General features: G+C 65.6%; 49 protein-coding genes and 1 tRNA gene (2 of these 50 cut by a window edge). 26 read left to right on the top strand and 24 right to left on the bottom strand.

Going from position 1 to position 57,268, the window contains the following annotated elements:
- The 3 genes from AC56KL_RS07695 to mscL form a co-directional block, all read right to left on the bottom strand.
- Positions 1-385: the 5' portion of a DUF2461 domain-containing protein gene (locus tag AC56KL_RS07695; protein WP_497179575.1), read on the bottom strand. The gene continues 326 nt to the left of window position 1, outside the view; the window shows 385 of its 711 coding nt (coding positions 1-385); it begins with the start codon at positions 383-385; its stop codon lies beyond the left edge, outside the window.
- Positions 386-408: 23 nt separating this feature from the next.
- The gene (locus tag AC56KL_RS07690; RefSeq protein ID WP_497179803.1) at positions 409-1,557 is read right to left on the bottom strand and encodes a Do family serine endopeptidase; all 1,149 of its coding nucleotides are present in this window, start codon (positions 1,555-1,557) and stop codon (positions 409-411) included.
- A 67-nt stretch (positions 1,558-1,624) separates the two neighbouring features.
- Complete coding sequence (gene mscL / locus AC56KL_RS07685; protein WP_497179574.1) at positions 1,625-2,035, bottom strand: large conductance mechanosensitive channel protein MscL; 411 nt, start codon at positions 2,033-2,035, stop codon at positions 1,625-1,627.
- 225 nt (positions 2,036-2,260) lie between these two features.
- Here mscL and petA point away from each other — a divergent pair, with 225 nt between their 5' ends.
- From petA to AC56KL_RS07640, 9 genes are all read left to right on the top strand, one after another.
- Entirely contained in the window at positions 2,261-2,875 is a 615-nt protein-coding gene (gene petA, locus AC56KL_RS07680; RefSeq protein ID WP_497179573.1) for a ubiquinol-cytochrome c reductase iron-sulfur subunit, read from the top strand.
- A gap of 1 nt (position 2,876) precedes the next feature.
- Positions 2,877-4,292: a cytochrome b gene (locus tag AC56KL_RS07675; RefSeq protein WP_497179572.1), complete on the top strand. Its 1,416-nt coding sequence runs from the start codon at positions 2,877-2,879 to the stop codon at positions 4,290-4,292.
- Between the two features lie 22 nt (positions 4,293-4,314).
- Positions 4,315-5,076 (top strand): cytochrome c1, encoded by a 762-nt coding sequence (locus tag AC56KL_RS07670; protein WP_497179571.1) that lies wholly within the window; start codon positions 4,315-4,317, stop codon positions 5,074-5,076.
- 107 nt (positions 5,077-5,183) lie between these two features.
- Positions 5,184-5,795, top strand: a complete 612-nt coding sequence (locus AC56KL_RS07665) for a glutathione S-transferase N-terminal domain-containing protein (protein WP_036252914.1) — start codon at positions 5,184-5,186, stop codon at positions 5,793-5,795.
- Between the two features lie 143 nt (positions 5,796-5,938).
- Positions 5,939-6,421, top strand: a complete 483-nt coding sequence (locus AC56KL_RS07660) for a ClpXP protease specificity-enhancing factor (RefSeq protein ID WP_497179570.1) — start codon at positions 5,939-5,941, stop codon at positions 6,419-6,421.
- Positions 6,422-6,446: 25 nt separating this feature from the next.
- Positions 6,447-6,522, top strand: a tRNA-Thr gene (locus AC56KL_RS07655).
- Positions 6,523-6,798: 276 nt separating this feature from the next.
- The gene (locus tag AC56KL_RS07650; RefSeq protein ID WP_497179569.1) at positions 6,799-7,533 is read left to right on the top strand and encodes a DUF6445 family protein; all 735 of its coding nucleotides are present in this window, start codon (positions 6,799-6,801) and stop codon (positions 7,531-7,533) included.
- 372 nt (positions 7,534-7,905) lie between these two features.
- Positions 7,906-8,655, top strand: coding sequence for an alpha/beta fold hydrolase (locus AC56KL_RS07645; protein WP_497179568.1), 750 nt, complete (start codon positions 7,906-7,908; stop codon positions 8,653-8,655).
- A gap of 5 nt (positions 8,656-8,660) precedes the next feature.
- Complete coding sequence (locus AC56KL_RS07640) at positions 8,661-10,244, top strand: hybrid sensor histidine kinase/response regulator (RefSeq protein WP_497179567.1); 1,584 nt, start codon at positions 8,661-8,663, stop codon at positions 10,242-10,244.
- Here AC56KL_RS07640 and AC56KL_RS07635 read toward each other — a convergent pair.
- Entirely contained in the window at positions 10,241-11,059 is an 819-nt protein-coding gene (locus tag AC56KL_RS07635) for a GNAT family N-acetyltransferase (protein WP_497179566.1), read from the bottom strand. The two genes, AC56KL_RS07640 and AC56KL_RS07635, sit on opposite strands and share 4 nt — an antisense overlap.
- Before the next feature lie 50 nt (positions 11,060-11,109).
- Positions 11,110-11,655 (bottom strand): lysozyme family protein, encoded by a 546-nt coding sequence (locus AC56KL_RS07630; RefSeq protein WP_497179565.1) that lies wholly within the window; start codon positions 11,653-11,655, stop codon positions 11,110-11,112.
- Between the two features lie 383 nt (positions 11,656-12,038).
- Here AC56KL_RS07630 and AC56KL_RS07625 point away from each other — a divergent pair, with 383 nt between their 5' ends.
- The 9 genes from AC56KL_RS07625 (at position 12,039) to AC56KL_RS07585 (ending at position 23,558) form a co-directional block, all read left to right on the top strand.
- Positions 12,039-13,295, top strand: coding sequence for an ABC transporter substrate-binding protein (locus tag AC56KL_RS07625; RefSeq protein ID WP_497179564.1), 1,257 nt, complete (start codon positions 12,039-12,041; stop codon positions 13,293-13,295).
- Between the two features lie 4 nt (positions 13,296-13,299).
- Entirely contained in the window at positions 13,300-14,175 is an 876-nt protein-coding gene (locus tag AC56KL_RS07620) for a carbohydrate ABC transporter permease (RefSeq protein ID WP_497179563.1), read from the top strand.
- A gap of 26 nt (positions 14,176-14,201) precedes the next feature.
- The gene (locus AC56KL_RS07615; protein ID WP_497179802.1) at positions 14,202-15,071 is read left to right on the top strand and encodes a carbohydrate ABC transporter permease; all 870 of its coding nucleotides are present in this window, start codon (positions 14,202-14,204) and stop codon (positions 15,069-15,071) included.
- A 12-nt stretch (positions 15,072-15,083) separates the two neighbouring features.
- A complete protein-coding gene (locus AC56KL_RS07610; RefSeq protein WP_497179562.1) occupies positions 15,084-16,148 on the top strand; it encodes an ABC transporter ATP-binding protein in 1,065 nt (354 codons plus the stop codon).
- A 79-nt stretch (positions 16,149-16,227) separates the two neighbouring features.
- A complete protein-coding gene (locus AC56KL_RS07605) occupies positions 16,228-17,271 on the top strand; it encodes a LacI family DNA-binding transcriptional regulator (RefSeq protein WP_497179561.1) in 1,044 nt (347 codons plus the stop codon).
- Positions 17,272-17,360: 89 nt separating this feature from the next.
- Positions 17,361-18,728 (top strand): GH1 family beta-glucosidase, encoded by a 1,368-nt coding sequence (locus AC56KL_RS07600; RefSeq protein WP_497179560.1) that lies wholly within the window; start codon positions 17,361-17,363, stop codon positions 18,726-18,728.
- Positions 18,729-18,761: 33 nt separating this feature from the next.
- The gene (locus AC56KL_RS07595) at positions 18,762-21,260 is read left to right on the top strand and encodes a glycoside hydrolase family 3 protein (RefSeq protein ID WP_497179559.1); all 2,499 of its coding nucleotides are present in this window, start codon (positions 18,762-18,764) and stop codon (positions 21,258-21,260) included.
- Positions 21,257-22,219 (top strand): glucokinase, encoded by a 963-nt coding sequence (locus tag AC56KL_RS07590; RefSeq protein ID WP_497179558.1) that lies wholly within the window; start codon positions 21,257-21,259, stop codon positions 22,217-22,219. The genes AC56KL_RS07595 and AC56KL_RS07590 overlap by 4 nt, the downstream gene beginning before the upstream one ends.
- Positions 22,220-22,247: 28 nt before the next feature.
- Positions 22,248-23,558 carry a sugar MFS transporter gene (locus tag AC56KL_RS07585; protein ID WP_497179557.1) on the top strand — a complete coding sequence of 437 codons (1,311 nt, stop codon included), beginning with the start codon at positions 22,248-22,250 and terminating at the stop codon, positions 23,556-23,558.
- Positions 23,559-23,615: 57 nt separating this feature from the next.
- Here the strand turns inward: AC56KL_RS07585 and AC56KL_RS07580 are convergent, their stop codons facing one another.
- Positions 23,616-24,650, bottom strand: coding sequence for an MBL fold metallo-hydrolase (locus tag AC56KL_RS07580; RefSeq protein WP_497179556.1), 1,035 nt, complete (start codon positions 24,648-24,650; stop codon positions 23,616-23,618).
- Positions 24,651-24,777: 127 nt separating this feature from the next.
- Between AC56KL_RS07580 and AC56KL_RS07575 the strand changes: the two genes are divergently transcribed.
- A complete protein-coding gene (locus AC56KL_RS07575; protein WP_497179555.1) occupies positions 24,778-25,380 on the top strand; it encodes a TetR/AcrR family transcriptional regulator in 603 nt (200 codons plus the stop codon).
- A 1-nt stretch (position 25,381) separates the two neighbouring features.
- Here AC56KL_RS07575 and AC56KL_RS07570 read toward each other — a convergent pair whose 3' ends face one another.
- The 5 genes from AC56KL_RS07570 to AC56KL_RS07550 all read right to left on the bottom strand — a co-directional run bounded on the left by AC56KL_RS07570 (position 25,382) and on the right by AC56KL_RS07550 (position 33,358).
- Complete coding sequence (locus tag AC56KL_RS07570) at positions 25,382-26,896, bottom strand: tryptophan halogenase family protein (RefSeq protein ID WP_497179554.1); 1,515 nt, start codon at positions 26,894-26,896, stop codon at positions 25,382-25,384.
- Positions 26,897-26,906: 10 nt separating this feature from the next.
- Positions 26,907-27,920, bottom strand: coding sequence for a cupin-like domain-containing protein (locus AC56KL_RS07565; RefSeq protein WP_497179553.1), 1,014 nt, complete (start codon positions 27,918-27,920; stop codon positions 26,907-26,909).
- Complete coding sequence (locus AC56KL_RS07560) at positions 27,904-28,614, bottom strand: SapC family protein (RefSeq protein ID WP_497179552.1); 711 nt, start codon at positions 28,612-28,614, stop codon at positions 27,904-27,906. Before AC56KL_RS07560 ends, AC56KL_RS07565 begins: the two co-directional genes overlap by 17 nt.
- Positions 28,615-28,659: 45 nt before the next feature.
- Positions 28,660-30,237 (bottom strand): tryptophan halogenase family protein, encoded by a 1,578-nt coding sequence (locus AC56KL_RS07555; RefSeq protein WP_497179551.1) that lies wholly within the window; start codon positions 30,235-30,237, stop codon positions 28,660-28,662.
- Positions 30,238-30,367: 130 nt separating this feature from the next.
- On the bottom strand, positions 30,368-33,358 hold the full coding sequence (locus AC56KL_RS07550; protein WP_497179550.1) for a TonB-dependent receptor: 2,991 nt from the start codon (positions 33,356-33,358) through the stop codon (positions 30,368-30,370).
- 605 nt (positions 33,359-33,963) lie between these two features.
- Here AC56KL_RS07550 and AC56KL_RS07545 point away from each other — a divergent pair.
- The 3 genes from AC56KL_RS07545 (at position 33,964) to AC56KL_RS07535 (ending at position 36,760) form a co-directional block, all read left to right on the top strand.
- The gene (locus AC56KL_RS07545; RefSeq protein WP_497179549.1) at positions 33,964-34,947 is read left to right on the top strand and encodes a polysaccharide deacetylase family protein; all 984 of its coding nucleotides are present in this window, start codon (positions 33,964-33,966) and stop codon (positions 34,945-34,947) included.
- A gap of 16 nt (positions 34,948-34,963) precedes the next feature.
- The gene (locus AC56KL_RS07540) at positions 34,964-35,809 is read left to right on the top strand and encodes a glycoside hydrolase family 16 protein (protein WP_497179548.1); all 846 of its coding nucleotides are present in this window, start codon (positions 34,964-34,966) and stop codon (positions 35,807-35,809) included.
- A 183-nt stretch (positions 35,810-35,992) separates the two neighbouring features.
- On the top strand, positions 35,993-36,760 hold the full coding sequence (locus AC56KL_RS07535) for a GIN domain-containing protein (RefSeq protein ID WP_497179547.1): 768 nt from the start codon (positions 35,993-35,995) through the stop codon (positions 36,758-36,760).
- A 92-nt stretch (positions 36,761-36,852) separates the two neighbouring features.
- Here AC56KL_RS07535 and AC56KL_RS07530 read toward each other — a convergent pair whose 3' ends face one another.
- The 12 genes from AC56KL_RS07530 to AC56KL_RS07475 form a co-directional block, all read right to left on the bottom strand.
- Positions 36,853-37,179 (bottom strand): BON domain-containing protein, encoded by a 327-nt coding sequence (locus AC56KL_RS07530; protein WP_497179546.1) that lies wholly within the window; start codon positions 37,177-37,179, stop codon positions 36,853-36,855.
- Positions 37,180-37,271: 92 nt separating this feature from the next.
- A complete protein-coding gene (locus AC56KL_RS07525; RefSeq protein ID WP_497179545.1) occupies positions 37,272-38,354 on the bottom strand; it encodes a LytR C-terminal domain-containing protein in 1,083 nt (360 codons plus the stop codon).
- 17 nt (positions 38,355-38,371) lie between these two features.
- Positions 38,372-39,313, bottom strand: coding sequence for a type II secretion system F family protein (locus AC56KL_RS07520; protein WP_497179544.1), 942 nt, complete (start codon positions 39,311-39,313; stop codon positions 38,372-38,374).
- A 7-nt stretch (positions 39,314-39,320) separates the two neighbouring features.
- Complete coding sequence (locus tag AC56KL_RS07515; RefSeq protein ID WP_497179543.1) at positions 39,321-40,298, bottom strand: type II secretion system F family protein; 978 nt, start codon at positions 40,296-40,298, stop codon at positions 39,321-39,323.
- An 11-nt stretch (positions 40,299-40,309) separates the two neighbouring features.
- Positions 40,310-41,653, bottom strand: coding sequence for a TadA family conjugal transfer-associated ATPase (locus tag AC56KL_RS07510; protein WP_497179542.1), 1,344 nt, complete (start codon positions 41,651-41,653; stop codon positions 40,310-40,312).
- Positions 41,654-41,680: 27 nt separating this feature from the next.
- Positions 41,681-42,856, bottom strand: a complete 1,176-nt coding sequence (locus tag AC56KL_RS07505) for a CpaE/TadZ family protein (protein ID WP_497179541.1) — start codon at positions 42,854-42,856, stop codon at positions 41,681-41,683.
- Positions 42,857-42,914: 58 nt separating this feature from the next.
- Positions 42,915-43,193: a hypothetical protein gene (locus tag AC56KL_RS07500; RefSeq protein WP_497179540.1), complete on the bottom strand. Its 279-nt coding sequence runs from the start codon at positions 43,191-43,193 to the stop codon at positions 42,915-42,917.
- 9 nt (positions 43,194-43,202) lie between these two features.
- Positions 43,203-44,786 carry a type II and III secretion system protein family protein gene (locus AC56KL_RS07495; protein WP_497179539.1) on the bottom strand — a complete coding sequence of 528 codons (1,584 nt, stop codon included), beginning with the start codon at positions 44,784-44,786 and terminating at the stop codon, positions 43,203-43,205.
- Positions 44,787-44,811: 25 nt separating this feature from the next.
- Positions 44,812-45,678, bottom strand: coding sequence for a Flp pilus assembly protein CpaB (gene cpaB, locus AC56KL_RS07490; RefSeq protein WP_497179538.1), 867 nt, complete (start codon positions 45,676-45,678; stop codon positions 44,812-44,814).
- Positions 45,675-47,069 carry an ATP-binding protein gene (locus tag AC56KL_RS07485; RefSeq protein WP_497179537.1) on the bottom strand — a complete coding sequence of 465 codons (1,395 nt, stop codon included), beginning with the start codon at positions 47,067-47,069 and terminating at the stop codon, positions 45,675-45,677. The genes cpaB and AC56KL_RS07485 overlap by 4 nt, the downstream gene beginning before the upstream one ends.
- A gap of 112 nt (positions 47,070-47,181) precedes the next feature.
- The gene (locus AC56KL_RS07480; protein WP_497179536.1) at positions 47,182-47,703 is read right to left on the bottom strand and encodes an A24 family peptidase; all 522 of its coding nucleotides are present in this window, start codon (positions 47,701-47,703) and stop codon (positions 47,182-47,184) included.
- Positions 47,704-47,759: 56 nt separating this feature from the next.
- The gene (locus AC56KL_RS07475) at positions 47,760-47,966 is read right to left on the bottom strand and encodes a Flp family type IVb pilin (RefSeq protein ID WP_497179535.1); all 207 of its coding nucleotides are present in this window, start codon (positions 47,964-47,966) and stop codon (positions 47,760-47,762) included.
- Positions 47,967-48,333: 367 nt separating this feature from the next.
- Here AC56KL_RS07475 and AC56KL_RS07470 point away from each other — a divergent pair, with 367 nt between their 5' ends.
- Positions 48,334-49,371: a GGDEF domain-containing protein gene (locus AC56KL_RS07470; RefSeq protein WP_497179534.1), complete on the top strand. Its 1,038-nt coding sequence runs from the start codon at positions 48,334-48,336 to the stop codon at positions 49,369-49,371.
- 42 nt (positions 49,372-49,413) lie between these two features.
- On the opposite strand, the gene AC56KL_RS07465 is transcribed toward AC56KL_RS07470, so the two are convergent.
- The gene (locus tag AC56KL_RS07465) at positions 49,414-50,622 is read right to left on the bottom strand and encodes an HD-GYP domain-containing protein (protein WP_497179533.1); all 1,209 of its coding nucleotides are present in this window, start codon (positions 50,620-50,622) and stop codon (positions 49,414-49,416) included.
- Between the two features lie 120 nt (positions 50,623-50,742).
- Here AC56KL_RS07465 and AC56KL_RS07460 point away from each other — a divergent pair, with 120 nt between their 5' ends.
- The 3 genes from AC56KL_RS07460 to icmF all read left to right on the top strand — a co-directional run.
- Positions 50,743-51,678: a LysR substrate-binding domain-containing protein gene (locus AC56KL_RS07460; RefSeq protein ID WP_497179532.1), complete on the top strand. Its 936-nt coding sequence runs from the start codon at positions 50,743-50,745 to the stop codon at positions 51,676-51,678.
- Between the two features lie 194 nt (positions 51,679-51,872).
- A complete protein-coding gene (locus AC56KL_RS07455; RefSeq protein ID WP_497179531.1) occupies positions 51,873-55,430 on the top strand; it encodes an indolepyruvate ferredoxin oxidoreductase family protein in 3,558 nt (1,185 codons plus the stop codon).
- Between the two features lie 125 nt (positions 55,431-55,555).
- Positions 55,556-57,268 carry the 5' portion of a fused isobutyryl-CoA mutase/GTPase IcmF gene (icmF, locus tag AC56KL_RS07450; RefSeq protein WP_497179530.1) on the top strand. 1,575 nt of this gene lie beyond the right edge of the window, so only the first 1,713 of its 3,288 coding nucleotides appear in the window; its start codon is at positions 55,556-55,558; the stop codon falls past the right edge of the window.

Genomic DNA, 57,268 nt, shown 5'->3' with positions numbered 1-57,268 from the left:
CCTTCAGCCGGTGCGCCGGCGGCAGGTATTCCCCCGCGCCGAACAGCAGCTTGCCGTTGGCCTCGATATGAAAGTAATAGGTCGGCCCGCCCGCCGCGCTCGGACGGCGCTTGTTGAGCGGGGCGATGCCGGCCGAGAAATGGGTTTTGTAGGGGCGCTTGTCCTTGGCGAAGCGCACGTCGCGGTGGATGCGGAACAGGGCCTTCCTTGGGTCGCAGCCGGCGACCTGCTTGTCGAAGGCCCCCAGCTCATGGATGAGCTCGGTGACCACCTGCAGGAATTCCGCCCGCAGGATGTCGTAGCGTGGCTTGTTCCAGAGGAACCAGGGCCGGTTGTTGTTCTCGCTGAGCTCGTTTAAGAATTGCGTCAGGTCACGCAGGTGCATGCAGGATCCGAAAAAGACAGGGATTATTGGGGCTGGCGTGGCCGCTTGCCGACGGTGACGTCGAGCGTGGCCTCGCGGTTCTTGCGCAGGATGCGCAGCGGCGCCTTCTCGCCAGGTTCGAGCTGGGCGATCAGGTTGAGCATCTCACTGGTATTCGCGACCTGCCTGCCGGCGACGGCCACCAGGATATCGCCCGGGCGCATGCCGGCGCGGTCGGCCGGTCCGCCGCGCACCACGCCGGCGATGATGGCGCCGCTCGAGCGCCCCAGGCCGAAGCTTGCGGCCAGTTCGGGGGTAATATCCTGCGGCTCGACGCCGATCCAGCCACGCACTACCTGACCATGCTTGACGATCGAGTCCAGCACCATCTTGGCGGTGCTGACGGGAATGGCGAAGCCGATGCCGACCGAGCCGCCGGTCTGCGAATAGATGGCCGAGTTGATCCCGAGCAGCTGGCCGTTGGTGTCCACCAGCGCCCCGCCCGAGTTGCCGAAATTGATCGCGGCGTCGGTCTGGATGAAGTTCTCGAACTGGTTGATGTGCAGGTTGTTGCGCCCGAGCGCCGAAATGATGCCGAGCGTGACCGTCTGGCCCACGCCGAAGGGGTTGCCGATGGCCAGCACCACGTCGCCCACGCGCGCCGCTTCCGGGTCGCCCAGCACCATCACCGGCAGCTTGCGCTCCGCGATGCGGATCACGGCCAGGTCGGTTTCCGGATCGGTGCCGACCACGCGCGCCGCCGCCTTGCGGCCGTCGGCCAAGCCGACCTCGATGATGTCGGCGCCTTCGATGACGTGGTTGTTGGTGAGGATGTAGCCGTCGCCGCTGACGATCACGCCCGAGCCGAGGCTGGCCAGCTGTTCGTCGGGCGGCAGGCGGTCGCTGAAGAAACGGCGGAAGAACGGGTCCTTCAGCAGCGGATGCGTTTCGCGCGATGTCTTGCTGGTAAGGATGTTGACCACGGCCGGCATGGCGCGCCCGGCCGCCTCGCGGTAGCTGCCACTCGCCGGCAGGCTCGGCCCCTGCAGCACCGGCACGGCGCTGCCAGGCGGGCCGAGCGCCACCTGGGTGGGTGCGCGCTGCAGCCACTCGGGCCGCATGGCGGCGATCACGAAATACAGCGCCAGCGCGACCGTGACGGCCTGCGCGAACAGCAGCCAGAAGCGCCTCACCGCTCCCGGCCAGCGCCGCGGGCGCATGCCCTGCGGCTTGAGTTCATGGACGCTGTCGTTCACGGATTTACTTTCTCAAGGAGTCCCGGATGTCGCGCAGCAGCAGGATCTCTTCCTTTTCCGCTGGCGTCGGCGCCTGCACGGGACCGCGCAGGCGATTCACGAGCCGCACCATCTGGAAGATGACAAACGCCAGCAGGATGAAGTTCAGCAGGATGGTCAAAAAATTCCCGTAGGCGAGCACGGCGCCGGCCTTTTGCGCCTCCGCCAGCGGCAGCGTGGTGGGCTGCCCGTTCAGGGGAAGGTAGTAATTGGCAAAATCGAGGCCGCCAAACAACATGCTAATCGGCGGCATGATCACGTCCTTGACCAGCGAATCGACGATGCGCCCGAACGCGCCGCCGATGATGACGCCGACGGCAAGATCGACGACGTTGCCGCGCATTGCGAACGTTTTGAACTCTCCCAGCAGGGACATGACTTTCCTTTCGTTGTTTTTGCGTCAAGCCGTTTCATGATACCGCAAGCCCCGATGCTGCGGACGCACAGGCACATTCCGGGTCTAACAGGAGACGAATATCCCTTCAGATGTGTCCGCTTGATAATTTTTTTCCAATCGTTATTGCCCTTCACATATAATTTTATGTTGCTGGAAGCTCTTCATTGATTCTTAGGATTCGAAATTTCACGGAGTGGGGTTGGTATGAGTAATGAGAAGCAGGTCGATTCAGGCCGACGCGGACTGCTGGTTGCGACATGCGCGGCAGGCGGCGTCGTTGGGGTATCCACGGCGGGCGTCCTCGTCAGCACCTTCCAGCCGTCCGAGCGCGCGAAAGCCGCCGGCGCCCCGGTCGAGGTCGACATTTCCGACGTCAAGCCGGGTGAAATGAAAGTGGTCGAGTGGCGCGGCAGGCCGGTGTGGATCCTGCGCCGCACGCCCGAGATGCTGGCCACGCTCGACAAGACCGCCAGCGAGCTGGCGGACCCGAACTCCGAGAAATTCTTCCAGCTGCCGGTGCCGGAGTACGCAAAGAACCCGTACCGCGCGCGCCAGGAACACAAGGAAGTGCTGGTCACGGTCGGCATCTGCTCGCACCTGGGCTGCTCGCCCTCGTCGCGCCTGGCCTCGGGCCCGCAGCCGAACCTGCCTGACGACTGGCCGGGCGGCTTCCTGTGCCCATGCCACGGGTCGACCTTCGACCTGTCGGCGCGCGTGTTCCAGAACAAGCCGGCGCCGACCAACATGGATATTCCTCCTTACATGTACCTGTCCGACAACAAGCTGGTGATCGGCAAAGACGAGAAAGGCGAGGCATAACATGGGCGCTCCATTCAAGGAAACGCAGGTTCCCGCCAACGCGCCGGTCGGCGCCAAGGCGCTGGCCTGGGTCGACGACCGCTTCCCGCTGTCGAAGCTGTGGAACGACCAGTGGGGCAAGTACTACGCGCCCAAGAACTTCAATGTCTGGTACCTGTTCGGTTCGCTGGCCATGCTGGTGCTGGTGCTGCAGATCGTCACCGGCATCTTCCTGACCATGCACTACAAGCCGGACGCCAACCTGGCCTTCGGTTCGGTCGAATACATCATGCGCGAAGTGCCGTGGGGCTGGCTGGTGCGCTACATGCACTCCACCGGCGCCTCGATGTTCTTCATCGTCGTGTACCTGCACATGGCGCGCGGCCTGATGTACGGCTCCTACCGCAAGCCGCGCGAACTGATCTGGCTGTTCGGCTTCGCGATCTTCCTGTGCCTGATGGCGGAAGCTTTCTTCGGCTACCTGCTGCCATGGGGCCAGATGTCGTTCTGGGGCGCGCAGGTGATCGTCAACCTGTTCGGCGCGATCCCCGTGATCGGCCCGGACCTGTCGCTGTGGATCCGCGGCGACTACGTCGTCTCCGACGCCACCCTGAACCGCTTCTTCGCCTTCCACGTCATCGCCCTGCCGCTGGTGATCCTGGGCCTGGTGGCGGCGCACCTGATCGCGCTGCACGAAGTGGGCTCGAACAACCCGGACGGTATCGAGATCAAGGACAACATCGGCCCGGACGGCCATCCGGTCGACGGTATCCCGTCGCACCCGTACTACTCGGCCAAGGACTTCTTCGGCGTGGCGGTGTTCCTGCTGATCTTCTCGGCGATCGTGTTCTTCGCACCTGAGATGGGCGGCTACTTCCTGGAGTACAACAACTTCCTGCCGGCCGACTCGATGAAGACCCCGGCCCACATCGCGCCGACCTGGTACTTCACGCCCTTCTACTCGGTGCTGCGCGCCACCACCGCCGATTTCATGTTCGTGCTGATGGCCGCGACCGCCGCCTTCATCGTGTTCATCTGGTTCAAGTCGCGCCTGGCCTACAAGACCAAGATCGCCATCGCCGTGATCGGCCTGGTCCTGATCGTCGGCATGCTGCCGCAAGTGCTGGATGCGAAGTTCTGGGGCGTGGTGCTGTTCGGTTCGTCGGTGGTGATCATCGCCTTCCTGCCGTGGCTCGACCACTCGCCGGTGCGCTCGATCCGCTACCGTCCGGACTGGCACAAGTGGGTGTACATCCTGTTCGCGATCTGCTTCGTGACCCTGGGCTACCTGGGCACCCAGCTGCCGACCCCGGCCTACACGATCATCTCGCAAGTGGCGACCCTGCTGTACTTTGCGTTCTTCCTGCTGATGCCGTGGTGGAGCACGATGGGCACGTTCAAGCCGGTGCCGACGCGCCTGACCTATTCGGCTCACTAATCACGGACACAAGGACAGACACATGAAATTTGCGAAGAAACTGATCGCAGTCCTGGCCCTGGTGCCGGGACTGGTATTCGCCGCCGAAGGCGGCATCCCGCTCGAGCAGGCGCCGGAGCGCACCGACCTGTCGTCGCTGCAGAATGGCGCCAGGCTGTTCGTCAACCACTGCCTGAACTGCCATTCGGCATCCGCCATGCGCTACAACCGCCTGCGCGATATCGGCCTGACCGAAGAGCAGATCAAGAACAACCTGTTGTTTTCGCAAGACAAGGTTGGCGGCATGATGACGACGGCCCTGCGCCCGGCCGACGCAGCGGCTTGGTTCGGCGCAGTGCCGCCGGACCTGTCGGTGATGGCGCGCGCCAAGGCCTCGCCGTCGGGCACCGGCGCGGACTACCTGTACACCTACCTGCGCACCTTCTACAAGGACGACAGCCGTCCGACCGGCTGGAACAACATGGTGGTGCCGAACGTGGCCATGCCGCACGTGATGTGGCAGGAACAAGGCGTGCGCCAGGCGAAGTTCGCGGACGTGCCTGACCCGCACGAAGCCGGCAAGACGATCCACAAATTCGTCGGTTTCGAACAGGTTCAGCAGGGCACGATGACCCAGCAGGAGTTCGACACCGCGACGGCCGATCTGGTTGCCTATATGGTGTGGATGGCTGAGCCAGCGCAAGACACGCGCAAGAAGTTGGGCGTAATTGTGTTGCTCTTCCTGTCGCTGTTCGCCTTCCTGGCTTGGCTCCTGAACAAATCGTATTGGAAAGAAGTGAAGTAAATTCGCTTTCATTGCCCGGTTGGCTATAATACGGGCAATCATTTTTCGGGGTGAATCGCTAACGATCCTGGCGCTTCACCCCATTGTTTCTTAAGGAACTATAAACCATGATGGTTCTCTACTCCGGCACCACGTGCCCGTTCTCCCAACGCTGCCGCCTGGTCCTGTTCGAAAAGGGCATGGACTTCGAGGTGCGCGACGTCGACCTGTTCAACAAGCCGGAAGACATCTCGACGATGAACCCCTACGGCCAGGTGCCGATCCTCGTCGAGCGCGAACTGATCCTGTACGAATCGAACATCATCAACGAGTACATCGACGAACGCTTCCCGCACCCGCAGCTGATGCCGGCCGACCCGCTGATGCGCGCCCGTGCCCGCCTGATGCTGTTCAACTTCGAGAAGGAACTGTTCGTCCACGTCCACGTGCTGGAAAGCGAGCGCAACAAGACCAACGACAAGAGCCACGACAAGGCCCGTTCGGAAATCCGCGACCGCCTCACCACGCTGGCCCCCTTGTTCCTGAAGAACAAGTACATGCTGGGCGACGAGTTCTCGATGCTGGACGTGGCAATTGCCCCGCTGCTCTGGCGCCTGGACCACTACGGCATCGAGCTGTCCAAGACCGCGGCCCCGCTGATGAAGTACGCCGAGCGCATCTTCTCGCGCCCAGCCTACATCGAAGCGCTGACCCCGTCCGAGAAGGTGATGCGCCGCTGATGTGCGCTGCGGGCGTATCTTCGCGCCCGCATGCCGCATCGAAGGATGCCGCATCGATTCGATATGCGCCGGTTTTCGGACGTCATCCGGGCGAATCCGTTACACTGGCGCGCACGAACAGGTTTGCTTTTTTAATCACACCCATGTCAGAGATCTCCACCAAGCCCTACCTGCTGCGCGCCATCTACGAATGGTGCACGGACAGCGGCTACACGCCCTACCTTGCGGTCAAGGTCGACGCCGCCACGACGGTGCCGATGGAATACGTCCGCAAGGGCGAGATCATCCTGAACATCAGCTACGGCGCCACCTCGGGCCTCAAGATGGACAACGACGCGATCCACTTCCGGGCGCGCTTCAATGGCGTATCGCGCGAGCTGTATATTCCGGTGGCGAACGTGTTGGCGATCTACGCGAACGAGAATGGCCAGGGCATGGCCTTCGAGGTGAACGTGACGGCGGCGGAGATGGCGCCTTCGTCCGCGACCGAAGAAGCGGGGGCGCCGTCCTTGTCGGCAGTACCGGGCAAGGCGGAGACGCCGGCGGATGAAACCCTTGCTTCGCCGGATGGCGATGACGAACCGCCGAAGAAGGGCGGGCGTCCGACGTTGACGCGCATCAAATAGCGTATAATCGTTGTTTCAAGATTAAGCCGGCTTAGCTCATCAGGTAGAGCAGTTGATTTGTAATCATCAGGTGGCGGGTTCGAGTCCTGCAGCCGGCACCAGTATCATCAAGCATTTGCCCAGCCTCATGGCTGGGCTTTTTGCTTCATGCGGTCTAAATAAGCACCATGTGACCCAGCCGGTAGCTTCCTCCATGCGTCTGCAAAACGTCGACAGCTTCCGCTACTGAGCGGCAGCAGCGGCCGGGAGCGGTCGTTCCCGACATGCTGCGATTGCAAATGGTAACGCGGTAGTAGCAATAGAGAAATGATACTATCTGTGCAATTAATGAACTGATAATCTTGTTTCTTGCACGCTTCAACCTCTTGACTACGACAATGTTCAATCCGCGTCCCCTCGTTCGGACCATTGCACTACCTGGCTGTAAACCATGCGTGGTCATCGACGACTTTCTGCTCAAGCCTGAAGACATGCTGGCGTTTGCGGCTACAAGACGTGCTGCCTTCGCTGTCGATGGCGGGAATTACTTCCCCGGGCCCGAGGTGGCCATGCCGTCGGACTTTACGGCACTGCTCAGCGAGTTCTTTACCTTGCATATACGGCGTCTGTTGGGCGGGCGGCGTACATTGCAGGCTGCAAGCCGACTTTCCATGGTGACCAAACCTGCAGAGAGCTTGCAACCGCTTCAGCGCATGTGCCATAAAGACATGATGGTTGGCTCACGACGTATCGACCCGCAGTCTGGCGAGGCGATGGCCGCCATGGTTCTGTACTTGTTCCGTGATCCGGGCCTTGGCGGTACGAGTTTCTACAAGCCCCGTAGACTGCCGGAGGAGATGGCCGACCTCAATGTGAAGGCCCGTGCGTTAAGCGGAGAGGCGTTCAGCCGGCTTCTCGGTGGGCCGCCCGGCTACCTTACTTCCAGCAATGACTATTTTGAGCAGATCGGTACAGCTCCTGCCGCCTACAACCGCGCTATTTTTTATGATGGAGGGATTCTTCATTCGGGGCAGATCGACCATCCGGAACGCTTGTCGAAGGACCCGGAACGAGGCCGCCTTACGCTCAACGGTTTCTTTCTGCATCGTCGCACTGTCACTGGAGCCGCGTGACCTCTGGTCGAACACTTCATCCTTGCGGTTCGTATCTTGAGTAAGGAAGAGCTGATCATGCCGAGCCTGAAACTTGCTTTGCCCTACTCGCACAACTTGTGATGCGGGTTCGATGTCTGTCGTCGGCACGAAGTAAGCGGCAATAAGCCCAGCCCATCCGGTTGGGCTTATTGTTTTGCGCTGTGGCAATGCGGACGAGCCGGGATACCAAGGTGAACCATTGCCAAATCGGGACAATGCTAGGTCAGCCGTGCAGGTTTTCTAATCATTAACACGCTATAATAAATTGTTAAATTTTTTCTAACGGCTACGATGAGCTCCGATATCCAGCTTCGCAACAACGTCCGAGTGTCCGGAAATGGTGCTGCATCCATGGTGTTCGCGCATGGATTTGGCTGCGACCAAACCATGTGGCGCTTCCTCGCACCAGGCTACCAGGACCGTTTCCGCACCATCTCGTTCGACCTGGTCGGCAGTGGAAGCTCCGACCTGTCGGCCTATGACCGTACGAAGTACGGCAGCCTGCATGGCTACGCCGACGACCTGCTCGAGATCCTCGACGCGTTCGCGACCGGACCTGTCATCTTCGTCGGCCACTCGGTCAGCACCATGATCGGCATGCTGGCCACGATCAAGGCGCCCGAAAAATTCGTGGCGCAGGTCATGGTGGGACCATCGCCCTGCTACATCAACGATGGCGACTATGTGGGCGGGTTCAGCCACGAGGACATCGAGGAATTGCTGGAAACGATGGATGCGAACTACCTCGGCTGGTCGAGCAGCATGGCGCCGGCCATCATGGGCGCGCCCGGACAACCGGCGCTGCGCGAGGAACTGACCAGCAGCTTCTGCCGCAACGATCCCGAGATCGCTAAGCACTTCGCCCGCGTGACCTTCACCTCCGATCACCGTGCGGACGTGCCGAAGTCGACGGTCCCGGCCTTGATCCTGCAATGCAGCGAGGATCTGGTGGCCCCCCTGGCCGTGGGCGAATTCCTGCAACGGCAGCTGCCGTCCAGCACTTTGCACGTCATCGACAACGTCGGCCACTGCCCGCACATGAGCGCGCCGACAGCCAGCTCGCAGGCCATCGATCAATTCCTCGCGCAAACCCTGCGCTGACACCGGTGCCGCCTGACCTTCCTTCAGGCGAACGCCTGTTCGACGATGCGGCCTGCGCGCTGGTGCTCACCGCCGCCGACGGCGTCATCCTGCGGGCCAACGGCACGGCCTGCACCTGGCTGGGCTACGCGCATGAAGAACTGGTGGGCAAGGTGCGCATGCGCGACCTGCTGCCGGTCGGTGCGCGCCTGTTCTATCACACCCATTGCCAGCCGATCCTGGAGGTGCAGGGCTCGGTGGCGGAGATCCAGGTCGACCTGCGTACCCGCAGCCAGGAACGCCTGCCCGTACTGGTCAATATCGTACGGCGCCTGGCCGGGGACCGGAACGTCGACCACTGGGCCTTCTTCAAGGCGTCCGAGCGCCGGGCCTACGAGCGCGAATTGCTGAGCGCGCGCAAGGCGGCCGAAACCGCCCTGGAAGCGCGCCGCAGCGCCGAGGAAGAACTCAAGAAGCTCAACGCGCAGTTGTCGGCGGCGGATCGCCGCAAGGATGAATTCCTGGCGACGCTGTCGCACGAGCTGCGCAATCCGCTCGCACCCATGCGCAGTGCGCTCGACGTGCTCACCCTGAAGTTCGCCCAGAGTGCAGACGGCCGGCTGGTGCAGGCCTTCGACCGGCAGTTGCGCCACCTGACACGGCTGGTGGACGACCTGATGGAAGTGTCGCGCATCACCCAGGGGCGTATGCAGCTACGCCGCACCCCGGTCGAGCTAAGCGCGCTGGTACGCAGCGCGGCCCAGGACCTGGCCTCCACCATGCAGGACGCAGGCCATACGCTGCGCCTGTCGATCGCAGCGCCGACGGTCACGGTAGAGGGAGATCCCACGCGCCTGTCCCAGGTCGTCCTGAACCTGCTGACCAATGCGGCGAAGTACACGCCGGACGGCGGCCTGATCGAACTGCAGCTGGCGTGCAAGGATGGCATGGCCGAGATCCGCGTATGCGACAACGGCATCGGCATACCGGCCGAGGCACTGGCCAACATCTTCGACATGTTCTCCCAGCTCGAGCCTGCACTGGAACGATCGAAGGACGGACTCGGCATCGGCCTTGCCCTGGTGCGCGGCATTGTGGAGCTTCATGGCGGCAATATCGCGGCGGACAGCCCCGGCGCCGGGAAGGGCAGCAGCTTTACTGTGCGCCTGCCGCTGTCGCTCGATGTGGTCCCTCCCGAGGCGGCAGCGCCGGCCGGCTCCCTGCCTGCCCCCATACGGGTGCTGGTCGTCGACGATAACGAGGACGCGGCGCAGATGCTGGCGATGGCGCTCGAATGGTCGGGCTGCGAGATTCGCATCGCCCATTCGGCGGCCCAGGCGCTGGCCCTGGTCCCTGTCTTTGCGCCCGTGCTTGCCCTGCTCGACATTGGCTTGCCGGACATGAACGGCTACGAACTGGCACGGCGCGTGCGCCAGCTGGACCAGGGCGCGCGGACCACGCTGATCGCCACCACCGGATGGGGGCAGCAAAAAGACCGCGAGCGCGCCTTCGAGGCCGGCTTCGACCACCATCTGACCAAGCCGATCGACTTCGAACTGCTGCGTCCCTTGCTGCATGGGTGCGCGTCGCGCAACCCCGACGGGCCTTAATCCGGCGCCGGCGTCCACATCAGCTGCGCCATGCGCAGCCGCGGCGCGAAGCCCAGCTTTTCGTACAGTCGCCCCGCCCCATGGGTTTCATCCGCCACGATCACCAGCTGCTCCGCCCGCGCCAGGCCAAGGCGGGCCACATGGTGGAGCAGTTGCGAGCAGATGCCGCGGCCGCGGAAATCCGGATCGGTCAGCACCGCCTGGAAGCGTCCTGTCTTCCCTTCGAAATACAGGCCGAGGTGGGCGACCTGGCAGCCGTCGAGAAAAGCGCCCCACCAGTGACCGCGGCCGGCCGCTTCCAGCCGCATGAACTGCGCCTGTTCGCCCTCGAGGAAGGTGTGCTGCGCGGCTTCGGGATACACCCCGGCCAGCTCGCGCAGGTTCATCGCGCGCCAGTCCGCCCAGTCGCGCTCGCTGGCAAAGGGCCGGATCTCGAGGCCAGGGATGGCATGCGCCGGTTCGCGCAAGCCGCCGCGTTCCAGGAGCAGGACCGGATGCGACGCATAGGCATAGCCGGCATCCAGGAAGCCCTCGAGGACGGGTGCTTCGCCCGGCGCTGGCGGCCAGATGAAGGTGCGGTGCGCGATGGTCGGCGGCGTGCCGACCAGGCGCGCGAAATCGGCTTCCAGGCGTTCACGGTCCTCGTCCCGCGGGCAGGACCGCAGGACCAGCGCATTCCCGGAATAGAAGTCCGGATTCGACGGCACCCGCATCACCACATAAGGCCCCTGCCGCGTCACCTCGCCTGCAAAGCGGATGAACATCAGGGAGGTGTCGATGCCGGGATGGCCCAGCCGGATGGTGTCTTCTTGCATGCTGAGGATTGGCGTCACTGCCGGAATGTCCTTGGGAGTCTGGCAGGATCCTACGCAATCGCGCCGCCTGCCCGCAAGTAGGCCGAAAGGAAGTGCTCGTAGCTGACATGGCGCTGCGGCGGATAGTGACCGCCCTGCCCCGGCCCCATCGGCAGCGCCGCCCAGGTGCGCGCCGCCTTGGGCATGACGGCGGCGATTTGTCCCGCCTCGATCAGGCCGATCACGCCCAGGCTGCGCAGGATGTCGACGGCAATCAGGTCTTGCGTGCGCGGCGAAAAATCCCGCAGTCCCAGTTTGGCGCCATGGTGCTGCCAGGTCGGCCGGGTGATCTGGTACATGCCGGCGGCGGTGGACTTGCCGTCGATGCCCGGCCCCGGATGGGTGGACATGTCAGTGAAGCGCCAGCGGTCATCCGCCCGTCCCTTCAGCGCGCCATACTTGAAGTCATAGTCCCCACCTTCGGCTGCCGCGATCGCCTTCAGGAAAGCGGCGACATTGGGATGCGCCAGGTGCGCCAGGTTGGTCTGCACGAGCGCTTCGCTGCGCGATGCCCGGGGTGCGGAGTCCAGCGAAGCCGTGCGTGTTGCGTCGCTCATGATTGCCTCCCAACTCGTGCCGGCAAGGCCGGCGCGGTGTCGGGGCCGCCGGCTATTCAAGACTTATCATAGGAAGGAAGCGTGCCCGGCAGTTGCGCGCGCGCAGATGGCATACCGCTTGCGCACAAATTCCTTGCGCAAACACGGTGCAGCCGGACAAAAATCTGGCAAGAAATTCCGGTAGCCAATCACCGTTACAAGTCTGTTGCGAATTCCCCAGGTAGACAGGCGCAAGCGTTAAAACTGATCTTGCAGGCATCGAAGTGTGCAAGAATCCAAATTGCAATATTTGTTTGACCCTGATTTCACCCGATGCTATAGTCGGGCAAAGCCGATGGTAACGTTTCCAACTTACCGAAAATAACGGCATCAACGGAGACTCGATGTTCACACCACGCACCCTGGCGACAGCCTGCGCCTGGCTCGCCGTCGCCATGACGCCTGCCGCGACTGCGCATGCCGCGCCGGTACAGGGTGCGCCGAAGGCGGAAGTGATCCACTGGTGGACCTCGGGCGGCGAGTCGGCCGCCGTGAAGCAGGTCGCCCAGGCCTACCGCAATGCCGGTGGCGTGTGGATCGACACGGCGATTGCCGGCGGCGACCAGTCCCGCGCCGTGACCATCAACCGCATCGTCGGCGGCAACCCGCCCACCGCGGCCCAGTTCAACACCTCCAAGCAGTTCCTCGACGTGATCGAAGCGGGCATGCTCAACAATGTCGACCTTGTTGCGCGCGCCCAGAACTGGGACCAGATGCTGCCCACCCCGATCATCGATGTGATCAAGGTGCAGGGCCATTATTATGCGGTGCCGCTGAACATCCACATGCAGACCTGGTTCTGGTATTCGAAGTCGGCCTTCCAGAAGGCCGGTATTACCCGGGAGCCGGAAAGCATGGCCGAATTCTTTGCCGCGCTCGACAAGCTCAAGGCAGCCGGCATCATCCCACTCGCCCACGGCGGCCAGTCGTGGCAGGAAACCGTGCTGTTCTCGGCGATCGTAGCCAACATGGGCGGCAAGGATCTCTACCTGCGCGCCTTCCGCGACCGCGACCAGGCGACCCTGCTGTCGCCGCAATTCCGTCAGGTGCTGCTGGCCTTCAAGCGCTTGAAATCCTACGTGGACGCCGGATCCCCCGGACGCAACTGGAACGACGCCACCGCCCTGGTAATCAGCGGTAAGGCCGGCTTCCAGGTAATGGGCGACTGGGCCAAGGGCGAGTTCACCAATGCCGGGCAAATCGCAGGCCGGCACTACGGCTGCATGGCCGGCTTCAGTGCATCGACCCCCTACCTGATCCAGGGCGACGTGTTCGTCTTCCCGCGCACCGACAACAGCGGGGCCGTGCGCGCGCAGCAGCTGCTGGCCAAGGTGGTGTCGCAGCCGGCCCTGCAGGTGAGCTTCAGCAAGCTGAAAGGCTCGATCCCGGTGCGCACCGACGTCGACGCGTCGACGCTCGACCTGTGCGCGCAGAAGGGCATCGAGATCATGAAGGACCGCGCACGCCAGGCCGGCGTCACCGAGGTCTACCTGACGCCGGACCAGAACGGCGCCATGCAGGACGTCCTGACCGCCTACTGGAACACCAACATGCCGGTGGAACGCGCGCAGAAGAGCATCGCCAACGCACTCAAATACTGACCCCATGCTCACCCTGCGCGCCCATCGAATCAGTCCCCACCTTGCCCTGCTGCCGATGGCGCTCACGGTGCTGGTCGCCTACATCGGCGCGGCGCTGTGGACCTTCCGCACCTCGTTCACCGCCTCGCGCACCTTCCCGTCGGATACCTTCATCGGCGCCGCCCAGTACGTACGCCTGTTCGACAACGAACGCTGGCTGATCTCGCTGAACAACCTGGCCGTCTACGGCGCGCTGTTCATCGCCGCCTGCATGGTGCTCGGCTTCCTGCTGGCCGCCTTCATCGACCAGAACGTCAATGGCGAAGGCTTCCTGCGCACGGTCTTCCTCTATCCGTACGCGATGTCCTTCGTCGCCACAGGCCTGGTGTGGCAGTGGATGCTGGCGCCGGGCGCCGGCATCGAGGGCGCGGTGCGCCAGCTCGGCTTTCCCAGCTTCAGCTTCGACTGGATCATCGACCAGGAGATGGTCATCTACACCATCGTCATCGCGGCCGTCTGGCAGGCTTCGGGCCTGGTGATGGCGATGATGCTGGCCGGCCTGCGCGGCGTCGATCCGGAAATCTACAAGGCGGCGCGCCTGGACGGCATTCCCGCGTGGAGGGTGTACCTTCAACTTGTGCTGCCGATGCTGGGCCCGACGGTGGCCACCGTGTTCCTGCTGCTGTGCACCGCCGTCGTGAAACTGTACGACGCGGTGGTGGCGATGACCGGCGGCGGACCGGGCACGGCCAGCGAAGTGCCGGCCAAGTTCATCATGGATCACCTGTTCCTGCGCTCGAATATCGGACTGGCCTCGGCCGGCGCCGTCACCCTGCTCATCCCGGTGCTGGCCCTGCTGGCGCCCTATGCCTACGCACGCAGCCGGAGGAAACGCGCATGAGCCACACCAGCTTGCAGGCTTCCGCCATGCCTTTCGACGCCGTACCAGGCACCGCCCCGGCCGCGCGCCGCCGGCGCCTGTCCCCCGCCCGCATCGGCGTGTATGCTTTTCTCTTCAGCGCCGCGCTGTACTTCCTGCTGCCGCTGTACGTCATGATCATCACGTCCTTCAAGTCGATGGACGAGATCAGGAGCGGCAATGTGTTCGCCCTGCCCCTGATGGCCACCGTCGAGCCGTGGCGCAACGCCTGGAGCCAGGTCAGCGGCGGCTTCTGGAATTCGGTGGCGATCACGGTGCCGAGCACCATCATCCCGATCCTGCTGGGCGCCATCAACGGCTATGCGCTGTCGTTCTGGAAGCCGCGCGGCGCCAACCTGCTGTTCGGCGTGCTGCTGGCCGGCGCGTTCATCCCGGTGCAGGTCATGATTTATCCGCTGGTGTGGATGATGGCGCGCGCCGGCGTGTTCGGTTCGCTGCCGGCCATCGTGCTGGTGCACGTCATCTTCGGCATGCCGATCATGACCCTGCTGTTCCGGAATTACTATGCCTCGGTGCCGCACGAGCTGTTCCAGGCGGCGCGCATCGACGGCGGCGGTTTCTGGCGCATCTTTTTGCAGGTGATGCTGCCGATGTCGCTGCCCATCGTCGTGGTGGCCGCCATCATGCAGGTTACCGGCGTGTGGAACGACTACATCCTCGGCCTGGTGTTCGCGGGCCGCGACAATGCGCCGATGACGGTGCAGCTGAATAACGTGATCAACACCACCACCGGCATCCGCCTGTACAACGTCAACATGGCCGCGACCATCCTGACGGCCGCGCTGCCGCTGGCGATCTACTTCATCTCGGGACGCTGGTTCGTGCGCGGCATTGCCGCTGGCGCCGTGAAAGGCTAAGGGTTAACAAGCATGTCGAACGTCCATCTGCGCAAGCTGTGCATCACCCGCGGCAGCAACCAGGTCATCCGCGACCTCGACCTGCACATCGAGCCGGGCGAGTTCCTGGTCCTGCTCGGGCCCTCCGGCTGCGGCAAGTCGACCCTGCTGCACAGCATCGCAGGCCTGATCGACCTGGCCGGCGGTTCCATCGAGATCGGCGGGGTTGATATGAGCCATGCCGACCCCAGCGAGCGCGGGATCGGCATGGTGTTCCAGTCGTATGCGCTGTACCCGACCATGACGGTCGAGAAGAACATGTCCTTCGGCCTGCGCATCTCGGGTGCGCCCAGGGCCGAGATCAACCGGCGCGTGCAGAAGGCGGCCGAGATGCTGCAGCTGGAGTCGCTGCTGGACCGTAAACCCGCCCAGCTGTCGGGGGGCCAGCGCCAACGCGTGGCGATCGGCCGCGCCCTGGTGCGCGAAGCGGGGGTCTACCTGTTCGACGAGCCGCTCTCGAACCTGGACGCCAAGCTGCGCGCGGAACTGCGGCGCGAGCTCAAGATGCTGCACCAGGCGCTCGGCTCGACCATGATCTACGTGACCCACGACCAGGCCGAGGCGATGACGCTTGCCACCCGCATCGTCGTGATGCAGGGCGGGCGCATCCAGCAGATCGGCACGCCGGGCGAGGTCTACGAGCGCCCGGCCAACCGCTTCGTGGCCGGCTTCCTGGGTTCCCCCTCGATGAACTTCGTCGACGGCCGGCTCGAAGGCGAACTGGACGTACAGCGCCGCTTCAGCGCCGGTGCGCTGGCCTTGACGCTGGCGCCGGACTGCGTGGCGCCCTCGGGCGCCGTGACGCTGGCGGTGCGGCCGGAAGACATCCACCTGGTCGCGGACGGTCCCTTGCACGCATCGGTGACGCTGGTGGAACCGATGGGGAACCACCAGGTCGTCTGGCTCGACTGCGGCGGCCACCAGCTGTCCAGCATCGTGCACGACCCGCGGCCCCTGGCCACCGGGCAGACGGTGCGCTTCGACATCGACGCGGCGCGGGTGTCGCTGTTCGATCCCGCGAGCGGCCAGCGCCTCTAAAGACAGGTGCCAGTGTCAGACGAATGCAGTATGCTTCAGTGTTTATCGAAATACTAAACAAACAGGACAGGGAACGTTAGTGGCAACCATCAAGGACGTAGCGCGTCTCGCCGGGGTCGGTCTCGGCACCGCCTCGCGCGTGGTCAGCGGCAAGGGCTCGGTCTCCCCGGCCACGCTGGAACGCGTGCGCAAGGCGATCGACGAGCTGGGTTTTCGCCCCTCGCACGCGGCGCGCGCCCTGCTGTCCGGCACCAGCCAGATGGTCGGCGTCTACATCCCGGTGCTGAGCGGTACCTTCTATACCCCGATCCTGCAGATCATCGACACCGAGCTGCGCGCCGCCGGGCTGCACATGGTGGTGGCCTTCGGCGTCGGCCTGGGCGACGCGCGCCGCCAGGCCATCGAGGGCATCGAGTTCCTGATCGAGCGCGGCTGCGACGGCATCATCATGATGACCAGCGCGCTGACCGATGACGATCTGGCGGCCCTCGGCGCCAAGCAGCGCCAGATCGTGGCGCTGAACCACGAATTCAGCGCGATCCCCGACCAGTGCTTCATGGTCGACCACGCGCTGGGCGGACGCCTCGCGGCCCGCACGCTGCTCGACTACAAGCACCGCGACATCGCCGTCATCTCCGGTCCGGCGGCGTTTGCCGACAACGTGGCCCGTATCGACGGCTTCATGCACGAGCTGGAGGCGGACGGCATCGACGCCAGCAAGGTCTGGCTCGCCGAAAGCGACTTTTCGCCCCAAGGCGGCTGGTCCGCGGCCAAGGCGCTGGTCGATTCCGGCTACACCTGCAGCGCCCTGTTCTGCGCCAACGACGAGATGGCGGTGGGCGCGCTGGCCTACTTCCAGGAAGCCGGCATCAGCGTGCCGCGCGACCTGTCGGTAATCGGCTACGACGACACGCCGAGCGCCGCGTTCTCGGCGCCGCGCCTGACCTCGGTGCACATGCCCTGGCGCGAAATGACGCTCAATGGCCTGAATGCCCTGCTCAACCGCTGCTACGACCTGCACCGTCCGGTGACGCGCACTTTCCCGGTGAGCGTGACCTTGCGCGCTTCTCTCGCCAAAGTACCGACCAGGGCTGCCGGCGCGACGCGGAGTAAAAAGAAATAGGGGTAGGGCCGCTTGCCGGCCTTTTTTTTAGATTGCAAATGGAAAGCTTTCCAAATATCCTTGCGTAACGAATACATAAACATCACACCATGACAAAAGCTACCCCTCCAGAGCCGACTGCAGCTTCGCGCGGCGATTTTGCCCCCGACTTTTTGTGGGGCTGCGCCACCTCGTCGTACCAGATCGAAGGCGCCGGCCAGGAGGATGGCCGGGTCGAATCGATCTGGGACCGTTTTGCCGCCACGCCGGGCAAGATCAAGGACGGTTCCAACGGGATGGTCGCCTGCGACCACTACCACCGCTGGCCGGAAGATTTCGACCTCGCCCGCGACATGGGGCTGAACGCCTACCGCTTCTCGATCGCCTGGCCGCGTATCTTCTCGGAAGTGGACGGCAAGCCGAACGAGAAGGGCCTGGATTTCTACTCTCGCCTGGTGGACGGCATGCTCGAACGCGGCATGCAGCCCTGGGCCACGCTCTACCACTGGGACCTGCCGCAGTTCCTGGAAGACCGCGGCGGCTGGAACAATCGCGCCACCGTCGACGCCTACCTCGCTTTCGTGGATGCGGTGACGCGCCGCCTGGGCGACCGCGTGCAGCACTGGATCACCCACAACGAACCCTGGTGCACCGCGATCATCGGCAATTTCGAAGGCTGGCACGCACCGGGCAATACCGACTTCAAGACCGCGCTGCAGGTGGCCCACCACGTGCTGCTCTCGCACGGCAAGGCGGTGCCGCTGATCCGCGCCAACGTGCGCAATGCCAAGGCCGGCATCGCCCTCAGCCTGCACCCGGTGCGCGCGGCCAGCAACCGGCCGGACGACATCGCCGCCGCCGAGCGCCATGACGGCCTGCGCTACCGCTGGTTCCTCGACCCGCTGTACGGCCGCGGCTATCCGAAGGCGACCCTGGAAGCCATCGGCGACGCCGCGCCGATCGTGCTGCCGGGCGACCTGGAAGCGATCGCCGTGCCAACCGACTTCCTCGGCGTGAACTACTACTTCCCCGAAACCATCCAGCACGACCCTGGCCACGCGCCGCTGTCGGCGCGCGTGCTGCCGCCGGCGGACGGCGTGGAAACCACCTACATGGGCTGGGAAGTGGCGCCGCAGGGCCTGGCGGAACTCCTGCTGCGCATCGAGAACGACTATCACCCGGGGCCGATGTACATCACCGAGAACGGCTCCTGCTATGCAGACGAAGTGGGGCCTGACGGCGAGATCGACGACGTACAGCGCCGCCACTACCTGATGCGCCACCTGGCCACACTCAAGTCGGCCATCAAGGACGGGGTGCCGGTCAAGGGTTACTTCGCCTGGAGCCTGCTCGACAACTTCGAGTGGGCCGAAGGCTACCTGAAGCGCTTCGGGCTGACGCACATCGACTACACGACCCAGCAGCGCCGCCTGAAGGGCAGCGGCAAGTGGTACCGGTCCTTCCTGCGCGGCGAATAAGACAACGACACGATCACACCAGCGAGACAGCCTATGAAACCCATGCTTCGTAATCCGGTGATGGCGCTTGCCATCGCCCTTGCCCTGTCCCCGGCGATGGCCGCCAACGCGCCCCTGGCCGACTGGCCGCGGGTCACCAGCGCCATCGGCAAGGATGCCGCGCTGGAGAAGCGCGTCGCCGAGATCGTGAGCAAGATGACGCTCGCGCAGAAGGTCGGCCAGATGACCCAGCCCGAGATCAAGAGCGCCACGCCGGAAGACGTGAAGCGCTACTACCTCGGCTCGGTGCTCAACGGCGGCGGCAGCTGGCCGAACAACAACAAGCATGCCAAGGCGGCCGAATGGCTGGCGCTGGCGCAGCGCTACCACGAGGCCTCCCTCAGCACCGACATGGCGATCAAGGTGCCGGTGGTGTGGGGCACGGATGCCGTCCACGGCCACAACAACGTGTTCGGCGCCACCCTGTTCCCCCATAACATCGGCCTGGGTGCGGCGCGCAATCCGAAGCTGCTGGAAGAAATCGGCGCCGCCACCGCGAAAGCCACGCGCGCTAGCGGCATCGCATGGGTATTCGGCCCGACCCTGGCCGTGGTCCGCGACGACCGCTGGGGCCGCACCTACGAGAGCTATGCCGAGCACCCGGAAGTCGTGAAAAGCTATGCCGGCGCCTACGTGCGCGGCATGCAGGGCAAGCTGAAGGACGACGCCAATACCATCGCCACCGCCAAGCACTTCATCGGGGACGGCGGCACCGAGTTCGGCAAGGACCGCGGCGTCAACAAGTCCAGCACCTCGCAGATGATCAACATCCACGGCGCCGGCTACTATCCGGCGCTGCAGGCGGGTGTCCAGACCGTGATGACCTCGTTCAACTCGTGGAACGACGTGGCCGGAGCCACCGACTACGGCAAGATGCACGGCAGCCGCGCCATGATCACCGACGTACTCAAGACGAAGATGGGCTTCGACGGCTTCGTCGTCACCGACTGGAACGGCATCGGCGAAGTGCCGGGCTGCCGCAACGACAGCTGCGTGCAGGCCATCAATGCCGGCAACGACATGATCATGGTGCCGGACGACTGGAAGGCCTTTATCGCCAACACCATCAAGCAGGTGGAAAGCGGCGCGATCCCGATGTCGCGCATCGACGACGCGGTGAGCCGCATCATCCGCGTCAAGCTGCGCGCGGGCCTGTTCGACAAGAGCCCGGCGCAGAATGCCTACGCCGGCAAGGACGATGTCATGCAGTCGCGCGAGCTGGCGCGCCGTGCGGTGCGCGAATCGCTGGTGCTGCTCAAGAACGACAGCCCGGTACTGCCGATCGCGCGCGGCAAGAAGATCCTCGTGATCGGCAAGACAGCGGACGACATGTCGAACCAGACCGGCGGCTGGTCGATCACCTGGCAGGGCACTGCCAATACCAATGCCGACTTCCCGAATGCCGACACGGTGCTGGCCGGTATCCAGGCAGCAGCCGGCAAGGACAACGTGAGCTTCAGCGCCGACGCCAAGGGCGTGGATGTGTCGAAGTTCGACGTGGTGGTGGCCGTGATCGGCGAGCGCCCGTACGCGGAAGGCGACGGCGACATCGGCCCCAACGGCACCCTGCGCCACAGCAGCCGCTATCCTGAAGACCTGGCCGTATTGCAGGCGGTCGGCGGCAAAGGCAAGCCGGTCGTGACCGTGTTCGTGTCGGGCCGCCCGCTCTACGTCAACGACCTGCTCAACCTGTCGGACGTGTTCGTGGCGGCCTGGCTGCCGGGCACCGAGGGCAAGGGCGTGTCCGACCTGCTGGTGGCCGGTCCCAAGCGCTACGAGTTCACCGGCAAGCTGCCGTTCTCGTGGCCCAAATCGGCCTGCCAGACCGACCTGAACGTGGGCGACAAGAACTACGCGCCGCTGTTCGCCTACGGCTACGGCCTGAAAGCGGCAACCCGCTCGAAGGTCGGCAAGCTGGACGCGACCTACCCGGCCGGCGGCTGCGGCGTGAGCAACAGCTTCCCCGTGTTCAGCCAGGCCGACCGCGCCAGCTTCCCGCTGACGATCCGCAGCGGCCAGCAAACGCTGGTGCTGGGCGCCGACCTGAACTCGACCTTCGCCCTGCCCGGCGTGACGGTCCAGACATCGCAAGTCAATACCCAGCAGGACGCCAAGCTGGTGACCTGGACCGGCCCCGCCACCGTCGAGGCGCGCGGTGCACGGGCGATGGTGCTGCCGGCTGCCGCCAGCAGCAATGCGGCGCTGCGCTTCGACACCATCGTGTCTAGCTCGCCGGCGGGCAAGGTCAGCATGGGCATGGGCGGCGGCAGCGTCGACACCACGGCCCTGTTCAAGCGCCTGGCCGGCAAGGGCAAGCAGACCGTCAAGATCCCGCTGGCCTGCTTCCAGGCCAAGGGCACCGACCTGGCCAAGGTAGACACGCCGTTCAGCGTCACCAGCAACGCCGCCTTTGCCGCCGCCTTCACGAATATCGAGATCGCCGGCGGCGCCGCAGGCGAACCGGATGCCGTGCGCTGCGAGGAACTGCGATGAGCGCAGGATTGAAGCTGCTGGCCGACATCGGCGGCACCAATGCCCGCTTCGCCCTGCAATCTGGGGAAGGCTTCGACGACATCGAAGTGCTGGCCTGCGCCGACTATCCGACCCTGGGCGAGGCCATGCAGGCCTACCTGGGCAAGGCTGCCGGCCGGGGGCTGGCGGTGGACAGCGTGCGCCATGCGGCGCTGGCGATCGCCAACCCGGTCGAGGAAGACCGGGTCAGCATGACCAACCACCACTGGAGCTTCTCGATCGAGGAGCTGCGCGTCCGCCAGGGCCTCGAAACGCTGCTGGTGGTGAACGATTTCGCGGCGCTGGCGATGTCGCTGCCGCACCTGTCGCCGGCACAGCGCGAACGTGTCGGCGGCGGCGTCGAGCTGCAGAACCGCCCGATCGGCCTGATCGGCCCCGGCACGGGCCTGGGCGTGTCCGGCGTGATCCCGGCGGGGAAGCGCTGGATCGCGCTGGCCGGTGAAGGCGGCCATGTGAGTTTCGCACCGGCGACGAAGGAGGAAGTGGCGATCCTCGAAGCGCTGTGGGGAGAATACGGCCACGTGTCGGCCGAGCGCCTGCTGTCGGGCATGGGCCTGGAGCTGATCCACTGGGCGCTGACCGGCAAGCGCATCGACGCGCCCGCCATCACCGGCGCCGCCCTGGACGGCAGCTCGGCCGACTGCGCCAGGACGGTCGAGGTGTTCTGCGCGGTGCTGGGCAGCGTCGCGGGCAACGTCGCGCTGACCCTGGGCGCCACCGGCGGCATGTACATCGGCGGCGGCATCGTGCCGCGCCTCGGCAAGCTGTTTACGCAGTCCGCCTTCCGCGCGCGCTTCGAGGACAAGGGGCGCCTGAGCCCCTATCTGGCGCGCATCCCGACCTACGTCATCACCGAGCAGTACCCGGCGCTGCGCGGCGTGTCCGCCATGCTGTCGGATCGCGTCGCAGCAGTGCAATAAACGAATGTAATAACAACACGGAGACACCATGCAGAACACGGCACCCAATCCCGCTCCTCCGGTGGCGCAGACCCTCGATGCGGAACGCAACCCGCACACCGGGGCGCTCGTCATCGTCACCATCCTGTTCTTCATGTGGGGCCTGCTCACGTCGCTCAACGACGTCCTGATCCCGCACCTGAAGTCGATCTACACCCTGACCTACCTGCAGGCGATGCTGGTGCAGTTCTGCTTCTTCGGCGCCTATTTCATCGTGTCGCTGCCGGCCGGCATGCTCATCAAAAAGATCGGCTACCAGAAAGGCGCCGTCACCGGCCTGATGATCGCGGCCGCCGGCTGCGCCCTGTTCTACCCGGCCTCCACCAGCGGCTACGGCCTGTTCCTGTTCGCCTTCTTCGTGCTGGCGAGCGGCATCACCATCCTGCAGGTGGCGGCCAATCCTTTTGTTACCGTGCTCGGACCGGCGCGCACCGCGTCCAGCCGCCTCACGCTCACCCAGGCCTTCAACTCGCTCGGCACCACGGTGGCGCCGGCGCTGGGCGGCATCCTGATCCTGTCGACCGTCGCGCTGAGCGCCGACCAGCTGGCCGCGCTGCCGGCTGCCGAGCAGGCGGCGCACAAGGCGGCCGAAGCGGCGGCGGTGCAGGGTCCTTACCTGGGCCTGGCTGCGGCGCTGGCCGTGCTGGCGGTGATGTTCGCGCTGGCCAAGCTGCCGAAGATCAGCCACGTCGACGACGGCAAGCCGGCCGTCGACGGCAAGGGCGGAGCCATGGCCTACCGCCACCTGGTGCTGGGTGCGGTCGCGATCTTCCTGTACGTGGGCGCCGAGGTGAGCATCGGCAGCTTCCTGATCAACTTCCTCGGCGAGGGCAATATCGCGGGCCTGAGCCACGCGGACGCGGCGCAGTACGTCAGCCTGTACTGGGGCGGCGCGCTGGTGGGCCGGTTCATCGGCTTTGCCGTGATGCGCTACGTCAGCCCGGGCAAGTCGCTGGCCGTCACCGCGCTCGGCTCGATCCTGCTGGTGCTGACGGCCACCTTCGGCGAGGGCTCGCTGGCGATGTGGGCGATCATCGCGGTCGGCCTGTGCAACTCGATCATGTTCCCGACCATCTTCAGCCTGGCGTTGCACGGCCTGGGCAAGTTCACCGGCCAGGGTTCGGGCATCCTGTGCATGGCCATCGTCGGCGGCGCCATCGTGCCTTTCATCCAGGGCATGTTCGCCGACACCATCGGCCTGCAGCCGTCCTTCCTGGTGCCGGCCGTGTGCTACCTGTTCATCCTGTACTTCGGCATGAAGTACGCGAACCTGCACAGGCAGCCGGTGGCGAACGCCTGATTCTGACCATTCGGTAAAAAAAGCCCGCTCTCGACCAGCGGGCTTTTTTTCGGCCGTTTACCGGAGCCCGCGCCACCACGCCTTACCGGCATGCGGCTGCGCCAGGGCCATCGGCTCGCCCATTTCCGGCGTGGTGATCCGCACGTTGTTCGCCGCGGCGAGCGCCGAGATCCGTTCCAGCGGATCCTGCCAGCGGTGCAGCGCGAGGTCGAAGGTGCCGTTGTGGATCGGCAGCAGCCACTTGCCCTTCAGGTCGAGGAAGGCCTGCAGCGTTTCTTCCGGCTGCATGTGCACGTCTGGCCACTGTCTGTCGTAGGCCCCGGTTTCCACCATGGCCACATCGAACGGCCCGAAGCGTTCGCCAATCTCCTTGAAACCCTTGAAGTAACCGCTGTCGCCGCTGAAGAACAGGCGCAGGTCGTCGTGCAGGATCACCCAGGAAGCCCACAGGGTCTTGTCGCGGTCGTTCAAGCTGCGGCCCGAGAAGTGCTGGGCCGGGGTGGCGATGACACGCAATCCGCCGATGCTGGCTTCCTGCCACCAGTCGAGCTGGCGCACCTTCGCGGGATCGATGCCCCACTCGACCAGGCGATCGCCCACGCCAAGCGGCGCCAGGAAGTGCGCGGTCCTGGCGCTCAAGGCCATGATGGCAGCGTGATCCAGGTGGTCGTAGTAGTCGTGCGACAGGATCACGGCCTTGATCGGCGGAAGCTCGTCGATGGCGATCGGCGGCGCATGGAAGCGCTTCGGCCCGGCAAACCCGACCGGCGAGGCGCGCTCGGAGAAGACAGGATCGGTCAGGAAGAACTCGCCGCCCAGCTTGATCAGGATGGTCGAATGGCCGAGGCGGTACAGCGTCCCGTCGGCGGCGGCCAGCAGCGCCGCGCGGCTCAGGGGTCGCACCGGGATTGCCTGCGCCGGGATCGTCCCCTCGGGCTTGTTGAGCATGGCGTTCCACCATAGCCCGACCATCTCGCCAACACTGTACTCGCGCATCTTGATGGCATTGCGAAATTTCCCGTCTACATAATGGGGAGACGCGGGGCGCGGTGTTGCCGGCGCGGCGGCAGAAGCAAGGCTGCAATAGGTCATGATGGCGGCAATCCCAAGGATGAGTGTGGTCAAGAGGAGACGCATATGGTGTCGATCCGGTAAAAGTACACTACACAGTGTAGTTTCACTTTTTGGAAAAGTAAACTACTCAGTGTAAAATTTAGGGATGAACACTCCCCGCCTCACCGACCTCAAGCGCAAGGCCATCGTCACGGCCGCCGCGGCCCAGTTCCGCGCAAACGGCTTCGAAGCCACCAGCATGGACCGGATCGCCCTCGAGGCGGGCGTGTCGAAGCGCACGGTGTACAACCACTTTCCCAGCAAGGAAGAATTGTTCGCGGAAACGATCGTGCAGCTGTTCGAGAGCAGCGCGGCGCTGCTGGAGCTGCCCTACCGCAGCGACGTGGGCCTGCGCGAGCAGCTGACGGAGCTCATGAGCTTGAAGATGCGCACCCTGGAAGACCGCGACTTCCTCGACCTGGCCCGGGTGGCGATCGCCGAGATGATCCATGCGCCCGAGCGTGCGGGGCCGGTATTCGCGCGCCTGAACGAGCGCGAGGAAGGCGTCACGCGCTGGATCCGCGCCGCGCAGGCGGACGGCCGCCTGAAACCCGGCGACCCCGCCTTTGCCGCCACCATGCTGCAGGGCCAGGTCAAGGCCTTTGCCTTCTGGCCCCAGGTGGCAATGGGCGCCGCCCCGCTGACGCCTGCGCAGCAGGCGCCCGTCATCGAGGCGGCGGTGTCGATGTTCCTGGGTTACTTTTCCTGACCTACTTCGGCGCCGCGCAGTAGCGCTCCACATAAGACTGGTGCGAAGGCAGGCCGGCCACGGTGCGGTCGATCTGTCCCTTGATCCCGCCCAGGAAACCAGACAATTCCTCGTCGCCCATCAGGTCGGCCGTCTGGTGATGACGATAGGGCATGATGCCCTGTCCCAGCATCACCTGGATCCACGAGTTCTCGGCGAACAGTTCGGTCGGCGCACGGAACACCCGTCCCGTCTCGCGGAACAGGTCGATGCGGTGCTGCAGCGACTTCGGCACCGCCATGTTGCGCGCATCGACCCAATAGGGCGCGTCGATCCGGTTGTTGACCTTGTAGTGCAGGATGATGAAGTCGCGGATGTGCTCCACCTCGCCCCAGGTCTGCCGGTTGAACTCGTCGACGTCGGTCTGCACGATGCCGCTGGTCGGGAAGATCTGCATCAGGCGGACGATGCTGCGCTGGATCAGGTGGATGCTGGTCGATTCGATCGGCTCGAGGAAGCCGCTGGACAGGCCGACCGCGACCACGTTGTTCTTCCACACCTGCCTGCGCTGGCCCGGCGTGAACTTGATGACGCGCGGCTTCATCAGGGCTTCGCCTTCGACGTTCCCCAGCAGCGCCTCGATGGCCGCGCCCTCTTCCACGTAGCGGCTGGAGAACACGATGCCGTTGCCGACACGGTGCTGCAGCGGGATGCGCCACTGCCAGCCGAAGGGGTGTGCGATCGAACGCGTGAGCGGAATCGCGTCGCCCACCGATGCCGTCTGCAGCGCGGCCGCGCTGTCGTTGAACAGCCACTCCGACCAGTTCTCGTACTCGACGCCCATGGCCTGCCCGATCAGGAGACCGCGGAAACCCGTGCAGTCGATGAACAGGTCGCCCTCGATGTCCACGCCGGAATCGAGCGTGATCGAGCGCACGTGGCCCGTCAAGGCGCTGGTCGTGACGTCGACGATCTTGCCCTCGATGCGCTCTACGCCGAAACGCTCGCTGAACTTGCGCAGGTAGCGCGCGTAGGCGCTCGCATCCAGGTGGTAGGCATAGTTCATGCCGCCGCGCGGCAGGTGGGCGAACTTGTTCTCTTGCGAGGCGCGCAGTTCCAGGCAGTAGTCGCCATAGTCGCCGGCCAGGCCGCGTTCGCGGCCCTTGTGCCAGAAGTGCTGGAAGCCGGCGGTCCAGTGGTCGGTGCCGGTCAGGCCGAACGAGTGGATGTAGTTCTCGTTCACGTTGCGCCAGTTTTCGAAGCTGATGCCGAGCTTGAAGGTAGCCTTGGTCTCGGCCATGAATTCCTGCTCGTTGATCTCGAGGAGGTTGTGGAAATTCAGCAGGGTCGGGATGGTCGCCTCGCCCACGCCCACGGTGCCGATCTCGTCGGATTCGACCAGTTTGATGTCGAGGCGCTTGCCCAGCACCTTCGAGATGCAGGCGGCCGCCATCCAGCCGGCGGTGCCGCCGCCGGCGATCACGACCCGGCGCACGGGTTTGCCCATGCCGCCCATCTGCGCGCTTGCCTTGTCCATGCTTGTCTCCTCAGCGATTCATTCTTTTTAATAATTGGGCGCGGATGCTGCGCACGGCTTCGGCGTCCATCGGTGCCAGCGCGCGCCGTGCGTCCGGCGGGATGTGGGCCGCGGTCTCCTCGTCCGCTTCGAACACGTAGTGGCGGAACAGCCCGGCCCAGGCTTCGCGCTGCGCCGGCGGCAGGTCGCGCACGCTCATCAAGGCGTGCATCAGCGCGTTCATCGGCGTGTCCATGTAGTCGGGCGACTGGCGCCACCAGTAGTTCGCCAGCACGTTGAAGTCTTCCAGCGCCTGGATGTGGTGCCACCACATGCTGGGGATGAACAGCGCGTCGCCAGGCGCCAGTTCGGCGCTCAAGGCGTGTTCCATCGCCGTCGCGAAGCGCGGAAAGCTTTCCAGGTCGGGTTTTAAAAAATCGACCAGGCTGATGGCCTGCCCGGCCGGCGTCAGGTCGAGCGGGCCGATGTACAGGTTCGCCACCTGGTCCGGGGGGAACAGGGTGAAACGGCGCCGTCCGGCCACCACGCAGGCCAGGTTGTCCGGCAGGTCGTAGTGGGCGGCGATGCGGGTGCGGTTGCCGATCCAGATCGAGCCCAGCGCATCGCGGCCGCCGAGGTCGATGAGGTTCTCGTCGTGGAAGCCCGGCAGGCAGGTGTCGATGGTGGTCGAGCCGACGTAGATCGCCGGTTGCTGGGCGACGCCGCGGTAGCGCGCCAGTTCCGCCAGCACCTTGTCGAGGCGCACCCGCACCGGCGCGAAGTTGAAGCCGTCCATCGCGTCGTTGTAGAAGAAGCGGCCTTCGATCTCGGGGGGGCCGAGCATGGCGTTGACGGTGGCGTCGCGGTAGAAGCGGCGCAGGTAGGCGTCGGCGGCGTCGGCCGAGGCGCGCGCAGCGGCGACGGCCGGCCACTGGGCCACCAGTCCGCGCAGCACCACCGGCTCGGTGGCTTCGAGAATGCCCGGGCCGAGGTCGCGCGGCCTCAGGCCGGCGAGCTCGCGGATCGGTTTAGCCGCGGGCAGCATGGCGTGCGTTCTTGCGGTCGATCAGGGCGCGGAAGTTCGACAGCGAGGCCAGCTGGAAGTAGATCGGGCCGAGGTAGCCGGACTTGTGCAGGCTGCCGAGGGCGGCGGCGTCCAGCGCGGCCAGGCGGTCCTCGTTGATGGTGTAGAAGCCGGCCAGGCGGTGCTGCGAGCCGTCGTCGAGGGTAACATCGAGCGAGAAGCCTTCGATCAGCTCGTGCTCCACCAGTGCCGCGATGAAGCCGGCGCTCGTCTGCATGCCTTCATGGATGCTCAGCAGGACCGAGTTGATGTGCTCTAAATAGGGGCTCATGCCGCCATGCGGCAGGAAGATCGGCTCGCCCTCGGTGCTGCTGACCCGCGGGCTGTCGAGGTCGATATGGATCATCAGCTCGTCGCCGTCGCGCCCGATCATGAAAGGCAGGCGTCCCACCAGCATCGGGATGGTGGAGGCGTCCCAGCCGCTGTCGCCCAGGAACAGGTTTTCGCCGTCCTCGAAGCCGAGCAGGGCGACCGGCTCGAAGGCCGCCGCTTCATTCTCCTTGCGGAAGATGATCGGGTAGTGGGCCTGCAGCAGGCGGAACTCGGCCGGGAAGGTCGGCACGATCGCGTGGTGCTCGTCCATGTCGCGGCCGTGGCGGGTGATCACACGCAGGTCCTTGTGATCGATATTATTCAGCATGACAGGCTTGGCCATCGGTGTCTCTTTTCGTTGTCGTTGTGATGGTGTGAGCGTTCTTGCTCACGCGGTCGGTAGTCCATGGCGCACGATGTGCGCAATGAGCATGCGGTTGTCCGGCAGCGCCGGCAGCATCCTGCGCGTCAGGTCGGCCGCCTGGCGGAAGAAAGCGTCGGCGGATTCGCCGTCCGGTTCCCCGGGACGGTGGCGCCGGGCCGGGCCCGGCTCGGGATGGAATCCCATCCCGTACAAGATGTACTGGTAACTCGCGGCCGGGAATACTTCCTGGATGCGATCGAAGTCGTAGCGCGAGGGAGGACGGTGCTGCCACAGCGCCAGCATGGCGCTCAGGCGCTCCGGAATGGTGTCGGCGCGGCGGTTGTCGCGCCAGTAGCCGCTCGCATCCAGCTCGCCGCTACGGCGGCTCAGCACGTAGTGCAGCTTGAGGAAGTCGATCACCCGCTCCCAGCGGTAGGTGAAGGTGGTGTTGAAGCGCGCGGCGCTGATGTCCATCTGCGCGCGCGTGACCGGCATCTCGTCGGCCAGCATCGCGGCCGACAATTCGACCAGCGCCAGCGCCGAGGCTTCCAACGGCTCGATGAAACCGGCGGACAGGCCGATGGCAACGCAGTTGCGATGCCAGAAACGCTCGCGGTAGCCCGGATCGAAGCTCAGCTTGCGCGGCGACGGGATGTCGTCCGGGCCGCCGGTGGCGCGGATGTAGTCGCGCAGCGCGGCTTCGGCCTGCTCGTCGCTCGTGTGCGCACTCGAGTAAACGTGGCCGATGCCGCGCCGGGTCGGCAGGCCGATGTCCCAGATCCAGCCCGCCTGCTGTGCGGTGGAGGTGGTCTGCGAGGCGATCGGATCCGCTTCGTTCCGGTACGGCACCTGCACCGCAAGCGCGCTGTCATTGAACAGGACGCCGCGCTGCGGGAGGAAAGGCACGCCATAGTGCTTCCCCAGCAGCAGCGACTGCATGCCGGTGCAGTCCACGAACAGGTCGCCCGCCAGGTCCCCGTGCGCTGTGGTGTGCAGGGCGGCGATGTCGCCATTGTCATGCGACCGGATGCCGGTCACGTGGTCCGGCACGAACCGGACACCCAGGCGTTCGAGGCAGTGCTTCTTGAGGAAGTGGCCGAACTTGCCGGCGTCCAGGTGGTAGCCGTAGTTGGCCACGGCCGCGAATTCCGGCGTCATGGCCTGCTTCGGCGCGCGCCCGTGCACGCACAGGTGCGGCTGGTAGCTCACCAGGTCGGCAAAGGGCACGTCGCGGTGGCGCTCGAGCCAGCGGCCGGCGATGTCGGCATCGCCCCAGCCCTGGGGCAGCACGAAGGGGTGGAAATAGTAGTCGTCTTCGGCGCCGCTGACCCAGCGGTTGAAGCGCGAGCCCTGCTTGAAGGCGGCGTCGCACTCGCGGAAGAACGCGGATTCGGACAGGCCGGCGGCGCGCAGGGTGTCGCGCATGGTCGGCCAGGTACCCTCTCCCACGCCGATGGTGGGCACGTCGGGCGATTCGATCAGGGTCACGCGCAAACCGCCGTGCTCGTCCTGCTGGAAGCTGGAAGCCAGGACGGCCGCGGTCAGCCAGCCGGCCGACCCTCCGCCCACGATGACGACATGCCTGATGGTGGTGCTCACCATGTTTGTTTCCAAAAAAACAGATGCTGGGTAAGTCTACCCTGAAAAACAGCACAGCGGACCGTGGAAGAGACCACGGCCCGCTGCTTTTTTCGCTCCGCACGGGCGGGCAGCCCGTGCGGAAAGCGTCGCCTTAGAACTTGTAGCGGGCCGACACCATGTAACGCGGACCGGACTGCTCCACATACAATGCCTGACGCTCGTTACGGCCATGCAGGCGCCGGATCTCATCGGTCAGGTTGATGCCCTCGAGCTGGACACTGATGTTCTTGTTGACGTTGTACCCGATGCTCAGGTCAAGCTGGCCGTAGGCTTCGACGTACTGCGGATTCGGACCGGCGCCGTCGTTGGTCGCTGCCAGGAACTTGTCACGCCAGTTGTAGGCCGCGCGCACGTTCCACTTGTCGTTCTCGAAGATACCCACCAGGTTGGCCGAGTCGCTCATGCCGACCAGCGCGAACTGCGCGCCGAGGCCAGCGTTGTCATACGCCAGGCCCGAATCGACCTTGGTGTAGTTCGCCTGGAAGCCAAAGCCCGAGTTGCTGAACATGTGCTGCACGTTGAACTCGAGGCCGCGCAGTCGCGCCGCCTTCTGGTTCGAGAAGGTCGTGATCCGGAAGTCGGCGATCGGGTCGTTCGGCTGGCCGACGATCGAACCGGTGGCGTTGCCGAGGGCGTCATCCGCTCCGCGCGTCACGCCAGGACGTCCTGCGAAGTTGCGGAAGATATAGTTGCGGATGCAAGTCGTGTCCGCGGTCGTGCAACCAGAGGCGATCGCCGCATTCCAGTAGGCGCCGCCCACCGGGGTGCGCAGGCCGAATGGCTGGGCGGTGACCTGCTCCTGGCCGGCGTAATTCTCCAGGCTCTTGCGGAAGTGGCCGACCGAGACGAAGCTCGACTTGTTGTAGTACCACTCCCAGGCCAGGTCGATGTTCTTCGACTTCACCGGCAGCAGGCCCGGGTTGCCCTGGTTGCCGGTACCGCCCTGGACACGGCCCTGGGTATCAAGCACCTGGCCGCCGGTCAGCTGGTCATAGCGGGCGCGGCCGATGGTCTCGCCGTAGCTGAAGCGGCCCTTCATGTCGGAACGCAGCTCGATGTCGGCGTCGAAGCTCGGCAGCAGGTGCTTGTACTTGCCGGTCAGGGTGGTGAAGGACGGCGCGCCGAAGCCCACGGCGAACTCGTTCTGCGACAGCCAGGTGTAGGACGTGGCGATCGGCACCAGCGCGGTCGAGGTGACGTCGGTCTTCTCGTAGCGCGCACCGATCGAGGTGTGCACCGGCATCGCGAAATCCCAGTCGGTGTTGAACTGCAGGTACAGGCTCTTCGACTTCTCGCGGGTGCGCTGGTCGGTGGTATAGCCCGATTTCGGCATGTACAGCTCCGGCTTGCCGGTCACCTGCGCGGCTAGCTGGCGCAGGGCGGCGAAGTCGAAGGTGTAGAACTGGTTGAACAGTCGCGGGTCGTCGTGGCCATCGATGCTGTCGAAGTACTGGCTCAGGCTCTCCTTGTGGAAGTAGCTGGCCGGGTAATCTGACGCCTTGGTGGCGCCGCCCCAGGTGTCATCGCGCTGCTGCACCGAGAAGGCCGAACGGTTCTTGGCGTCGGTGGTGCCGAGGCCGAACTTGAGCTCGGACGCTTCCAGCATCTTCCAGCTGCCATGGGTCTGGATCTGGCTGATCTCGCTCTTGACATAGGCATTCTCGAACACCGAACCGGTCACCTGCTGCGGAGCGCGCGCGAAGTCGGCGCCCTGGATGCTCATGACCGGCAGGTCCTTCGAGAAGTCGACGCTGGTGGTGCCGCGGCTGAAGCTGGCGGTGCCCAGCACGTTGGACGAACCGAATGGACTGTCCGGCTTCGATTCGGCGGTCGAACGGTGGGCATCGAGTTCGAAGCGGACGTCGCTGTTGACCTTCCAGACCGTATTGAAGCCGATCGAGTTGTTCTCGGACTTGGTGGCGAAGTCGGCGCCGCCCATGGCGATGTCGCTATTGGCCGGGTTGATGATCTCGGTGTAGACCAGCGGCGCGGCGACCGGGCCGTTGGTCCAGGTGCTCGACGACGGGCCGAAGTTGAACCAGGCCGACAGGTCCTGGCGGCGGGTCTGGATCTTGTTTTGCGAGTAGGTGTAGTCGAGGGTCGTGGTCAGGGCCTTGCTCGGCGCGAACTGCAGCGTCAGCTGGCCATTGGTGCGCTGGCGCTGGATGCCGTTCATCGCGTAGTTCATGTTCTGCGGCACCTGGTAGATATCACCCGGCTTCGGACGGTTGGTGATGTTTTCCGAGCCCGGCGCGCCAGGTTGCGGGATGCTGCCCCAGTTGTTCTCGTCGCCGCGGAACGGACCCCGCCAGCCGTTGCCCACCGAGGCCACGTTGTAGCCCAGGTTGCGTTCCTGGTAGCTGCCCGACAGGGCGATACCGAAGCGGCCGTCGGCCGAGGTATTGCTATAGAGGCCAGACACTTCGGGCGTGACATTACCGCCGCGCTTGATATCGCCCGGCAGGTTCGTAGCCGAGGTGTCATACACGCCCTTGACGCCAACGGTTGCCTGCATGCCTGGACGCGACAGCGGACGTGCAGTAATGACGTTGATGGTGGCGCCGATGCCGCCGGTCGGGGTCTCGGCGCGTGCCGACTTGTACACCTGCAGCTGCGAGATGCCTTCGGACGCGATGTTGGCGAAATCGTAGGCGCGGCCCGGACGGTCGCCCAGGATCGAGGTCGGCATCTGGCGGCCGTTGAGCAGCACCAGGTTGAAGTCGGGGCCGACGCCGCGCACGGTGACTTTGGAGCCTTCGCCGATGTTGCGCTCGATCGACACGCCGCTGATACGCTGCAGCGATTCGGCCAGGTTGGTATCCGGGAATTTGCCGATATCTTCGGCGACGATGCCGTCAACGAAGCCCTGCGCATTGCGCTTGAGGGCCATCGACGATTCGAGACTGGCGCGCAGGCCGGTCACGACAACCGTCTGGACGCTGGCCGGCGAGGACGGGGTGCTGCCCTCCTGCGGCGTCGTTGCAGCCTGGTCGGTGCTGGTGGCTGCGCCCGGCGTCGAAGCGACTTCCTGGGCGTAGGCCGGCATGAATGCTGCGCACGCGCTGGCAACTGCCAGGCTCATCAGTGTCTGTTTAGCCTTGGGGTAATACATGGTGCTCTCCTGTTTTTTTAAATATGACCGTCACCCATTCCAACGGTGTCTCCACTACTGTGCCGGCTGAACCCGGTTGCACGCTGCCGGCGATGCTGCTGTCGTCCCTAATCCTGGGCACCTCCTCGCCACGTTGCCGGCCGGTCTGGACCGCCGGCTGCGCGTGGCGCTTCCCGCCGCCAGGCAACACGATGAGGACATGCGACTGGTGCCGATGTCCTCGCTGCCGGGTGGCGGGTAAAGGGTTGCGCGTTGCGCTCGTTCATCTGTAATCGCTCAGCTCTGCATTCGGGATGCGTCGTTGATCAAGCAATCCGTCCGGTACATGGAAACGTTTCCACGTCAGTTGTTTGAATATTAGGGTTAGGAAAAAAAATTGTCAACGGAATATTCCACAGTGGTAGGAGTCGATATGCGGCTGATTTGCAACACCTTGTGCGTCGTAGAGTGAAACCCGTGCGCTGTCGAGGCGCCTGGTACGCGGGGTGATGCGATTGACAGCGAAAAATCGGCGGTGCTATAGTCGGCTTAACATTATGGTAACGTTTCCAATATCGACGCACAATGGAGGGTGGATGGGACAGGGTGACAGCACGGGAAACACACCTGGTCGCGGCCGCAAGGCATGCGTGGCGCGCCCGTTTCCCGGCGTCGCCCCGATGCCGGATGCGGCCCTTGCTGCAGGTTCGCCTGGGCATGCGCTGCGTGCGCCTGGCGACTATTGGCGCCGTATTGCCGGCACTGTCCTCGCACTGGCGATCGGACTGCATGCGGGGGCGGCGCTGGCCGCACCTGCAGCAGCACCGCCCGCGTTCGCCTGGCCGAATGGCGCACGCGCCGCCGTCAGCCTGGCCTACGACGACGCCCTCGATTCCCAGCTCGACCACGCCCTCCCCGCCCTGGACAGGCATGGCCTCAAGGCCAGCTTCTACCTGCAGTTGTCGAACCCGGCGGTGGCGCGGCGCATGGATGCATGGCGTGCGGCCGCGCGGCGCGGCCACGAGCTCGGCAACCACAGCCTGTTCCACCAGTGCGCGCGCAGCAAGCCGGGGCGCGACTGGGTCGAGCCGCACCGCAACCTCGATACCACGAGCGTCGAGCAGATGCGCGACCAGATACTGCTGGCCAATACCATGCTGACGGCGATCGACGGCCGCCGGGAACGCAGCTTCACCGTACCCTGCGGCGATACCGTGGCCGGCGGACGCGACTATCTGCCCGCCGTAGGTGACCACTTCGTCGCGGTCAAGGTGGGCGGCGGCAGCGGCGTCGTCGATGCGATGGCGACGCTCGACCCGCTGGCGGTGCCGGTGGCGGCCCCGAGCGGCAGCAGCGGCGCCGAGCTGATCGCCATCGTGCGCCAGGCGATGCAGCGTGGGACGATGGTCAACCTGACCTTCCACGGGATCGGCGGCGACTACCTCGGCGTGTCGACGCAGGCCCATGACGAGCTGCTCCGCTTCCTGGCCGACAACCGTCGGCAAGTCTGGACCGACACCTTCCTCAACATCATGAAACACGTCAGGCAGCAGCAGGCGCGCCCGCCTGCGGCGCCATGACACCACAAGGAGACCCATGAAACCGATCCGCGCCCTGCTCGCTCCCCTCGCCGCGCTGCTGGCCCTGGCCACCGCCGGCTGCGCCACGCCGCCCGCCGCCCTGCCTGCCGCCACGTCCGCTACCCTTCCCGCATCGGCCGGCTGGACGCTGGTGTGGAACGACGAATTCGATGGCGACCGGCTCGACCGCACGAAGTGGGTGGCGGAAATCGGCGGCCATGGCTGGGGCAACAAGGAGCTGCAGTACTACACCGACCGTCCCGAGAACGTGCGGGTGGCCGACGGCAAGCTGATCATCGAGGCGCGCAAGGAACGCCATGGCGAGAACGAGTACACTTCGGCGCGCCTCAAGACCGCCGGCCTGATGGAGCAGATGCATGGCCGCTTCGAAGCGCGCATCAAGATACCGCCGGGCCAGGGGATCTGGCCGGCGTTCTGGATGCTGGGGGCAAACATCAAGCAGGTCGGCTGGCCGCGCAGCGGCGAGATCGACATCATGGAAATCATCGGCAAGGAACCCTCGCTCGTACATGGCACGCTGCATGGGCCCGGCTATTCGGGAGACAAGGCGTTCACCAAGTCCCTGCCGCTGGAGCGCGGCATCTACGCCGACAATTACCACGTGTTCGCGGTGGAGTGGGAGCGCGGCGAGATCCGCTGGTATCGCGACGGCATTCACTTCCACACGGCGCGCCCGGACCTGGTCAAGGGCGAATGGGTCTTCGAGCATCCCTTCTTCGTGCTGCTGAACCTGGCCGTCGGGGGCCTGTGGCCGGGCTACCCCGACAGCACCACGGTGCTGCCGCAGCGGATGCTGGTGGACTACGTGCGCGTCTACCGGCGCGCGGTAGCGGGCCGGTAGCGTCCGATCGGGCCGGTAGTCCGGATAAGGGAGGATGTCCGCAGGCATCTTCGCGTTCCGCAGCAGCCATTCCGGCTTTTTTACGCTCCAGGCCGCGGATTGCGCAGTCCATCGCAATCGCCCGGAGCGCGACGCGGCAGCGCCCTATAGTGCTTTCATCGCATTCCTACCGGAGAACAAGCCATGAAAAAACTGTTGAGCGCCGCCGCCGTTGCCGCCACCTTCGCACTGGTCGCCAGCCCCGTACTGGCCGATGAGACCGTGCGCGAGAATCGCAACGTCGACGCCAAGGTGACCAAGGTAAAACTGGACGGCATCGTCGACCTCGTCGTCCGCCAGGGGAACACCCCTTCCCTCGTCGTGTCGGGCGACCGCCGCTACGTGCAGCGAATTACCACCTCGCAGCGCGGCGACACGCTCGAAATCGGTACCGAATCCTTCAATACCCGCCGCGGCGACATGCACGAGAAACTGCGCGCCGAACTGACCGTGCCGAACCTTGCGGAATTTACTTCGCAGGGCGTGGGCGCGACGACCGTTACCGGCTTCTCGGACAACAGCATCCAGGTCGCACTCGACGGCGCCGGCTCGGTGACCATGAACAGCAGTTACCGTAACATCGATGCGCGGCTGGGCGGCGTAGGCGGCCTGACCTTCAATGGCGTGCGCGCCGAACGCGTCGACCTGAGCCTGCGCGGCGCCGGCCGCATCAGCGTCAGCGGCGAAAGCAAGCTTCTGCGCGCCAAGCTGGCCGGCGTCGGCAGCCTGGAAGCACAAGGCCTGCGCGCAGAGTCGGTCGACCTCGACATGAGCGGCCTCGGCGGTGCAACGGTCCATGCGACCCGCGCGGCCGAAGTCGATCTGAGCGGCATGGGCTCGGCCACCGTCTACGGCAATCCGGCCAGCCGCAACGTCAACTCGAACGGCATGGGCAGGGTCGCCTGGAAATAAGCCCGGCGCGCGAATACGCTACGCAACCAAGGGCACAAGCGCAGCATGCCCGCGCACGCGCGCTGGCCTCGCCGCCGCCACAGGGCCACGCCCTACTGGCGGCGTTGCTCCCTGATCACCATGCTGTTGCGCACATCCCTCACCCCGGGCACCTCACGCGCAAGCTGCGCCGCACGGGCTGCGCTCTCGGACGAATCGACGAAGCCGCTAAGCTGCACGGTGCCCCGAAAGGTTTCCACCTGCACCTCGGTCGCCTTGACCTGCGGGTCGGTGGCGAGAGCAGTCTTGACCCGGGCGCTAATGGCGGTGTCGTCGATGTATTCGCCGGTGCCGCGGTGCGTGCCCGACGGAGCGCAGGCGCTGAGAATCGCCAGCAGCAGGCCGAGCAGGATCAGGTGGATGCGGTAGGAAAGATTCATGGAAAACTCCCGAGAGTAGGCAGATGAACCCATTCTCTCGAGCGAGACTCCCCGACGTTTGACGCCGGACAAACGTGCAAACGGACCTTTTTTCAATCAGATTTGTTCGCCGCCAGCACCGGTGCGGCTCCGTCGAGCGGCGCCGGCGGCCGCAGCACGAAACCGCGCCGCGCGACGTCGCGCCCGAGCACCACGCGCAGCCTGGCCGGGGCACAGCTGGCCACCTCCTGCAGCTGGGCGCCGCCGAAGCGATCGGCCAGGCGCTCGGCCGCCATGCGGTGGGCCGCCTCGTATTCGATGCGGGTGCGGCGCACGCGGAATCCCGGCTGGTTCGACAGGCGCGCCACCTTCAGACCGCCGGCTTCGACCTGGCGCGCCAGCATGCGCGCCATGCCCGGCACGCCGTTACCGTTGCGGATCTCGACCAGGGCCGGGCTGCCATTGACGGGGACCGCCGGCATCGGCGCGGGTACGGGCATGCTCGCCGGTCCCGGCTGGCGGCGCAGTTCGAACATGCCGTCCGCGCCGACATGCAGCTGCACCTGGGCCCAGCCCGGTTCTTCGCCCGCAGGCCCCTTGAGCGCACGGTCGATGGCCGCGACCGCGGTGCGGCCACCGGTGGCGGCCACATCGGCCCGGAAATCGTGGGCGCGCAGGGCATCGGCCTGGCTCAGCATCTGCTGCGCCCGCTCCTCTTGGCCCAGCTTGCGCAGGGTTTCGCCCAGCAGCTGCCAGGACCGGTGATTGAGCGGGTCCAGCAGGCAGGCTTTTTCGAGCGCGACCAGAGCCTCGGCATAGGATCCGTTGAGGAAATAGGCATGCCCGAGGTTGTTGAACAGGTAGGCCTTGCCGGGGCCGGAGGCCAGCGTCAGCGACTCTGTGAGCGCCTGCCACAAGGCGATCGCGGAGGCGAATTCGCGCTGTTCGGCATACAGTGTCGCCAGCCCGTTGCGGGCATTGACGTGTTGCGGGGATGCCTGCAGCGCAGCCTGGTAAGCGGCGCGCGCGTCGTCGTAGCGGCGCGCGAGGTGATGGTTGCGGCCGGCGAAGTATGCCTCGTCGGCTGCCGGCTCTCCGCCATCGAAGGCCGGGCGCCCGCCGATCGGCGCACAGGCGAGCAGGCCCGCGCCGGTGCACAGCAAGGCCAGACGGGTAAACAGGGTGGTCGTTCGCATGGCAGCCTCCTTCGTGTTCATTGGGCGCCGGGCAGTGCGCTCAGGGTCCGCAGCAGCTGGATCGTCGCGGGTCCAAGCAGCACCATCATCAGCGTGGGGAAAATGCAGAAGATCAGGGGGAACAGCAGCTTCAGGCCGATCTTGGCGGCGCATTCCTCGGCCATCATGCGGCGCTTGTAGCGCAGGTTGTCGGAATGCACACGCAGCGAGTCGCCCACGCTGGTGCCGAAGCGCTCGGACTGGATCAGCATCGCGACCAGGGTATCCACGTCCTCGACACCGGAGCGCAGCGCGAAGTTGCGCAAGGCTTTTTCCTTGCTAAAACCGGCGCGCATCTCCATCAGCACGAGCTGCAGTTCCTGCGCCAGCACGACGCTCTTGATGTGGATCTCGCCGGCCACCTTCACCATCGCCCGCTCCAGGCTCAGGCCAGCTTCGACGCAGACCGTCAGCAGGTCGAGCGCGTCGGGAATGGTCTCGAAGATCTCGCGCCGGCGCCGCTCGACGATCCGCCCCAGTACGATGTTCGGCAGGTAGTAGCCGAGCGAGGCCGCCAGCAGCAGCATGGGCAGCAGGTGTTTGCCCCCCAGCACGGCGCCATAGAGCATGGCAACAAGCGCCCCGAGTGCCGGCAGCAAGAGCGCGAGCCCGGTCTTGGACGCGAAATACAGGGTCGGGGCCGACGGGTTGCGCCAGCCGGCGTTCATGAAGCGCGTACGCAGGCCGGAATTTTCCCAGCCCTCGTCGGGAACCGAGAGTTTGCTCAGCGGCTTGGCCACGGTGGCCATCCGCTCGACCCAGCCATTGCCGGCTTCCAGCTGGCTCGGCTCGGCACTGCCGAGGAAGCGGCGCAGGCGCTCGCGCAGGGCCAGCGGTGCAAACAGCGCCAGGCCCAGCCACACGATGGCGAACACCACGCACAGGACGAGGAGCAGGAACAACAGCTGGGAAGAGTTCATGTTCACCTCAGATGCGGATACGAATGACGTTCCTCAGCCAGAGGGCGCCGACGATGAGCATGGCGGCGCCGAACCACAGCATGCGCACGCCGGCGGGGTCGGTCCAGAACAGGCTGATGTACTCCGGATTCAGCAGCAGCATCATGGCCCCCACGGCGAAGGGCAGCAGGCCGAGGATCCAGGCCGACAGCCTGCCCTCGGCCGACAGCACGCGCACGTGCGCCACCAGTTTCAGGCGCGCGCGGATGATCTGGCTGATGTTTCCCAGGATTTCCGCCAAGTTGCCGCCCGAGTCGCGCTGGATCAGCACCGCGATGATCAGGTAGCGCAGGTCGGTCAGGGGAATGCGCGCGGCCATGGCGTGCAGCGCCTCGTTCATCGGCACCCCGTAATTGATCTCTTCGCGGGCGATACGGAATTCGCTGCTGAGCGGCTCCGGGAGTTCGTTGCCGACGATTTGCAGGACGTTATTGAACGAGTGGCCGGCGCGCAGGGCGCGAGCGATGAAGTCGGCCGCCTCGGGCAGTTGCCGCTCGATGTGGATCAGCCTGCGCTGGCGCGCGCGCCGCACCAGCAGGCAGGGTATGCCCAGCCCGAGCGTGGCGAGGAACAGCCGCGCCGGCAACGGCAGCGGCCAGGCAAGCGAGAGCAGCGCGACGGCCGCCATGCAGCCCAGCGACCAGGCCAGGAACTGCTCCACCGAGGTGCCGACGCCGGCCTGCACCAGCAGCGCATCGATGCGGTGCGCCAGCGGCAGCCGGTGCAGGAGGCGGTCGAAGGTCCCATTACGGCTGTAGCGGCGCTGCTTGAGGATCGAGATCCGCTCGCCACTGCGTCCGGGCGAGCCCGACATGGTCTGCAGCCGGCGCGCGACGCGCCGTGCGGCCTTGCCGTGCGTCCCCATCCACCACAGGTAGACACCCTCGAACGCGAGGATCACCGCCGCGAACAGGAACACCACGAAAGCGTAGAACAGCGCGTCCATGCCCTCTCCTCCTAGAAGATCCGGTCGGGATCGAAGCTGTCTTCGGGCACCGGCACGCCGTACATCCTGAGCCGGTCGGCAAAGCGCGGACGCACCCCGGTGGCGCTGAAGCGGCCCTGCACCTTGCCGTCGGCATCGACGCCGGACTGCTCGAAGCGGAAGATCTCCTGCATCGAGATGATGTCGCCCTCCATGCCCGTGATCTCCTGCAGGCTGACGACCTTGCGCGTGCCGTCGGTCAGGCGCGAAGCCTGCACCACCACCGTCACCGCCGACACGATCTGCTGGCGGATCGCGCGCGCCGTCAGGTTCACGCCGGCCATGCTGACCATGTTCTCCAGCCGCGACAGCGCGTCGCGTGGGGTATTCGAATGGATCGTCGCCAGCGAGCCTTCGTGGCCGGTATTCATCGCCTGCAGCATGTCGAGCGCCTCGGCGCCGCGCACCTCGCCCAGGATGATGCGATCGGGGCGCATCCGCAGCGCATTGCGCACCAGCGCGCGCTGGGTCACCTCGCCCTTGCCTTCGATGTTCGGCGGGCGCGTCTCAAGGCGCACCACGTGCGGCTGGCGCAGCTGCAGCTCGGCGGCATCCTCGATCGTCACCACCCGCTCGCTGGCGGGAATGAAACCGGAGATCAGGTTGAGCAGCGTGGTCTTGCCGCTGCCGGTGCCGCCGGAAATCAGGATGTTGACCTTGGCCACGCCCAGGCTTTCCAGCACCCTGATCATGGGCGGCGTCAGGCTCTTGTAGTCCAGCAGGTTCTGCACCGTCAGCGGGCTGGCGCCGAAGCGCCGGATTGACAGCAGCGGCCCGTCCACCGCCAGCGGCGGGATGATCGCGTTGACCCGCGAGCCGTCCGGCAGGCGCGCATCGACCATCGGGCTCGACTCGTCCACGCGCCGGCCCACGCGCGAGACGATCTTCTCGATGATCTTCATCAGGTGGGCATTGTCATGGAAGCTGATGTCGGTGAGCTCGAGCTTGCCGCGCCGTTCGACGTAGACCTTGCTGGCGGTATTGACCAGGATGTCCGACACGGTCGGGTCGTTCAGCAGCGGCTCGAGCGGGCCGAAGCCGAGCATCTCGTGCTGGATGTCGAGCACCAGGTGGTGGCGCTCGTGCTGGTTCAGGACGATGCGCTCTTCCTCGATGATGCGCTGGATCAGCAGCGCCAGTTCGTGCTTGAACTGCTCGGCGGTGAGGCGCTTCAGGCGCTCCAGGTCGATGCGGTCCAGGATCATCTGGTGCATCAGTTTCTTGAGCTCCTGGTAGGCCTGGTTGCCGGCTTCCGCCGGCGCCGCGCCGGGCTGGCGTTCCTGGGCAGTACTCGCAAGGCGTTCACGTAGGGACATGGGTTGCTCCGTCGGTTCTTTGTCTGCTCAGTTATCTGCTTCACTGCGCCCAAACAGGCGGTCCAGCAGGCTGCGGCTCTCCTGGACGCGCCGGGTGGTCACCAGTTCGACCATGTCGGCCAGGCTGCGCGCGGCCGCGCTCGAGCGCGACAATTGCAGCACCGGCACGCCCTGGTTGACCGAGTCGGTGACGGCCACGTAATCGTTCGGGAAGGTATGCACTACTTCGCAGCCGAGCGCCGCGTGCAGGTCCTGCAGGCGCAGCTTGCCGCCCTTTTCGTAGCGGTTGACGATCAGGCGGATATGGTCGAGCACGTAGCCGAGCGAGCGGAAGATATCGAGCAGCCGGCGCGCATCGCGGATGTCCGGCAGCGCCAGCTGCAGGACCGGATAAATGGTGTCGGTGACGTCCAGTGCGCGCAGCGACACCGCGTCGATCTGGCGGCCAACGTCGAGCAGCACGTAGTCGTAGTGCTGGCGTGCGACGCGCAGGATGGTGTCGATGTGTTCCGGCTTGGCTTCCCTCGCGTGGGCGGCGTCGTCGGCGGCGGCCAGCACCCCGAAGCCGGGCGTGACGTGCACCACGCACGATTCCAGGAAGGGGCCGTCGATGCGGGCGATCTGGGCGCAGACGTCGGACAGCGTCATGGCCGGCTTCTGGTCGGAGACGTACAGCGCGGCGTCGCCGAACTGGCCATGCAGGTCGATCAGCAGCACCTTCTTGGCGGCCAGCGTGGCGAGCGCGTAGCCGAAGTTGGTCGAGATGAAGGTGGCGCCGCTGCCGCCCTTGCAGGCGATGAAGGCCAGGACCTTGCCGTCCCGCAGGGCCGACACGCCGGCGGCGGTCGAGATGCGGTCCATCGACTCGTGGAAGGCGCGGTGCACGAGCGGCAGCTGCAGCACTTCGCGCACCCCGGCGCGCATGGCGCGGATCAGGAGTTCCGGCTGGTGCTGGGCGGTGAGCAGCATCAGGTGGGCCTCGGGATACTGGCGGCCGAGACGTTCGAGCAGTGCGGCTTCGGAAGGCTCGGTATCGGTGGCATCGACGATCACCAGCTGGGGGCTGTCGGCCTCCGGCCGGTCGAGCGCCTCGCGCAGGCTGGCGCGCACCGCGCCCAGGTACAGCGGCGGCACGCGCGCCGCACCCTGCGAGGCGATCTCCGCATAAAGCTGGCTGTCGCGGCTGATGAGTAGCGCTTTCATGGCGGGCCTTGTGGCGGACGCGTTCGGATGCGCGTTCGGATGAATGAAGGGCCGGCGCCTAGCGTGAGCTGCCGGTGTTGAGGATGAGTGCGGGCGGCATGCTTTCCGGCTGCGCGTAGCTGCGCTGGTAGCGGTCGTGCGCGCCCCTGGCGGCGCGCCCGTCGATGCCGGCGGCCGGATTCCTGTTGGTCGTCGCGGCCGGGTCGAGCACCTGGGCGGCCAGGTTTTCCCGTGTGGCGGCGCCGAACTGCCTGTCCCACTGCGGCGTCGTGTGCACGCAACCCTGCAGGCAGGCGCCGAGCAGCACCAGCGCGGTAAATCGGATGGTTGTCGTCACGATAAGCTCCTATTTGAGTTCGAAGCCGCCGGCGGTCTGCGCGGCGGGCGGCGCAACCTGCGGCGTGGACAGGGTGCCGGTGCTTGCGGCCGGCGCCACTCCCTCGAGCTGGCCGCCGAGCAGCACCTGCGCGCGCGTCGGGATACCTACCTTGTCGGTCGGCAGCGCGTAGCCGCCTCCCGGGATCGGCTTCACCAGGCGGGCGGTGATCACGAATACCAGTTCGGTACGGTCCTGCTGAAAATCGGTACTGCGGAACAGCGCGCCCAGGACGGGCACTTCGCCCAGCACCGGCAAGCCTTCCAGGTTGGCCACCAGGTTGTTCTTGACCAGGCCGCCGATGGCGAAGCTCTGGCCGTCGTACAGCTGCACGGTGGTGCTGGCGCGGCGCGTGGTCACCACCGGCAGGATCGCCGTGCCCGAGATGCCGACGGCCGACACCCCTACGCCTTCGCGCGACAGCTCCGACACTTCCGGCGCCACCCTCAGGTTGATGCGCCCGCCGGCCAGCACGGTCGGGGTGAAGCGCAGGCCGACCCCGAACTCCTTCTCCTCGAGCGTGATCTTCTTGTCGTCCTGCGCGACCGGGATGAAGAACTTGCCGCCGGCGAGGAAGGTGCCTTCCTGGCCACTGATCGCCAGCACGTTCGGCTCGGCCAGTACACGCACCAGGCTGTCCTGCTTGTTCGCGTCGCCCACCAGCCGGCCGCCCCTGGTCTGCAGGGTCTCGTCGCCCGGAAGCACGCGGCCGCTCAGGAAGTTCGACACCAGGGTGGTGGTCCAGCTGCCGCCGCCGAAGCTGAAGCGGGTCTTGGCTTCGAGCCGCTCGAGCAGGGTCTTCGATACCTCGGCGATCTTCACTTCCAGCTGCACCTGCTGCGGCGCGCTGACGTTGAGCAGATTGATCACGCGCGTGCTGGCCGGGGCATTGCCGCCGCCGGCCTGGTTGCCGGTGGCAAGCACGCCGCCCTTGTCCTGGTCCGCGGCGGCCGACAGCTGGCGCAGCGGGCGCTGCACGTAGGCGCTGGCCAACTCCATCGCGCGGGCAATCGCCCCCGTGTCGCTGACGGTGCCGCTCAGCACCAGCGAATCGGCTGCCGCGGACACCCGGATGTCCTTCTCGTCGGGCATGAGGGTGGCCAGGGTCGCCTGCAATGCGGCCGGGTCCATGGCGACCAGGATGTCGATCACGCTGCACAAGCCGCTTTTCCCCTGCACGATCATGTTGGTGCTGCCCACGTCGACGCCGGCGATGTAGAGCGTATCCGGCGCGACGAGCATGGCCTGCACGATGGCGGGGTTGCCGACGCTTCGGTGGGCCACCCTCTCCGGCAGGCGCAGCATGGTCGACTTGCCCATGTTGAGCGTCATGGTGACGGGCTTGGCGGCCTCGCCGCTGCAGCCGGCGGCCGGCTGGGAGCGCAATACCGGCGCCCTGGCGGAGCCAGGGGCGGAGATGGGAGCAAATCCGGCGGCGGCCGGCTTGGCGGCCGCGCCAGCCATCGGCGCGGCAGCGGGGGCCGAGTGGGCGGGCACGGCGGTGGCGAGCGCCAGGCCGGCGGCGAGCGGTGCAAGATTCAGGCATCTGTTCATGGCATCCATCCCGGATCGGTAAAGGTCAGAAACATTCCTGGGAAGCGTTCAGGCCGTTGATGACCTTGACGCAGTCGCGCTGCGGGGCCGGGGCCAGGCGCGGCGCCGGGGGCCGCGGACGCGGCGCGGGCGCCTGCAGCGCCACCGGCTTGAGCGGCGACGAGGCCGGCGCCGGCAGCAGGTTCTGCTTGGTGGCGCCCGCGGTCTGCGCCGCGGCCGGGTCGACCTGGTTGCGCAGCACCAGCGACAGCGTGCCGACGCTGCGCGCCAGGTCGAGCATCTCGGCCTGTTCCGGCGTGACCTCGAGCGTGACGGCATTGACCACCTTCGGCCTGGTCTCGTCGCGGTTGACTTCCTGCGCCACTGCCAGCACCAGGATCCGTTCCAGCACGATCTTGGAAATACTCTGCTCGCGCGGGGCGGCCGCCTGCGCCTGGGCGCCCGGCTGCGCCTCGGTCTCGGTACTGACGATGATGTCCACGTAGTTGCCCGGCAGGGCGAAGCCGGCCACGCCGATCACGTCGTTGACGCGTACCGTGATGGCGCGCTTGCCCTCGGTAATCAGGGCCGACAGGCCGCCCAGGGTCCCTGCCGGCGCCAGCTTGGCTTCGCTCACCGGGTCGCCCGACAGGATGCTGGTCTTGAGCACCCGGCCGCTCAGTTTCTGCGGTTCATCAAACGCGCCTTTCGGCACGCTGTGGGCCGGCCATTCGACCAGCTTGAGCATCTCGGGCGTCAGGCGCTGTCCGAGGTTGATGTCGGCCGCCGCCACCACGATGCGGCTGGCGCTTGCCGCCGGCTGCGTCAGGAGCCAGCGCGAAGCCATCACGACGGCGGCAAGGCCGAACAGGATCGCGAGCGCCATCACGATCACGGCACGCTTGTTTTTCATCGCATTTCTCCCAGGTTGCTTGATTCCGGCGCTGCCCTGGCGCCGAACAGGCTGCTCCAGGCCTGGGCCACGCTGTCCGCGTCGAAGCGCGGTGCGCGGCCTGCATAGCCGGCGAAGTCGGTGATCCGCCCGACCAGCTCATGCGGCCAGGCGGCCAGCAGCGGGCGCCGGCTGCGGCGGTGCAGTTCGTTAACCAGGTAGTCGATCGCCGCTTCGTCGGGACCGATGCCGCGCAGCTGGCATTGGCGGCGCACCGAGGCGCGGTAAGCCGTTTCGGACAGGGGGCCGAGCGCGATCCGGTAGCCGATGCGGCGCAGGCAGGATTCGTCCAGCACCGACTCGGGCGCAAGACTGGTCGCCACCACCAGGGTCACGTCGAAGGGCAGCGCGTGGGTGGCGCCGGCGGGCACCGCGACCTGGTCCACGCCGCTGTCGAGCGCACCGAGCCAGCGGTGCAGCACTTCACCGGCCGGCACGCGCTGGCGGCCGAGATCGTCGAGCACCAGCAAGCCATTGTTGGCCTGCAGGTGGGGCGGCGCACGCAGGACACCGCTGGCGGCGTCGGTGCGCAGCTCCAGCATGTCGCGTCCCAGTTCGGCGCCGATGTGCACCAGCGGCCGCTGGCACAGCGCCCAGCGCGCATCGCAGCTACGCCGTTCTTCCATGGCACGCTGCTGCAGGGGGGCCGGATGCAGGCCCGGGTCGACCACCTGCACGATCTCGTGGCTGACCAGTACCGCATAGGGAATCGCGACCGGTTCCTGGTGCAGGCGCGCGAGCCGGCGCGCCAGCGTCGTCTTGCCGCTGCCGGAGGGGCCGTACAGCATCAACGGCCGGTTCGCGTACAGCGCCGCGCCGATCAGTTCGCGCACTTCCGGATCGAGGCCGTCTTCCACCAGCGCTGCCTGCAGCTCGGCCGGCGTAATACGGGCGGCATCGGGCTGGCGCAGCGACTGGCCTGCGACCACGGCGCGGTAGGCTTCGAGGGTCACGGGGGCCGGGCCGAGGTAGCGCGATTCGGCCAGGCATTCGGTGGCGGCGCGCAGGCCGAAGGCGGTAAGCTGGTAATGCACGTCGATGTCGGAGTCGCCGCACCAGGCTACCTCGGCCAGCTGCTCGGCGACCAATCCCTGCAGCACTTCGCGCACCACGCTGATAGACAGGCGCAGGCGGCCGGTGAGCACGGACAGCGGGGTCTTGCCGCTGGCGTGCAAGGTCTTGATGACGAGGCCGGTGAGGAAGCGCGGCTCGAGACCGGTGTCGCGCACGGTCCGCGGCTGGCGCGGCAGGATGGGCGCCGGTTCCGCCCCGAATGCGCCCTCCAACCCGCCGCCTGGCGCCCGCCCCCCATCGAGGACGGCTGTTGGCGAGGACGCCGATAACACTTCCATAGGGAAACCTCCTGCTGGGTGCGGATATTTCTTACATTTGTTAAATTGATTCTAGCCATCGCCCCTTCCCCCCCATTTGAGTTCCAGCAAGGAAGGGGGATCAACAGGAAAGTCAAGCGTGGCGGCTCATCAGAACGTAGATCGTGCCTGCCGCAATCGCCACGCCATAGGGAATCGTGCCGCTGGTTTCACGCATGGCGTGCGGCACGGCGGGTAGTCGCAGCAGGGCCGGCCGCAGGATGCTCCAGATGTTGGTCAACGCCTGGCGCAGCCGGCCGCGGCAGATGATGAGGACCACGGCCATGAGGCCGCCAGCGCACCAGGCGAGCACCGCGATGTTCAGAGCCTCCATGGGCCCGGTGAAGGCGCCGATGGTGGCCATCATCTTGACGTCTCCGGCGGCCATGCCCCGCACCAGGTAGAAGGGCAGGAATATCAACAGCCCCGTGACGGCGCCGCCGGCACAGGCAAGCAGGGCGCTGCCGGGGTCGGGCGAGACCGCATGCAAGACGAGGGCCACTACGAGACCGGACAGCAGCAGGAGATTCGGGATGCGCCGGCTGGCCAGGTCATTGACCGCGGCGGCGGCTACCAGCAGCAACAGCGCTGTGTCGAGATAGGGAGCGACAACCATGATCCTCTCCAAAAAAAAAGCCCCCCAGGGCTCGTGGCACCGGGGGGCGTCAGCGATCAGGTGCTAGCGCCGCCGCCGGAGGCGGCCGGAACCACGATCGCGTCCTTGACAGCATTGAAGGCCGCGGAGATTTTCCCGCCCAGCAAAGTGGCCGCCGATGCCATCGCGATACCCACCAGCGCAGCAATCAGTGCATATTCGATCGCGGTAACACCGTCTTCGTCGGCAATGAACGTTTTGATGGCGGAGGTAATGGTGCTCATGACAAACTCCTTATGGTAGTTGAGGAACTTAAGACTGATTTACTGACAGACGGGGCCCCGTCTTTTGCTGCTTCGACTGCGTCTGTCAGTGAGTTCACTGTACCGAACAGTTCCATGCGGCAAGTTGATGTGAGGCAAGCTTGCCGTGTGGAAACCATTTATAGGGTGAGCACTTGCGTCGGCACAGGAAATCAAGTCGATCGATTATTGCTCCCGCATCAAAACGATAAATATTGTTAAGAATAGTTGCCTGCTATACAAAAACGCATTATGCTGTTCCGCTTGCTCGCCAGAAAAAGCAGCCTCCCGTGATGCCGACCGGCCGTGCTTTTGCTTGACTCAGTTTCTTTCAGTTTCTGTGAACGACATGGATTCCTTGCTGCGACACATGGTGGACATGACTGGCCACCGCGATCACACGATGCTCGACATCTCCGTGATCTCGGCGGTACAGGAACTGGCGGGCGCGGCCCAGACCCGCGTACTGACGATCGCCACGGTATGCGGCCAGAGATTCGTGCGGGCGCGCGCCTGCATCCGCGCCGGCGGCGTTGCCTGCCCGGACGAGTCGCACGACAGCGGTAGCCCGGGTGAGCCGATCACGGCCTATCCCGAACTGGCGCACTGCATCGAGCACCACGATTCGCGCGCGGAAGGCGTGGAAGCCGGCGGCCTGCGCCGCCTGTGGCTGCCGATCTGGTTCGGCGACAAGGCCGACACCTGCCTCGAAATCACGCACGAACACGGCTTTACCAGCGAATCGATCCACATGATCAGCGGGATCGTCAGCGTGTACCGCAACTTCCAGAACCTGCTCGACTATAGCGAGCGCGATTCGCTGACCGGGCTCCTGAACCGCAAGACCTTCGACGACCAGCTGGCGCGCATGCTGCATGCGAGCGACGCCGAGCTGCTGCTGCCGGGCCAGCCAGAGCGGCGCCACCACGTGGCCGAGGAAAAGCAGTGGCTGGCGGTGGTCGACGTCGACCATTTCAAGGGCGTGAACGACCGCTTTGGCCACCTGTACGGCGACGAAGTCCTGATCCTGATCGCCAACCTGCTGCAATCCTCGTTCCGTTCGCAGGACCGGGTGTTCCGCTTCGGCGGGGAAGAGTTCGTCGTGCTGCTGCGCTCGACCACGCTGGACAACGCCCGCAAGATCATCGACCGCTTCCGCACCAACGTCGAGTCGCACGTGTTTCCGCAGGTGGGGCAGGTTACGGTAAGCGTCGGCTTCACCAGCATCCGTGCCGCCGATTCCCCGGTGGTGACGCTGGGCCACGCCGACCAGGCGCTGTACTACGCCAAGGCGAACGGCCGCAACCGTGCCTGCCATTACGAGGAACTGGTCGCCAGCGGCCTGCTGCAGACCATCGCCACCAACGATACCGCCGAATTCTTTTGAGGTGCGCCGCATCCGCACAGCGGCCGGTAGCCCCTGGACGATCTAGGCGATGTTCAGGAACTGCAGCGGATTGACGTTCCACTTCTCGGGCGATTCGTGGCGCACGATCTTGTCGCCGCCGCCGAAGCCGAAGGGCTTGGACAGGTCGAGGGTCAGGGGCTTGATGTAGGTTTCGTTCTTGGTGCTGAAGAACACGTTGACCTTTGGCGTGAGCAGGCTGGTCTCGTGCGGCTCGATCACCACGCCCAGGCGCCCGGATTCGAGCAGCACCAGGGTGCCCACCGGATAGATGCCGACGCAACGCATGAATTCCTGCGCCAGCGTCGGATTGAAGTGAAATTTGCTCCACTCGTAGATCTTGCGCAGCGCTTCGGCCGCCGGCATGCCCTTGTGGTAGCAGCGGTCCGAGGTGATGGCGTCGTAGACGTCGACGATCGCCGCCATCTGCGCCAGTTCGCTGATGCCGCCCTCGTCCTGCCTGTCCGGATAGCCGCTGCCGTCGCGCCGTTCATGGTGGTGCAGCGTGATGTCGAGCGGGATCCGGCCGATCTCCGGGGTCTTGAGCAGGATGTCGTAGCCGTCGCGCGGATGGCGCTTGATGATGTCGAATTCCTCGTCGGTCAGCCGGCCCTGCTTGTTCAGGATGGCGTCCGGCACCAGCGCTTTGCCGGTGTCGTGCAGCAGGCCGCCGAGGCCGGCCTGGTAGATCGTGTCCTCGTCCATCTTGCGAGAACGGCAGAACGCCACCAGCAGCGCGCACACGCTGACCGAATGCAGGAAGGTATAGTCGTCCTTGTTCTTGATGCGCAGCAGGCCCAGCAGCGCCCCGGAATTACGCAGGATCGATTCGGTCACGCTCACGACCACCGGCCCGACCTTGTCCATTTCAACGGCCTTGCCGAGGCGGGCATCGGCCATCACGGTGCGCACCAGGCCCGCGGCCTGCTTGCGTATACTGGCGGCGCGGGCCAGTTCCTCGCCCAGCGAGACGCGCGTGACCACGACCGGCTTGGCGGCGATCGCCGTTACTTCGGCATCGATTACTGCTTCGGCCTGCGCCAGGGTAGGCGCGTCGTCCACGTCCATCCCCTTGCTGCAATCGATGACGACGCCGCGGATCTTCGCCGTGCGGATCTTGTAGATCTCGGCGTCGGTGGTCAGCAGGAAGCGGTTGCGCACGAAAGGGTGGTCCATCCAGCCGCAGTCGAGGTCGTGGATGAACATCCCGACCTTCAGCTGTGAGGCATCCACCTTTTTCAGCATATCTCTACTCTGCTCTGTAATAATGTCGGCGCCCGTCGGCCAATGTGCAGTATAACAATTTTGTTAAACGTCGTTATCATTTGTTGCTTTGCGGACACACCCCAAAAGATGGAATTTCGTCAACTCCGGTATTTTGTCGCTATCGTCGACCACGGTTCGCTGTCGCGCGCCGCGCTCGTGCTGCACGTGGCGCAGCCGGCACTGACACAACAGTTGCGCCAGCTCGAGCAGGAACTCGGCGCGCAGCTGCTGCACCGCTCGGCACATGGCGTGGTCAGCACCGATGCTGGCAAGATCTTCTATGAGCACGCGCAGGCGATCCTGAAGCAGGTAGCGGATGCGCGTTCGGCAGTGGTGCAGTCCACCACCCGGCCATCGGGCAGCGTCTCGCTCGGCCTGCCGCACAGCATCTCGGGCGCGCTGGCGCTGCCGCTCCTCACGGCAACACGGACCAGGTATCCCGAAATCACCCTGCAACTGACGGAGGAAATCTCGGGCAGCCTCACGGAACAGCTCAAGTCGGGCCGCCTGAACCTGGCCGTCCTGTTCGATGAGGTGCCGGCCGGGCATTTCGCCAGTACCCCATTGGTCGAGGAAGACCTGATGTTCATTTGCCGTGCCGACTCGTGCCTTGCGCCGGCGGCGGACAAGCTGACCCTGCGCGAGGCCCTGGCCAGCACGCTGATCCTGCCGGCGCGCCAGCATGGCGTGCGGCCGCTGGTCGAACAGGCGGCATTCGGGGCTGGCCTGGCGCTCGGCCCCATCCTCGAAATCAATTCGCTGGCCATCCTCCGTTCGGCCCTGCTGGCCGACCTGGGCGCCACCCTGTTGCCGGTGGCGCCGCTGCTGGCCGACATCGAACGCGGCGCCATCGCCGCCTGGCCGGTGGGCGAACCGGCAGTGACGCGCCACGTGACCTTGTGCGCCTCGCGAAACATCCCGCTGACGAACGCGGCCGCCGCCATCGGCAAGCTGGTGCGTGAAGTGACCGAAGTCCTGTGCGCGCGCGGCGCCTGGCCGGGTGCGAGGCTGATCGGGCCTTGAGCGCATAACGGTCATCAGATTTTCTTATACCCCCATCCGCATTCCCTATTGGCCCTTGCAGGGCTAAATCCCTACACTCCACGCGGAATTACAGTGCTGCGGCACCCCTGTCGCTACCGCGACCCGTTCTCCCGCCCCGCCTATCCGGCAGCCAGCGACGAACACCTGCACCGAACCACGATTTGGAGACACCCATGCCTGATACCGTCACGCCACAAGCGGCGACGCCGGACCATTCGTCCCGTTTGACCACCGTTACCCTCGACGACAAATACACTGCCAAGTCCGGCAACATCTTCCTGTCCGGTATCCAGGCCCTGGTGCGCCTGCCGATGATGCAGCGCGAGCGCGACGCCGCCGCCGGCCTGAACACGGCTGGCTTCGTGTCCGGCTACCGCGGCTCGCCGCTCGGCGGCCTCGACGAGACCCTGTGGAAGGCGAAAAAGCACCTGGAGGCGAACCACGTGCAGTTCGTGCCGGGCGTGAACGAAGACCTGGCCGCCACCGCTGTCTGGGGCACCCAGACCGTGGACCTGATCGGCCCCGCCAGGTATGACGGCGTATTCGCCATGTGGTACGGAAAGGGCCCGGGCGTGGACCGCTGCGGCGACGTATTCAAGCACATGAACCATGCCGGCACGGCGAAGAACGGCGGCGTGCTGCTGGTGGCCGGCGACGACCACGGCGCCTACTCCTCGACCCTGCCGCACCAGTCCGACCACATCTTCTCGGCCTGCATGATCCCGGTGCTCTACCCCTGCAACGTGCAGGAATACCTGGACCTGGGCGTGCACGGCTGGGCCATGTCGCGCTACTCGGGCTGCGCAGTGGCCTTCAAGGCGCTGGCCGATACGGTCGAATCGAGCGCCTCGGTCGACGCCAACCCCTTCCGCGTCGAAGTGAAGTATCCGAAGGACTTCGCGATGCCGGAAGGCGGGCTGAATACGAAGCTGTCTTCGGTACCGCTGGGCCAGCAGGCGCGTGCGCAGGAAGCGCTGATGCAGGACTATAAAATCTACGCGGCCCTGGCCTACGCTAGAGAAAACAAGCTCAATCACACCACCATCGACAGCCCGGACGCGAAGCTGGGCATCATCGCCTCGGGTAAATCCTACCTGGACGTGCTGGAAGCCCTGGAAGAGCTGGGCATCGACGAAGCCATGGCCGCCAAGGTCGGCCTGCGCCTGTACAAGGTCGCGATGATCTGGCCACTGGAACCGGACGGCGTGCGCGAATTCGCGCAGGGCCTGGAGGAGATCCTGGTGGTCGAAGAGAAGCGCCAGGTGGTCGAGTACCAGCTTAAGGAACAGCTGTACAACTGGCGCGACGACGTGCGGCCGCACATCGTCGGCAAGTTCGACGACAAGGGCGAGTGGGTCGCGCCGCGCGGCGATTGGCTGCTGCCGCCGAAGGCCGACTTCTCGGTGGCGCAGGTCGCGCGCGTGATCGCCGGCCGCATCGCGCGCCTCGTCACCGACGAGGCGACGCGTGACCTGATCAAGGCGCGCCTGACCTTCCTGGAAGCCAAGGACGCCGTCCTGCAAAAGGCGATCACCACGCCGTTCCGCCCAGCGTTTTACTGCTCCGGCTGCCCGCACAACACCTCGACCAAGGTGCCGGACGGTTCCTTCGCGCTGGCCGGCATCGGCTGCCACGTGATGGCGACCTCGATCTACCCGGAGATGAACAAGCTCACCACCCACATGGGCGGCGAAGGCACGCCCTGGATCGGCCAGGCCGCGTTCTCGCAGGTGCCGCACGTGTTCCAGAACCTGGGCGACGGCACCTACTTCCACTCGGGCTACCTGGCGATCCGCGCGGCGGTGGCGGCCAAGGTGAACATCACCTACAAGATCCTGTACAACGACGCAGTGGCGATGACCGGCGGCCAGCCGGTGGACGGCCAGACCTCGGTACCGATGATCGCCCAGCAGATGGCGGCCGAAGGCGTCAAGCGCATCGCGCTGGTCACCGAAGACCTGTCGCGCTACGCGGACCGCTCCAAGCTGCCGGCCATGGTCACCCTGCACGAACGCAAGCACATGGACGACGTCCAGCGCGAGCTGCGCGAACTGCCGGGCGTCACGGTCATCATCTACGACCAGACCTGCGCCGCGGAGAAGCGTCGCCGTCGAAAGAAAGGCGAGTTCCCCGACCCGAACCAGCGCATGGTGATCAACGAAGCCGTGTGCGAAGGCTGCGGCGACTGCGGCATCCAGTCGAACTGCGTCTCGATCCTGCCGAAGGAAACGGAATTCGGGCGCAAGCGCCAGATCGACCAGTCCTCGTGCAACAAGGATTATTCCTGCGCCAAGGGCTTCTGCCCGAGCTTCGTCACCGTCGAAGGCGGCACGCTCAAGAAGAGCAAGACGGGCGTGTCGAAGGCAGGCGCGATTGACGCCTGGGGCGCGCTGCCGGAGCCGACGCTGCCGAGCGTCGAGCACCCGTACAACATCCTGATCAACGGCATTGGCGGCACCGGCGTCATCACGGTCGGCGCGCTGATGGGCATGGCCGCCCACCTCGAAGGCAAGGGCGCCTCGGTGCTGGACATGACCGGCATGAGCCAGAAGAACGGCTCCGTCACCTCGCACGTGAAGATCGCCGCGACCCCGGACCGCCTGCGCGCCCAGCGCATCGCCACCGGCGAAGCGGACCTGATCCTGGGCTGCGACATCCTGACTACCGGCGCCGCCGATGCGGTCTCGAAGATGCGCCCGGGCCGCACGCTCGCCATCGTCAACCTGCACGAGCAGCCGACCGGCACGTTTGCGCAGCAGCGCGACTGGGAATTCCCCTCTGGCGACGTGCGCTCCCTGATCCTGGAAGCCGTGGGCGGCGAAGCGGGAGTCGACTTCGTCGACGCCACCAGGCTGGCCACCGCGCTGATGGGCGACTCGATCGCGACCAACCTGTTCCTGATGGGTTACGCCTGGCAGAAGGGCCGCATCCCGCTGTCGGAAGCCGCCCTGCTGCGCGCCATCGAGCTGAACGGCGTGGCCGTGGCCTCGAACAAGATGAGTTTCCTGTGGGGCCGCCGCGCCGCGGTGGATTCCCAGCGCGTGGAAAAGCAGGCGATTCCCTCGCAGACGGTCGTGATCCAGATGCCGCAAAGCCTGGACAGCGTGATCAGGAAGCGCGTCGAACACCTGACCGGTTACCAGGACGCTGCGTATGCGGCCGTGTATGAAGACCTCGTGAAGCGCGTGCGCGAGACCGAGGCTGGTCGTGGCCTGGGCAACAAGCTGTCGATGGCCGTGGCGAAGAACTACGCCAAGCTGATGGCCTGCAAGGATGAGTACGAAGTGGCGCGCCTGTACACCGACGGCCGCTTCGTCGAGCAGCTCAAGACCCAGTTCGAAGGCGACTTCGCCCTGAAATTCAACCTGGCCCCGCCACTGTTCGCCAAGAAGGATGCCAAGGGCCACATGGTCAAGGCGCAGTACGGCTCCTGGATGTTCGGCGCCTTCAAGCTGCTGGCGAAGATGAAAGGCCTGCGCGGCGGCGCCTTCGACATCTTCGGCAAGACCGCGGAGCGCAAGATGGAACGTGACTTGATTGGCGAGTACCGCGAGATGGTGGAAGCGCTGCTCGCCAGGCTGGATGCGGCGAACCATGCCGATGCGGTCGAACTGGCTTCGCTGCCGGAACAGATCCGCGGCTTCGGCCACGTGAAGGAAAAAGCAGTGGCTGAGTTCCATGTCCGCAAGGCGGAGCTGCTTTCAGGCAACGTCAAGCGGCGCGCTGCGTAATCGTAGCGTGGGCGGGAGATCCGCCCACGCTCCGAACCCCATCGTGCCCGGCTTGACGTTAACGTTAACGTCATATACCGTACCGAGATACCCCTGTCCTCCCGAACTCCCAAGGACCCAATCCAATGAACGACATCACCCCCGCCGCGAAACTCGACCTGCCGGAGCAGCCGAAGCTGGCCAACAAGGTGCGCTTCGTCACCGCCGCCTCGCTGTTCGACGGCCATGACGCCTCGATCAACATCATGCGCCGTATCCTGCAGTCGAACGGCGCCGAAGTGATCCACTTGGGCCACAACCGCTCGGTCGACGAAGTCGTCACCGCGGCGCTCAGCGAGGACGTGCAGGGCATCGCCATCTCCAGCTACCAGGGCGGCCACGTCGAATACTTCAAATACATGATCGACCTGCTGCGCCAGCGCGGCGGCGCCCACATCAAGGTGTTCGGCGGCGGCGGCGGCGTGATCGTCCCGAGCGAGATCGAAGAACTGCACGCCTACGGCGTCACCCGCATCTTCAGCCCGGAAGACGGCCAGCGCATGGGCCTGGTCGGCATGATCCGCTCGATGCTCGAAACCTGCGACGTCGACCTGTCGTCCTACGCCCCGACCTCGATCGAGGCCTTGAAACAAGGCGACATCGCCGAACGCCACCGCCCGCTGGCCCAGCTGATCACCGCGCTGGAAAACGGCAAGGCCGACGAGCAGCTGCGCAAGCAGATCGTGGAAGCCGCCGACACCGTCAAGGCGCCGGTCCTGGGCATCACCGGCACCGGCGGCGCGGGCAAATCCTCGCTGACCGATGAACTGATCCGCCGCATCCGCCTCGACCAGGGCGACCGCCTCAACATCGCCATCATCTCGATCGACCCGTCGCGCCGCAAGTCGGGCGGCGCCCTGCTGGGCGACCGCATCCGCATGAACGCGATCAATCCCTGGAACAGCCAGGCCCGGGTCTTCATGCGCTCGCTCGCCACCCGCGAAGCCGGCTCCGAGATCTCGCAGGCCCTGCCCGACGTGATCGCGGCCTGCAAAGTCGCCGGCTTCGACCTCGTCATCGTCGAGACCTCGGGCATCGGCCAGGGCGACGCCGCCATCGTGCCGCACGTCGACGCCTCGATGTACGTGATGACCCCGGAATTCGGCGCCGCCTCGCAGCTCGAGAAGATCGACATGCTCGACTTCGCCGACTTCATCGCCATCAACAAGTTCGACCGTAAGGGCGCCAAGGACGCGCTACGCGATGTCGCCAAGCAGTACCAGCGCAACCGCGAACTGTGGAGCAAGCAGCCGGACGAGATGCCGGTGTACGGCACCCAGGCCTCGCGCTTCAACGACGACGGCGTCACGGCGCTGTACCACGGGCTGCTGCCGAAGCTGGCCGAACTGGGCCTGCGGGTCGAGGCGAGCCGCCTGGACGCGCCTTCGCAGAAGTACTCGAGCGGCAAGAACGTGATCGTTCCGCCGGCCCGCGCCCGCTACCTGGCCGAGATCGCCGACACCGTGCGCGGCTACCACCGCAACGTCAAGAAGCAGGTGCAGCTGGCGCGCGAGCGCCAGCAGCTGAGCGCGACCCAGCGCATTCTGGCCGCCGCCAACCGCGAAGTGGTGCTCGACGACCTGATCACCGAGCGTGACAACGCCATGGAGGGCGGCGCCAAGAAGCTGTTGGCCATGTGGCCGGACATGCAGGCCGCCTATGCGGGCGACGACTACGTCGTGAAAATCCGCGACAAGGAGATCCGCACCCGCCTGGTCCAGAAGACCCTGTCGGGCAACCCGATCCGCAAGGTCGCGCTGCCGAGGTTCGAGGACCACGGCGAGATCCTGCGCTTCCTG

Source organism: Telluria sp. ZB4P34 (assembly GCF_059686055.1).
This window is presented reverse-complemented; position numbering and strand designations above follow the sequence as displayed.

Excerpts from the sequence above, each read along its gene's own strand:
- mscL (WP_497179574.1), bottom strand. The coding sequence starts at position 2,035 with ATGTCCCTGCTGGGAGAGTTCAAAACGTTCGCAATGCGCGGCAACGTC.
- petA (WP_497179573.1), top strand. The coding sequence starts at position 2,261 with ATGAGTAATGAGAAGCAGGTCGATTCAGGCCGACGCGGACTGCTGGTT.
- AC56KL_RS07675 (WP_497179572.1), top strand. The coding sequence starts at position 2,877 with ATGGGCGCTCCATTCAAGGAAACGCAGGTTCCCGCCAACGCGCCGGTC.
- AC56KL_RS07670 (WP_497179571.1), top strand. The coding sequence starts at position 4,315 with ATGAAATTTGCGAAGAAACTGATCGCAGTCCTGGCCCTGGTGCCGGGA.
- AC56KL_RS07665 (WP_036252914.1), top strand. The coding sequence starts at position 5,184 with ATGATGGTTCTCTACTCCGGCACCACGTGCCCGTTCTCCCAACGCTGC.
- AC56KL_RS07660 (WP_497179570.1), top strand. The coding sequence starts at position 5,939 with ATGTCAGAGATCTCCACCAAGCCCTACCTGCTGCGCGCCATCTACGAA.
- AC56KL_RS07650 (WP_497179569.1), top strand. The coding sequence starts at position 6,799 with ATGTTCAATCCGCGTCCCCTCGTTCGGACCATTGCACTACCTGGCTGT.
- AC56KL_RS07645 (WP_497179568.1), top strand. The coding sequence starts at position 7,906 with ATGGTGTTCGCGCATGGATTTGGCTGCGACCAAACCATGTGGCGCTTC.
- AC56KL_RS07635 (WP_497179566.1), bottom strand. The coding sequence starts at position 11,059 with ATGCAAGAAGACACCATCCGGCTGGGCCATCCCGGCATCGACACCTCC.
- AC56KL_RS07630 (WP_497179565.1), bottom strand. The coding sequence starts at position 11,655 with ATGAGCGACGCAACACGCACGGCTTCGCTGGACTCCGCACCCCGGGCA.
- AC56KL_RS07625 (WP_497179564.1), top strand. The coding sequence starts at position 12,039 with ATGTTCACACCACGCACCCTGGCGACAGCCTGCGCCTGGCTCGCCGTC.
- AC56KL_RS07620 (WP_497179563.1), top strand. The coding sequence starts at position 13,300 with ATGCTCACCCTGCGCGCCCATCGAATCAGTCCCCACCTTGCCCTGCTG.
- AC56KL_RS07615 (WP_497179802.1), top strand. The coding sequence starts at position 14,202 with ATGCCTTTCGACGCCGTACCAGGCACCGCCCCGGCCGCGCGCCGCCGG.
- AC56KL_RS07610 (WP_497179562.1), top strand. The coding sequence starts at position 15,084 with ATGTCGAACGTCCATCTGCGCAAGCTGTGCATCACCCGCGGCAGCAAC.
- AC56KL_RS07600 (WP_497179560.1), top strand. The coding sequence starts at position 17,361 with ATGACAAAAGCTACCCCTCCAGAGCCGACTGCAGCTTCGCGCGGCGAT.
- AC56KL_RS07595 (WP_497179559.1), top strand. The coding sequence starts at position 18,762 with ATGAAACCCATGCTTCGTAATCCGGTGATGGCGCTTGCCATCGCCCTT.
- AC56KL_RS07590 (WP_497179558.1), top strand. The coding sequence starts at position 21,257 with ATGAGCGCAGGATTGAAGCTGCTGGCCGACATCGGCGGCACCAATGCC.
- AC56KL_RS07585 (WP_497179557.1), top strand. The coding sequence starts at position 22,248 with ATGCAGAACACGGCACCCAATCCCGCTCCTCCGGTGGCGCAGACCCTC.
- AC56KL_RS07580 (WP_497179556.1), bottom strand. The coding sequence starts at position 24,650 with ATGACCTATTGCAGCCTTGCTTCTGCCGCCGCGCCGGCAACACCGCGC.
- AC56KL_RS07575 (WP_497179555.1), top strand. The coding sequence starts at position 24,778 with ATGAACACTCCCCGCCTCACCGACCTCAAGCGCAAGGCCATCGTCACG.
- AC56KL_RS07570 (WP_497179554.1), bottom strand. The coding sequence starts at position 26,896 with ATGGACAAGGCAAGCGCGCAGATGGGCGGCATGGGCAAACCCGTGCGC.
- AC56KL_RS07565 (WP_497179553.1), bottom strand. The coding sequence starts at position 27,920 with ATGCTGCCCGCGGCTAAACCGATCCGCGAGCTCGCCGGCCTGAGGCCG.
- AC56KL_RS07560 (WP_497179552.1), bottom strand. The coding sequence starts at position 28,614 with ATGGCCAAGCCTGTCATGCTGAATAATATCGATCACAAGGACCTGCGT.
- AC56KL_RS07555 (WP_497179551.1), bottom strand. The coding sequence starts at position 30,237 with ATGGTGAGCACCACCATCAGGCATGTCGTCATCGTGGGCGGAGGGTCG.
- AC56KL_RS07550 (WP_497179550.1), bottom strand. The coding sequence starts at position 33,358 with ATGAGCCTGGCAGTTGCCAGCGCGTGCGCAGCATTCATGCCGGCCTAC.
- AC56KL_RS07545 (WP_497179549.1), top strand. The coding sequence starts at position 33,964 with ATGGGACAGGGTGACAGCACGGGAAACACACCTGGTCGCGGCCGCAAG.
- AC56KL_RS07540 (WP_497179548.1), top strand. The coding sequence starts at position 34,964 with ATGAAACCGATCCGCGCCCTGCTCGCTCCCCTCGCCGCGCTGCTGGCC.
- AC56KL_RS07535 (WP_497179547.1), top strand. The coding sequence starts at position 35,993 with ATGAAAAAACTGTTGAGCGCCGCCGCCGTTGCCGCCACCTTCGCACTG.
- AC56KL_RS07530 (WP_497179546.1), bottom strand. The coding sequence starts at position 37,179 with ATGAATCTTTCCTACCGCATCCACCTGATCCTGCTCGGCCTGCTGCTG.
- AC56KL_RS07525 (WP_497179545.1), bottom strand. The coding sequence starts at position 38,354 with ATGCGAACGACCACCCTGTTTACCCGTCTGGCCTTGCTGTGCACCGGC.
- AC56KL_RS07520 (WP_497179544.1), bottom strand. The coding sequence starts at position 39,313 with ATGAACTCTTCCCAGCTGTTGTTCCTGCTCCTCGTCCTGTGCGTGGTG.
- AC56KL_RS07515 (WP_497179543.1), bottom strand. The coding sequence starts at position 40,298 with ATGGACGCGCTGTTCTACGCTTTCGTGGTGTTCCTGTTCGCGGCGGTG.
- AC56KL_RS07510 (WP_497179542.1), bottom strand. The coding sequence starts at position 41,653 with ATGTCCCTACGTGAACGCCTTGCGAGTACTGCCCAGGAACGCCAGCCC.
- AC56KL_RS07505 (WP_497179541.1), bottom strand. The coding sequence starts at position 42,856 with ATGAAAGCGCTACTCATCAGCCGCGACAGCCAGCTTTATGCGGAGATC.
- AC56KL_RS07495 (WP_497179539.1), bottom strand. The coding sequence starts at position 44,786 with ATGAACAGATGCCTGAATCTTGCACCGCTCGCCGCCGGCCTGGCGCTC.
- cpaB (WP_497179538.1), bottom strand. The coding sequence starts at position 45,678 with ATGAAAAACAAGCGTGCCGTGATCGTGATGGCGCTCGCGATCCTGTTC.
- AC56KL_RS07485 (WP_497179537.1), bottom strand. The coding sequence starts at position 47,069 with ATGGAAGTGTTATCGGCGTCCTCGCCAACAGCCGTCCTCGATGGGGGG.
- AC56KL_RS07480 (WP_497179536.1), bottom strand. The coding sequence starts at position 47,703 with ATGGTTGTCGCTCCCTATCTCGACACAGCGCTGTTGCTGCTGGTAGCC.
- AC56KL_RS07475 (WP_497179535.1), bottom strand. The coding sequence starts at position 47,966 with ATGAGCACCATTACCTCCGCCATCAAAACGTTCATTGCCGACGAAGAC.
- AC56KL_RS07470 (WP_497179534.1), top strand. The coding sequence starts at position 48,334 with ATGGATTCCTTGCTGCGACACATGGTGGACATGACTGGCCACCGCGAT.
- AC56KL_RS07460 (WP_497179532.1), top strand. The coding sequence starts at position 50,743 with ATGGAATTTCGTCAACTCCGGTATTTTGTCGCTATCGTCGACCACGGT.
- AC56KL_RS07455 (WP_497179531.1), top strand. The coding sequence starts at position 51,873 with ATGCCTGATACCGTCACGCCACAAGCGGCGACGCCGGACCATTCGTCC.